Below are 57671 nucleotides of genomic sequence, written 5' to 3' on the forward strand. Positions count from 1 at the left end.
CGCCTTCTTCTCCATAACAGACGCAGCGGTTCCTCACAGAGCTACTTCTGATTCAACCCTAGCTCCCTCTCCTCAACTCACTTTTTCTCCTCTCACGTACAAAGTAAGTGACATTAGGCTCAAGCCCTGGGTCTTTTTGTGCTGACAACCACAAAGGCCCAGGGCTAAAGCCCATTCATACTTAGACCGAAATCCGAGGGCTGAAGCCCTCGGATTTCACCCGATTCGAGCTGCGCTCGAATGTTCTAATCACCGCTATCAGCAACAGCTGGTAGAGAAGCAGATCCCTGCGGGATGACAACCCAAGGCAAGCCCATATCCGCCTTACAGAGGCAGCATCATCTCTGTCGTTCCGCTGAAGCCCATCTTTTCGTAGATGGGCTTTCCCATCCGTGAGGCGTGGAGTGAGAGCACGCGGCAGCCGCGGTTCCGGGCGGCTTCGATGGCGAGCTCGACCAGCTTCCGCGCCAGGCCGTGGCCCCGATGCGCCGGGTCCACGAAAACATTGAGCAGGTAAGGCCGCAGCGGTACCGGGTCGAGGAAGTGCGGTGGCCACGGCATCCACCAGATTCCCGCGCCCGCGATGGGCTGTCCATGGAGCTCAACAATCCATCCGGTGTATTCGCCAGACTCGAGCCTCGGCCTTACCCACGGCTCGAAGTTCACGCGCACGGTGGCGCGGACGGCTTCGTCTCCCTGGCCGGAGTCGGCGAACATGCGCTGGCGATGTTCGGCGATGAGGGCGGCGTCGGCTGGCGTGGCGGGTCGTGTATGGAACATAAGGTATTGATAATGGAACGATGGCTGAAGCTTCACTGAATTTGAACGTCAGTCTTTTGCGAGTGGGCGACCGCGTCGCCGTCGGTGTCTCCGGCGGGGCAGACTCAGTGGCGCTGCTGCTTGCCCTTGCTGATCGGAGGGCTGAATTGGGAATCGGCCTCAGCGCGGTGCACGTGGAGCATGGCATCCGCGGCCCGGAGGGAGACGCCGACGCCGCCTTTGTGCAGCAACTCTGCGGACGCCTCGATATTCCGTTGACGGTGGAGCGGGTCGACGTACCGGCACGGGTGGAGCGGGAAAAGGAGTCGGTCGAAGAGGCTGCCCGGACTCTGCGGTACCAGGTCTTCGCACGTGTGGACGCCGATGCCGTCGCTACGGCCCACACCCAGGACGATCAGGCGGAGACGGTGCTGATGAAGCTGCTGCGCGGCGCCTGGACGGAGGGCCTGGGCGCCATTTCGCCGGTACTCGCCGGCAGGCCAAGGATTGTCCGCCCCATGCTTGCCGTCTCGCGGGCCGAGGTGGAGGCGTTTTTGCGGACGCGCGGTCAGGACTGGAGGGATGATTCGACTAACCGGTCCCTCGATCTGACCCGGAACCGTGTCCGGCACGAGCTGATGCCACTGCTGCGGCAGTTCAACCCGCAGGTCACGCCGGCTCTGTCCCAGGTGGCCGATCTCGCTCGTGCCGAGGAAGAGTTCTGGGCTGCGGAGTTGGCCAGGCTGCTGCCGGGGCTGGTGCTGCCCGGGACGCCGGTCCGGGGCGGAGGGCGCAGCTCGGAGACGGCCCCCGGGACGAGGGCAATCGCCATGGAGATTGAGCGGCTGCGGCCGCTCTCGCTGGCGGCGCGGCGGCGGCTGTTGCGGGGCGCGGCTGCCGGTCTGGGATGCCGGCTCAGCTTCACGGAGACGGCAAAGCTGTTGGCGATGTGCGGTTTGGCGGGGGAGGGCTGGACCCCGGACCCCACCGTCTCGGCGAAGCCCGGGGCACAGCTTCACCTACAGGGTGGTTTACGGGCCCGGAGGACCGCCCGGGAGCTGCAACTGTCCCGGATCTGAACACCGTTACCTCCGACCGAAGTTGCAGAAACTTCCCCTGAAAGGGGCGGCCGAATCGTTAATGCTGGGAGTAGAATCAAAAACACCAGCGCGAACGCTTTTCCCGGGGCACCTTCCGCTCCTGGGTGGCGTCTAAACCATTGCAGGAGCGTTTCTGCGAAACGTGTCCGGCTGGTTTAGCTTCCAGGCGAAGCAGCCGGAAAGAGGAACCGGATTTGAATTCAACTGTTAAAACCGTCCTGATCTGGGTATTCATGATCACCTGCCTCGTGATTCTTTGGCAGTTCGTGGTCAAGGGAACAGGCATCGGGCATGACACAACCATCTCCCTGAGTCAGTTGTTGAACGATGCCGAACAAGGCAAGATCTCGGACGTAGTCGTCAACGGCACGGAAGTGACCGGACATTACCGAGACAACAAGGACCAGTTCCATACCACCATTCCGGCCAACTATCCGGACATGTACAAGTCGCTGCGTGATCACGGTGTCGCCATCACGGTGAAGGATCAGCAGTCGAATGCATGGCTTGGCTTGTTGATCCAGATCGCTCCCTTCGCGCTGATTCTGAGCTTGTGGTTCTTCCTTCTGCGCCAGATGCAGTCCGGCGGCAACAAAGCTCTCAGCTTCGGCAAGAGCCGCGCCCGTCTGCTGAGCATGCAGCAGAAGAAGGTGACCTTCAAGGATGTCGCCGGTGTGGATGAGGCCAAGGAAGAGCTGAAGGAGATCATCGAATTCCTGCGCGAGGCGCAGAAGTTCCAGCGCCTCGGCGGCCGTATCCCCAAGGGCGTGCTCCTCGTCGGACCTCCGGGAACCGGTAAGACCCTGCTGGCGCGCGCAGTCGCCGGTGAGGCGAATGTTCCGTTCTTCTCGATCTCCGGTTCTGACTTTGTCGAGATGTTCGTCGGTGTGGGCGCCAGCCGCGTTCGTGACCTCTTCGAACAGGGTAAGAAGAATGCTCCCTGCATCATCTTCATCGACGAAATCGATGCTGTCGGCCGTCACCGTGGCGCAGGCCTGGGCGGCGGACACGATGAGCGTGAGCAGACGCTGAACCAGCTTCTCGTCGAGATGGACGGCTTTGAGTCCAACGACGGCGTGATCCTGGTGGCTGCCACCAACCGTCCCGATGTCCTTGACCCGGCGCTGCTGCGTCCCGGCCGTTTCGACCGCCGCGTGATCGTGGGCCGTCCGGATGTCCGTGGCCGCGAGGAAGTGCTTCGCGTTCACTCCAAGAAGGTTCCTCTCGCTGAGGACGTTGATCTCAACGTGCTGGCTCGTGGAACACCGGGCTTCTCCGGCGCCGACCTGGCCAACATGGTCAATGAGGCTGCTCTGATCGCTGCCCGCAACAACCGCAAGGCCGTACACATGTACGACTTTGAAGTTGCCAAGGATAAGGTCCTGATGGGCGCCGAGCGCAAGTCGATGCTGCTGACCGACGAAGAGAAGAAGGTCACGGCCTATCACGAAGCCGGCCACGCTCTGGTCGCCGCCATGCGCGAGCATGCTGACCCGCTGCACAAGGTCACCATCATCCCGCGCGGTATGGCTCTGGGTGTGACCATGCAGATCCCTGAGGAAGACAAGCACACCGTCACCAAGGATTACCTGGAGACGCAGCTTGCCATCCTGATGGGCGGCCGCTGCGCCGAGGAGATCTTCCTCAAGAAGATGACCACCGGCGCCGGTAACGACATCGAGCGCTCCTCTGATCTGGCTCGCCGCATGGTCTGCGAGTACGGTATGTCGAATCTCGGTCCGCTGACCTTCGGCAAAAAGGAAGAGCAGATCTTCCTCGGCCGCGAGATCGCGCAGCACCGCGATTTCTCTGACGATACCGCCAAGCAGATCGACGCTGAGGTTCGGGCGTTTGTGGATGCGGGTTACAAGTCGGCGTACTCGATCCTGGAGAACAACCAGGACATCATGCACCGCATGGCGCAGGCCCTGCTAGAGCGTGAGACGATCGATGCGCAGGAGATCCGCCTCATCATCGAAGGCAAGGATCTGCCTCCGTCGAAGTCGGCCCTGGCCCACGCGGATTCGAACACGGCGGATACGCAGAAGGTTCTGAAGCCCGAGAGCGGCCGCGCTCCCGGCTTCGGCGATAGCCGTCCGAGCCCCGCATAAATTCCTCGTAACCGAAGATCGAAAGGCCACCCTCCCGGGTGGCCTTTTCGTTTAGGTTGGAGGCATGCTGACGCGTCCACGAGTTCTGTTGCATCTTGAAGGTGCGGCCGTTTTGGCGGTTGCCTTGTTCTGTTATCAACAGGTTCATGCAAGCTGGCTGCTTTTTGGTCTGCTCTTCCTGGTGCCGGATCTCTCGATGATCGGTTTTGCAGCGGGTCCGCGTGCTGGTGCGGCGGCGTACAACCTGGCGCATACAGAGGTGCTGCCTGTGTTGCTTGGTATCGCGGCGGCCTGGGCACATCATTCGCGTGCCCTGTCGATTGCGCTGATCTGGGTCAGCCACATTGGCTTTGACCGGCTGCTGGGCTATGGGTTGAAGTATCCGACGCACTTCAAAGACACGCATCTGCAGCGGCTGTAGACGGATAAGCGCTCCGAAGTGGCAAGTAAAAACGTGGGTCATCTTTGATTCTGCGTACACTGAACATGCGATGAAGCGGTTCGTTCTTCTCTCTGTACTTCTGGCGGCAACTGGTTGTGGCTATCACCGTGCGGGGCAGGCTACGCATATCCCAGCGGGTGTTCGTACCCTTGCGGTTCCGGTCTTCAAGAACAATACGCAGAGCTATCACACCGAGGTGGCCTTTACGCAGGCCGTGGTGCACGCGCTCAACAACCGCACCCGCTATGTGGTCACCTCCGATGAGAGGCCGGAGAACAGCGACGCTCTGCTGACCGGCACCATTGTTTCGCAGACCGTTGCACCGTTGACGTATGACTCCACCACCGGGCAGACCTCCAGCTACCTGATCACGATTGTGGCCAAGGTGGTGCTGACGGCGCCGGATGGACGGGTTCTGTATAAGAACAACGGTTTCAGCTTCCGCGAACAGTATCAGTCAACGCAGGATCTGAGCGCCTTCATCCAGGAAGACAGCCCCGCGGTGCAACGGTTGGCACGGAACTTTGCCCAGGCGCTGGTCAGCGACATGGTGGAGAGTTTCTAAAAGAAGTTGAATGTTTGAATTGTTGAATAGTTGAATGGTGTGAGGCATTGAGAGTTGTGGGTTCGCCGTTCAGTGGTGGAGGATTGAACTTCGAATAGAAACGAAGAATTTCACTGGATTGCTCAGGCAGTCGTTGCGCGTGGCGCAACCGCTTCGCACCGTAGGTGCGAATGCCTTGCTCCGGGGCCCCCGGCCAGCTCTGCTGGCTGGGGTGGTTAAGGGGACGGCTTTCAGCCGTCCCATACAGAAGCCCACAGGGACGGCGGCTTAAGCCGCTGAGGGCAAAATCTACTCAGTCGGAATTTTCAAGGTTGCCTTCAGCGGCTGGGCCACCCTTGAGCTGCCGGGTTATCCGAAGGGCCTGTGGATTGCACAGACTTTGGTGCAGGGTGCGTCAGTCAAGGCTCAAAGTATGTTCTTCTTTGGATTCGTCCCTTGTTTTCCACTCCCGTTAACACACCGCAGCCGTTGAAAATCAAGGCAATGGCAGCTTTGCGCAGCTTTGCATCTGTGGACCGGTTTCAGGCGGAGATCGCTTCCCCGAACCCGAAGCCCGGATATGTTCTCGTCGGCGACGAACTGTTCCTGCTGGAGCGGGCCCGCAAGGCCGTGCTGGCGCAGTTTGTGCCCGGCGACCTGCGCGACTTCTGCCTGCACGATCTGGACCTGGCGGAGACCTCGATCTTCGATGCTCTGGATATTGCGCGTACGCCTTCGCTGATGGCGCCCTTTCAGGTCATCTTCATCCGTAACCTGAAGAACCTCTATACCCGCGGCGCAAAGAAGGACGAGTTTGCCGCGATTGATGCCTACTTCCGCGCTCCCAATCCGCAGGCGCTGATCCTCTTTGTTGCGGACCACCTTCGTATTCCGGCCGATCTGCGGCGTATGGACTATCAGGAGAAGGAGCGGTTCGATCGCATCCGCGAGACGCTGGGTGACTGGTGCGGTGTGGTGGAGATGGGCCGCGTTGAGGAAGGGGACGCCGTGCGCTGGGTGATCGAGTATGCTGCCCAGCAGCAGACAAGCTTTGAGCAGGATGCCGCCCGCGAGCTGGTGGATGCGCTTGGGGCTGACATGATGCTGATCGCCTCCGAGGTAGAAAAGCTGTTGCTCTACACCCTGGGCAAGGGCCGCATCACGCTGGGCGATGTAGAAACCCAGGTGCTTGCCGCAAAGCAGAGGTCACTGTACGAGCTGACCGATGCGATCTCGCGCCATGACCGCGCCGGAGCGCTGGCGTTGTTGCATGGCCTGCTGAATGCGTCTGATGGTGGAGAAGACTCGGCCATCGGGCACCTCTACATGCTGGCGCGCACCTTCCGTCAGATGCTCATCATCCTGGAGAAGAATGTGCGCGACTCGCGCGCCATCTGGCAGGCGTTGTGGCAGGGCTTCCGTATGCCTCCGTTTGCGGCGGATGATCTTATCCGGCAGGCACGCCGCTATAAGACTCGCCGCGAGCTGACACGTGCGCTGCGCCTTATCGCCAAAGCCGATCTGGAGCTTCGTTCGAGTCCTCCGGATAAGCGGTTGGTGCTCGAACGGCTGATCCTCGACCTGGCGGCGGAGCCAAAGCCAATGCCTCCGGGCTTTGTCTCCGGACAGTATGCGATGGAGATCTAGGGCGCGCCCGAATAGATTCGATCGGTCTGAGAGAGCCTAGAGCATAGCTCGCATAGATGGGAGCAGCGGGCTTCAGCCCGCTGATAAACGCATAAAAGTAGATGGGCTTTTAGCCCTGGGTCTTCTTCATTCGTTAGGAGAAAGCCCAGGGCTATAAAGCCCATGTCGATATTGAGCCGATAGACCGTGGGCTGAAAGCCCATGGCTCCCACCCGGTTCGAGCTTCGCTCGAATGTTCCCCAACCAGCAGAGCTGGTCGGGGTTCCGGCCGCTGCGAAATGACAAACAAACAAATCCGACACGCTCTAGCCTCTTCGCGGTAGATGCCAGGTCACACCAAAGGTAATGAAAACCCCACTAACGGGTCATGGGCTTGCCGCCGATATAGCTCTACGGTGGAAAGTACCGTGGTACGGAATACCGCCAACGCGCAGGAGTTGCTGCTTGACCGGCAGATCGCCCGCCTCAAGGCCGGACGTTTTGTGCCCCTGTGCTTTTCGGCGGAACTGGAGGAGCGGTTCGAGCGTGCCGTAGGAGCTCTGCGTGCGCTTCGGATGAGCCGGGACGGCCTGCTCATCATCCTGATCTACAACCTTTTCCTGATCAGCGACTATCAGGCGATGCCGCAGCGCATCTGGCTGGCTGTTTTCCTGCGCACCTGTGTCTTTACCCCGATCGCCTTTGCGATTCATGCGGTGCTCCGCCGGGAGCCTTCCGCTCGCGTTCGGGAAGGCTCTATCGTGGTGCTTGCCGGCGTGGCCGCTACCTGTGCCGTGATCCTTTATTGGCACGTCAGCAGTCAGATTTCGACGCATGCATCCGTCAGCCTGATGCTGATCCTGTTGGTGACCAATATCGTGATGCGTCCGCGTTTCAACTACGCCATGGCATCCATGCTCTTTTGCAATCTCACGTCGGTCGCTTTCCTGGTGAAAGATCCCTTTCTGCAGCCGATCGAAAAGATGCACATGGGCGGCCTGGTCTTCTGGGGCGGTGTGTTCATCCTGATTGCGAACTACAGCCTGGAGCGTGAAGAACGCCTCTCCTATTTGCTGCTGCGGAGCAATGAGTTGAAGCGCGTGGAGCTCAGCGAAGCCAATCGTGAGCTCGAATTGATTTCTACACACGATCCCATGACGCAGCTTGCGAACCGTTCCGCCTTCGAGAAGGAGTTTGAGGTGCTGTGGAGCCATGCGGCACAGACACACCAGCCTATCTCTGCGGTCATGATCGATATCGATCACTTCAAGATCGTGAACGATACGCAAGGACATCTGTATGGCGATGAAGTGATCAAGCGTGTTGCTTTATTGATTCAGCAGGCGCTACGCGGCAAACATGACTTTGCAGCCCGCTACGGAGGCGAGGAGTTTGTTCTTTTGCTTCCAGGGGTGAGCCTTGAGTCTGCGATGAAAGTGGCCGAACGCATACGGCAGCTGATCAAGATGGCCGGTTCTCCGGCGCCGTCTCAACCTGTGCCACAACCCGAGATCGGGTTATGGACGACCGTAAGCTGCGGGGTGGCTTCTGCTGAGGCGGTAGAGGGGATTGACCGCCGGAGATTATTACTTGCCGCGGACACGGCACTCTATACGGCTAAGGCGGAGGGTCGGAACCGCGTATGCGCCGCGCCGCTGTTGGAACCGGTCAACTGGCAGCACAAGGGTTATGAGTAAGGACAGTTCAGAAGCAGTAAACACTTGTTGCCCCATCCTTTGCGCAGCAAAGGGTGGGGTATCGCGCTCTGCGCGACCGTTTTTATGAGGAAGTATGGGTAGAGAAGCAGATTTCTCCGCTCCCTTCGGTCGCTACGAAATGACAAACAAAAAAGGCGGTTCGCGCGTAGCGCGAATACCCAGGTCCCTTTGGGGACCTGGGGCACCCGGTGTATGGGTTCTAAACCGCGAAAGGTTCTTCAATTGATTTGCTGGTCGGGGTGAACATCTCGCCGCCATTTTCGGTCATTACCCAGTCATCTTCCAGACGTACGCCGAACTCACCGCGGATGTAGACTCCCGGCTCATCGGAGAAGGTATTTCCGACGGCCAGTGGCTGTTTATTGCCGCGTACAAGGTACGGCCACTCGTGGCCGTCCATGCCGATTCCATGACCCAGGCGGTGGGTGAAGAACTTATAGTCGGGGCCGTAACCGGCATCCGTGATGACCTTGCGTGCGGCGATGTCGACGGCTTCACAGGGCACGCCGGGCTTTGCTGCCGCGAGCGCGGCAGCCTGGGATTTACGTACGATCTCGAAGACCTGCTTCTGCTTGTCGGTTGCCTTGCCGCCGAGCACGAAGGTGCGGGTGATATCCGATTGATAGCCTTCCACCGTGCAACCATCATCGATCATCACGATGGAGCCTTCCTTCAGCGTCTGCGGCTTGATAGAGCCGTGCGGCAGAGCGGAGAACTCATCCACCTCCACCGAGGCATATCCGGAGACACCGCATTTCATATAAGCGGCGGAGATCAGTGCTGACGCGTCGCGTGTGGTCATACCAGGGGTGAGTGATTTCCATGCGGCTTCGTAGACATGCCAGGTAATGTCATTGGCCAGCTTCATCAGTTCAAGCTCATGAGCTGACTTCACGCCGCGGCATCCTGCCGTCACCGGCGTTGCGGAGACGATCTTTGCCGCAGGCAGTGCGTGAGCAAAACCGTCTGAGAAGGCGAACTTCGTCTGCTCTTCCACGCCGATGCTTCCAGTCGCCAGGCCCGCGTCTTTCAAGCCTTTACCAAGCAGTGCATAGGGATTTTCGTGTTCGTCCCAGGTATAAAAACGGATCTTGTCGCCTCCGGCCATGTTGCCGGTCAGCTCACGCATGCGCTCTTCTTCGAAGACCGGGCAGATGATAAAGGCAGGACCTTTGACGGGAAGTACCCAGGCAAAGAGGCGCTCCGAATTGCCGCCGCGCATGCCTGTGAAGTAGAGCATGGACGTACCCGTCGTGATGACGATGGCGTCAATCTTGTTCTTCGCCATCAACGTTTGCGCACGGTTACAGCGTTCTTCGCGCTCTGTAAGAGTGATAGGCTTCACGTCTGATACACGATTGGTCAGCGCAGCAATCGCAGGCGGCAGCGGGCGGCTGGGCATGGGCGCACTACCATGTCCCTGTGCGAATAACGGCGCTTCAACAAGACCAGTGGCCGCAACTCCAGCCGTGGAGAGAAGGAAGTGTCTGCGATTCATGATGACTGAGATTGTAGCCCCAGGCTTTAGCATGGGAGAAAGGGATAAACACAAACATGGCTCAGCAGCAGTCGATGATCACCACAGTCCAGCAGCACATTCTGCAGCAGCAGAAGAACTTTCCTGACGCGACGGGCACCTTCTCCTGGCTGCTCTCCGGCGTCACGCTTGCGGCGAAGATGATCGAAGCCAAGATCCGCTCCGCCGGGTTGAGCGACATCCTCGGGGCGTACGGGCAGATGAACGTGCAGGGCGAGCAGCAGCAGAAGCTCGATGTCTACGCCAACCGCGCTATGGAGCATTGCCTCGGCCTGCGTGACAGCGTGGCTGCACTGGTCAGCGAAGAAGACGATGAGCCCGTGGTCTTCAATCGCGACAACGAGACAGGAAAGTACATCATCGTCTTCGATCCGCTCGATGGCTCGTCGAACATCGACGTCAATGTAAACGTCGGTACTATCTTCTCGGTCTTCCGCCGCCCGCAGTGGGGCGATGTAAATACCTCGGTGCTGCAGCAGGGCATCAAGCAGGTAGCGGCCGGCTATGTGTTGTATGGTCCATCGACGATCCTGGTCTACACCACGGGACATGGCGTACACGGTTTCACGCTCGACCAGACCATCGGTGCATTCCTCCTGAGCTGGGAGAACATGCGGATGCCGGATTCCGGACCGTATTACTCGGTCAACGAAGCGAATCTCGAAGAATCGGCGCCTGAGTACACCCAGTTCGTGCATGACATGCGTGCCGGCAAAATTGGCGAGAAGCATGGCTCGCGCTACATCGGCTCGTTGGTGGCAGACTTCCATCGCACGCTGCTTAAGGGTGGTATCTTCTTCTACCCTCCGACAACCAAAACTCCTCACGGCAAACTGCGGCTGATGTATGAAGCGAATCCGCTGGCCTTCATCGCAGAGCAGGCAGGCGGCATGGCGACCAATGGCGTCGATCGCATCCTGGATATTAAGCCCGAGGCGATCCATCAACGCACGCCACTGGCGATTGGCAGCAAGGTGGAAGTGGAGGCGCTCCGTAGCGCGTTGACGAAGTAATGTTCGAAGCTGAAGTGACAGATATCCGCGAGGCCTCGCGACAGCAAGGCCGTTCGGTGTGGCAGATCTCGCTTAGCCAGACGGAGTTCACGCCGGGAGCCACAGGAGTATTGGAAGCTACGGCGCGCAGCGGAACGAAGCTGGAAGTTCCGGTGCTGGAAGTTGTGCGGGACGAGGATGGCGTGATGTGGCACGTGACCATGAAGCCGTTGCTTGAAGGAACGGTGGTTGTGGGGCGGGTAAAAACAGTTGCCAGTTAACAGTGGCCAGTTGATGTTTACAGAGGGATGGCATGGTTGCCATCCCTTTTGTCTTAGGGGAGATGGTCCGCGCGGAGCGCGAATGTCTTGCTTAAGGGGACGGCTTTCAGCCGTCCCGTATCCCGCACGGGAGATATGCGGCTTCAGCGCTGAGGTACCGAAAACCAGCTGCGGAGACTTATATTCGAGCTACGACTCACCCCAGCGAACAAGTTCGCCGGGGACCCCGACGCTCGAACGTCCCATGTCCCTAAGGGACATGGGGAACCCCATGTATGGGCTCTCTTAAAACTTCGTTTCCGGTGTGTATTCGGTGACGGTGTCTTCGCCGGCGACCAGGACCAGGTCTGCCATGTCGAGAAATAGTCCGTGTTCGACGACGCCTACCATCGTGTCCAACTGGGCTGCCAGGGCTGCGGGATCGTCAATCTGGGTTGGGTCGCAGTCGAGGATGAGGTTGCCTTCGTCGGTGATGTAGTTGCCGCTGCCGTCCTTGGCCTGACGGATGCTGCTGGGATAGCCGAGCCCCTTCAGACGCTCAGAGACCAGAGGCTCGGCCATGGGGATCACCTCGATGGGCAGTTTGAACTTGCCCAGCTTCTTCACGACCTTCGACGAGTCGGCCACGATGATGAACTTCTTTGAAGCCGAGGCGACGATCTTCTCACGCAGCAGCTTGCCGCCCCCGCCTTTGATCAACGCCAGGCCGGGAGCAACCTCGTCGGCGCCGTCTACGGTGACGTCGGTCTCGGTTGCTTCGGTGAAGTCAATCACGGGAATACCAAGAGATGCTCCGAGTTTCGCGGAGTCTTCTGAGGATGCGATGCCGCGGATCTTCAGTCCTTGCTGCACCTTTTCGCCCAGCAGCTTGATGAACAGGGTAGCGGTCGAGCCGGAGCCCAGGCCAACGACCATGCCGGGTTGAATGAAGTCGAGTGCGCGTTTTGCAGCGAGAAGCTTGAGCTCGTCCTGAGTAGGCATGGAACTAGGGTATATCGGCGGGCGGGCGCTTATGCCACCCGGGTGCCCCATCCTCGCAACGCTAGGATGGGGTAAGGAAGCCGCGCGCTTCCCGGACGTATCCCCGAACTCGTGTCTGTGTTTTGTTTGGGATTTGGGTGTTCCCGAACCCACTCCGTGAGGGTGGGCACCCATGTGGAGGGACGAAGTCCTCTACTCCAGGTTCAGGTCTTTGGCTTCCATCTTGCCGTTTTGCTGTTTCATCAGGACCTGCAGCTTGCCTTCGGCAGCCTCCAGGTCCTGTTTGCATGCGGCAGAGAGGGCCATGCCCTGCTCAAAGAGCTTGACGGAGTCTTCCAGCGGCAGGTCGCCCCGTTCCAACTGCTCTACGACCGTTTCCAGCGCTTTCAGATTCTCTTCAAAGGTCGGCATCGTCTCTTCCTTGTTCTAGCTCAGCAGCTCCAGCACCTGTGCGGCAGCGGTGTATTTGCCAAAGGGAGCGGAGACCTGTACGCCCTCGACCTGGGGCCGGGTGTGGGCCAGCATCTCCTGCGCGATTTTGATGCCTTCGGCGCGTGCATGGTCAGCGGAGGCCTCGCCTGCCTTGTGCATGCGGAACATGATCTCGTCCGGAACGGCGACGCGCAGATCGTTCTTCATGAACTCGGCGTTGCGCAATGAAGTCAGCGGCCAGATACCGGCGATGACCGGGATGCGGAACTCCTCGATGCGGCGCAGGAAGGTTTCCAGCAGACGCATGTCGAAGACCGGCTGCGTTATGGCGTATTCCGCGCCTGCTTCCACCTTGAGGGCAAAGCGACGGACTTCGTTGTCGACGTCCGGAACGCCCGGGTTGGCCGCGACGCCGATCGCAAAGGCCGCGGACTCGCCGATACGGTTTTTGCCGAGATCCAGGCCGTGGTTCAGATCGCGGATGATGTTCACCAGGCCGATGGCATCCACGTCGAAGACGGCGGTTGCATCCGGATAGTTCCCCAGCTTGGGCGGGTCGCCGGTCAGGCAGAGCACGTTCTTCAGTCCAATGGAGGAGGCGCCGAGCATGTCTGACTGGAGCGCCAGCAGGTTGCGGTCACGGCAGGTGACGTGGATCAGGGTCTCGATGCCGATCTTGTGCTGGATCTGCACGCAGAGCGACTGAGCGGACATGCGCGCGGATGCGCGGGGAGAGTCGGGCACATTGATGACGTGCACACCCAGGTCGGCGAGCTTCTTTGCGCCGTCCAGCTCCTTCTGGCAGTTGACGCCGAGCGGCGGCACGATCTCTACCATGGAGACGAACTGACGATTGGCAAGCAGGCCGGCGAGCCTGGAGCGTTCGCGGAAGGCCGGCGGTTGAACGGCCGCCTTTGTCTCGTCGGTGACTTCGGCTTTGGCGGTCACCTGGGCATCGATCGCGCGCAGGGCGGAGCGCATCGCCTTGATGTGACTTGGCGTGGTGCCGCAGCATCCGCCGATGAAGTTCGCGCCCGCCTTGGCGAACTTGCGGGCGAAGCTGGCCATGTATTCGGGCGAGGTCAGGTAGATGTTGCGGCCGTCGACGGCGCGCGGCAGGCCGGCATTGGGCATCGCCGCCAGCGGAAGGTGGGTGACGGCGCGCATGCGCTCAATGACGTCCAGAACGGCATGCGGTCCGGAGCTGCAGTTGCAGCCCACGGCGTTGGCGCCGGCAATGGTCAGACGGGTCGCCGTCTCTTCGGCGGTGGTGCCATCGAGGGTGTTGCCGTTGTCGTCGACCGTCACCATCACGAAGATCGGCAGGTGGGGAGCGATGTCGCGGGCGGCGCGCACGACAATCTCCGCCTCGGCGACGGAGGGGAAGGTTTCGGCGATCAGAAGATCGGCGCCGGCCGCAGCCAGGGCTGCGATCTGCTCGGCAAAGGTATCGTGCGCCTGCTGTGCCGTGATGGTGCCTGCGGGCGCCAGGCGGGCTCCCAGGGGGCCGATGGCGCCCGCAACGTAGGCATGGGCGGCCGTCTTCTCCTCGGAGTGCTGAGCCGCTTTGCGGGCCAGTGTGACGCCGGCATGGTTGATGGCGGAGACCTTGTCGGCCAGACCATACCGCGCCAGACGGATAGCGTTCGCGCCAAAGGTATTGGTTTCGATCATCTCCGCGCCGGCGTGGAGGTACTCCTCATGAATGGAGCGGATCATGTCGGGCTGGGAGAGGTTCAACTCGTCGTAGCAGCGGTTGATAAAGACTCCGCGAGCGTACAACATGGTGCCCATCGCACCGTCACACAATACAGTGCGTCCGGGGGCGAGCAGGGTCTCAAGTACGGATTCTGAGGTCTCGACCATGGCGGATATGCTATTCCCAGTGTAGCGGGAATAGGGCAGCCGGGTGGGCGCGTGCTTTATACTTGAGGCAAAAGTTCAGGCGGTTTTTACACCGCAGTTTGCTACCGCCGGGCGGTGGGCTGGAGTCCGTTACTTTGATGAAGCGTAAGTTGTATGTTTTTGCAGCCCTGACCGCTGTGGCTCTGGTGCTGAGCGCCTGCGGTGTCCGCTACTACAAGTTTCCGCAATACACCTACGCCGGACGCCCGATTCCTCCCAGCAAGTTCGCATATCGCGTGCTCGCCTCCTACACCAGTACGCTGAGTGGCGGTCTCCAGATTCTGGACGCGCAACGTGACCTGCGCAACAACGTCTTTGACGCAAACTCGTCCTACAGCATCTCGGGCTACTCGGGGAATTCGCCAAGCCCGATCCTGAACTTCCCGGAGCAGGTCGCCGGTTATGCCTACGCACAGGGCGACGGCTCGCTGGCGGCTATTGACTACGGTGGCGAGAAGAGCAGCGGAGCGGCTGCGACACTCGCAGCCAAGTCTGCCGTTCCGGATGGAATCAAGGTCTCTACCGACCAGACCATGGTCTATTCGGCTCAGGAGACCGCCGGCCAGCTCCAGGTGGTGATCCGCGGCGGAACCCAGGCCAGCTATGCGCTCAACCTGCCGAACGTGAACCGGGTCTTCGTGAACCAGGGCAACACGGTCGTTCTGGCCATGCAGCGAAATGGCAACAACATCTACCGCCTGGTGAAGCTGAACAGCAACCAGGCGACTCCTCCGGGCGCGGTGGATTGCCAGCCCTATCAGTTGCCGGTGTACTGCCTGGTGAAGGTGACAGGCTCCTTCGATCGTCCGGTCGGCGCCTATTTCTCAAACGACGGCAGCCAGGCCTATATCCTCAACTGCGGCCCGGAGTGCGGCGGCACGACGGCGAGTGTCGGCTTCCTGAACCTCAGCAATCTGACCATCTACAACATCCCGACGGTCTCGCCCGAGCCCAATTATGTGGCGCAGACCGTACCTGTGCCGGGTGGTGTGACGGCGGCGCTCACGGATGGCTCGACGCTCTATCTCAGCGGGCAGCAATTCCTGCCTGACGGTTACTGGTCAGGAAATCTCTCTACGCTGAATCTCGCCACGAAGACGGTGACCGGCAAGTACTCGATCTCTGATGGCTATCACACCAAGATGCTCTTCGGTGATGACAACACGCTCTGGATCGGATCGCAGAGTTGCGCGAACGGCGAGCGTGCACACCAGGCGGATCTGGGCGTCACCTCCCAGGCGGCGAACTACAACTGCCTGACCCGCTTTGACCGCTCCGCCAGCTCGGTGCAGATTGTGCCCTCGGTGAACCGCAATGCGAACACCACGGTGAAATATCCCAACCAGGATTACAACCTCTACTACTATGGCGACCTGACGGGCCTGTGCTGGGTGCAGAGCCTGCACAAGATGTACACGGCGTACGGCGGCCAGATCCACGCCTTCAATACCGCGGATGGGTCGGAGATCAACAACAGCCAGATCACCATTCAGGGAACGGTTCTGGATGTTGCGTTCATGGATGCGTTGACGAACTTCGATAACTAAGTGAGTCTTTGATAAAAGCGCTGCCTGCGGGCAGCGCTTTTGTTTTTGGGATAGAGAATTGGGTGCCCCATTCACGCACAGAGTGGGAGGGAGGCTTGAACGTGGCGAGCAAACGAGGAAAAGCGCTGAAGGCGCGCTCTATATCAGCCTGGGGCAACGCCCCAGGTCCTCGAGCACATTGAATGTCAAAGGGCTGAAGGCCCGCTCTATAGTTCCCAATCTAAAGTGAGTTTCGTCGACACAACGCAGGAGTCATATTCGTGTCAACTTTCAGGATTCTGTATGGAGAGAGGCAGGATTGGGCGCATTGAAAAGGAAGGTCTTTCACGATGTTCTGGATTCCCCTTACTGCAGAACTATAGGGCGGGCCTTCAGCCCTTTAAGATCTTGTCGATACCTAAACCTGGGGCGTTGCCCCAGGCTGATATAGAGCGCGCCTTCAGCGCTTAGAGCTATGGGCTCTTTGTTTGTCATTTCGCAGCGACCAAGGGAGCTTAGAATCTGCTTTTTTATCTAACCCGGGTGACCCACCTCGGGGTCCCCGACGAACTTGTTCGTTGGGGTGAACCCTCACAACGTTAGGGTAGGTAGGGAATGCCCCAGCTTCTCCGCCAACCAGGTCTGCAACTCAGGCGAGAAGGACTCTCCTGCTGTGAATGCAAACTGCGGTTTTCCCGCCAGAAGCTTTAGCGAAATGCCCTGCCACGCGGGAGCATCTGCTTTCGCCGTGAGCAGGTAAGCGTCGGCGCGGTCCAGGACATACTGCGCTGAGGGTTTGAAGTCGGCTGTCTCCGGCGACAGCACGGCCAGGTAGAGATCGGGCCGCAGGAAGCGCATCACCGAGTTCGATTCCAGGATGTTGTTCGTAGACCTGGCCAGCTCGGCGCGCAGGCGGGGCATTGCCTCAGCCAGTTGTCCCTGGCGGGTGCGCAGCCACAGGGAGCGGGCAGCACCGGCCGCGAGATACCGGCTGGTGTCCGTGCCCGAGGTCGGATCGCGTTCCTCGCTCAAGGCGATAGTGTGGTCGGCTGTCTGGCAATCGCATGGCTCGCCGTTGGCAGAGCAGACGTTGTGGCCGTACTGCGTGATCTTGACGGCAGTCCAATGTAGAGCAGGGAAGGCGCGTATCAGCTCGCAGACGGCAGAGGTCTTGCCGATGTTGCGTGTGTGTCCGCCGATGACGACTACCATCTCCTAGTCCTTCCGCAGTCTGGCCAGGTCTCGCAGATACTGCTTCAGCGGCTGGGCTGGACGGCCCCAGAAGACCTGGTTGGCTCCGTAGAGCTTCTTATTCGAGAGTACGCCGGCGCCGCCACCCAGAATGACTCCTGGACCAACGGTGGCTTTTTCGCCGATGCCGACCTGGCCTCCGAGGATCGCTCCGTCTTCCACGACGGAGCTTCCGGAGATACCTGTCTGCGCCGCGATGACCACATGTTTTCCGATGCGGCAGTTGTGCCCGATGTGCACCAGGTTATCGATCTTTGTGCCCTGACCGATGCGCGTCTCTTCCAGCGCGCCGCGGTCGATGGTGGAGTTTGCGCCGACCTCGACATCGTCTTCCAGGATCAGCGTTCCCTGCTGCGGAAACAGGGTGTAGGCGCCTGAAGCCGAGCGCGCATAGCCGAAGCCAAACGAGCCGAGAACGGCACCGCTTTGAATGACGCAGCGTTCACCAAGAATCGTGTCTGCAAGAATGGTTACGCGGGGTCCGATCACACAACCATCGCCGATGCTGACTCGTGCCTCGATCACGGCGTAGGGGCCAATGCTTACGTCTTTCCCGATGACGGCGGTTTCATCCACGGCGGCAGAGGAATGGATCTCCGTCCGTGCCGGAGCCAGAAGATGCTGCGCCGCCAGGGAAAAGGCAAGCCGCGGGTCTTTGGTGAGCACGATGCGAGGGTCGGAGATATCGGCAGCGAGTGCAGGTTTGGTCAGAATTGCGCCGGCAGCCGAGAGCAGAGCCGCCTCCAGTGTCTTCTCATCACTGGCGAAGACAACAGCATCCGGAGTCGCTTTGCTGATGGCAGAGACACGCGCAATCTCGCCCGGCCCCTCGTCGGCGGAGGCAAAGGTGGGACAGCCGGAGGCCGTAATCTTTGCTGCTAGCTGCGAAAGGTCAAACATGAGGTGTGCCTCCGTACTTTGCTTCCTGCTGGGGCCTTGTGGAGTCCTTCGATGGAATCTTGTCGAATCCAGCTTTCGTCCAGCGCGTGCTTTGTTGAGAATTTTGAGGTAATCCTTACCCACCCTAGCGTTGCGAGCGTTCACCCCAACGAACAGGACCCCGGGGTGGGGCACCCGGGCAGGAAACATTGAACGTGCGTTCTATGCCCGCCGGGGTGCCCCACCCTCACGGAGTTAGGGTGGGTAAGGAATCCCCCGAACCCTAACTAAGCCACAAAATCAATTTCAACACGCCTAATCCTAATAGAGCTTCGCTTCTCCCTCCGGCCGGGTCTTCCAGCGGCGGTGCACCCATAGCCACTGGTCAGGATACTCGCGCACATAGCGTTCGATCTCTGCGGTGAAACGAGCCGTATTGGTGACCGCGTCCATCTCGTGGTCGCCGGTGCGGGTCAGCTCGATCTCCGGACCGAAGTGAAGAACATAGCGTTTCTCTGCTTCATTCCACAACAGAAAGCCTGCGAGGACGGCGGCATTGGTCTTGAGGGCGACGCGTGCCAGGCCCGCGCCCGTGCATGCCTGGGTTCCGAAGTAGGGAACAAAGACACCCTGGGGCGGCGTCATATTGGTGTCCATCAGGATGCCTACGGTCTCTCCGTGATGCATGGCGCGCAGCAGACCGCGGGCGGAGTCATCTTTATGCAGGACACGATTGCCGTGCATGCAGCGGATTCCGTTGACGAACCGGTCGACCAGAGGATTATCCAACCGCCGGATCACCATTGCCATCGGGTAGCCGCGCAGGGAATGGAAGAAGCTGGAGAGCTCCCACGCTCCCAGGTGGCCGGTGATGATCAGAACACCGCGGCCTTTGTCCCGAGCCTTCAGGTAGTTGTCCAGACCCTCGTAGCGAATGAACTGACTGGCACGTTCGGCGGTGTAACCCGCCATCAGGCAGAACTCCGCAAGCTGCCATCCGAGGTGCCGGTAGAGCGAGCGCAGAATGCCTTCGCGCTCTTCGGCGGCCATCGCCGGGAAGGCGATCTCCAGATTCCGAATGCCTGTTTTTCGAAGCCGGGAGAGCAGATGAAATGCCGCTCTGCCGATCGCGGCGCCGACAGTCCGCGCCAGGGAGCGGGGCAGGATGCGCAGAGCGCCAACAAGAAGCCACAGCGGAATGAATTCAAGCCAGTGGCGAAGGGTCGCGGATTTGTTCGTGCTTGTTGCCAAAACAACAGTCTAGAGCGTTTTTCCTGTTGCAGGGAAAATGCTCTAGTCGCTTTGTAGCTCGTGAGATGTGTGAACGGGCAGAAAGATCTCCAGGGTCGTTCCGTGATTCTCTGGGGCGGTACTGCTCTCCACGCGAATAGAGCCTCCATGGCCTTCCACAAACTGTTTCGCGACAAACAGGCCAATCCCGGTGCCGATGGTGCGGCGGGTGGTGAAAAATGCCTCGAAGATACGGTCCAGATTCTCCTTCGAAATGCCCACGCCCGTGTCCTGAACGCGCAGCAGAAGACCCTCCGAGGGGGAAGAGACGTCCTCGACTGAAACCGTGAGTGTACCGCCCTGCGGCATGGCATAGAGGGAGTTGGTGATGAGGTTCGAGATCACCTGCAGCATTTCGCCCTGGCGCAACACAATCTTCCGGTCCGACTCCACATGCCGCTCCAGGGCAATACGGTAAGCCCTGCAGCGTGGCTCATAGACCTTCAGAGCCTGCTCTACGAGTCCGGAGATGGAGGTAGGCTTTGCCGAAGAGTGTTCGCGGTAGTAGCCCAGGGTCTGTTTGGCGATGTGAGAGACCCGCGTCAGTTCGTTCTCCGCCGTTTCCAGGTAGGTCATGCCCTGTGGATCAATCACCATGGGCCGCATCAGATAGAGCAGATTCACCACGGCTTCCAGGGGATTATTGATCTCATGCGCGATGGTGGCGGCCATTCGTCCCGTGGCCGCGATCTTCTCGGCCTGCAGCAGTGACTCTTCCATCCGTTTGCGATTGGAGATATCGTGCAAAATCTTCGAGGCGCCTACGATTCTGCCGGTTTCATCCTTGACTGGCGAGACCGTCAGCGCGACTGGAATCCGCTCTCCACTCTTGGTGAGGCGGGTGGTCTCAAAGTGATCGATCCGTTCTCCAGCGCGGATCTTGCTCAGAATCAGCTCTTCGTCAGCGTGCAGCTCCGGCGGAATCAGTTTGAGGATGGACTGCCCGATCATCTCTTCACGCGTGTACCCCAGTACACGAGTGGCCGCATCGTTCCAACTCGTAATGATGCCGTTCAGGTCCTTACTCAGGATGGGGTCGTCGGAGGACGTGACGATGGCTGCCAATTCACTCTGGCGCCTGGCATGCTCCTTTTGTTTGTCGGCGTGCAGGGAAAGCTGTTTTCGTAAACGGATGGTTTCGAGGGAGGCTGCAGTCTGCGACGCCAGCACGCTAACCGAGAGCTCGTCCTCCCTTGAAAAAGCAGCGGTTCGACCGCTGATGTACAGGAAGGCTCCCGCTCCCGCGCCGGCGGAGATTGGCAGAGGAACCGCCAGCAGGCTGCGAAGCGCTCTGCGGGAGATCTGCTCCGGCAGAGCGGGCGTACCGAATCGAGTACTGATGTTATCGATGCGAATGACCGTATCGGGTATGGGAAAGGTGGCGGCAAGCGGGGTCACAGATGCGCCCGGCTCCGCAGACCACACCGATCCGGTGTCAGACGGGCGATACAGCAGAACCCCCGTCTCCGCGCCACACAGCGCACGTCCGGTATCGGCGGCAAAGCGCAATGCCTGCGTGCTCTCGGTTGCACGAAACAGCCCGAGGCCTGCTTCCACGAGCAGGCGCGAGGCATCGATCTGTTCCCTCAAGATCGTCATGTGTGCGGCGGCAGACATTATAGTCAGAAGAGACGTGAGGCCGCCGAAGAGGCGGCCTCAGTTGTTGAGATGCGGGAGAGGTTACCGAGATGCCTTGGCGGTAACGAAGTATTTCGCCACCGTGCTGACAAATGGGTGAGCCGACGGAGGAGTGGGGGTATTTCCCTTCAGAATGGTCTCAAACGGAATCGCCGATCCATAGAAGTCACGGGTATCGTCTGCATTCTGCTCGAACCATGCACCCTCCAGATCGATGCCGGCAAACAGTCCCTTGGAACGGGAGTAGGTCAGCAGTTCGGCGTTGAGCTTCCAGTCCGTTCCGGCCTGGGCGTTGCGGCCAACCGGGCCGGCCGACGCCGCGGCATCGCCACCGATCTTGAACTTGTTCTTCAGCATGTCCTGCATGCCTTTCTGGTTCATCGCAATGATCACCAGATCGGTCGCCTGACCGCCGATCTGAAAACCTACGCTGCCGCCGGTCAGCTTCACGAAGACAGGCGCAGACCACCCGTGGCCGGTGCGGCAGGTCGTAACACCCTGGCCGTACTGACCACCCACGACAAAGGCAGCCTTCTTATACGAAGGAATCACCGTGACACAGTAGGCGCCGGAAAGAATGCTCTGTGGAATCGCCTTATCCGGAGTTGCCATGATCTCGTTGATTACACCTTCGGCTGCCTGCAGGCGCTCCTGCTCTTTGGAGCTATCGGCTGCGTGAACCAGTGGAGCCAGGGTCAACAGCGTGCCACACAGTGCTGCTGCAAACTTTTTCATGTTGTTCTTCCTTTCGGGCGCAAGCGCCTCGTCCTATTGGAATGGATGGACAGGCAATTCGAGAAGTTGTCCCGAAGGAACAAGTGAAGAAGACGGAGATATGACGTTATGAAGTAGTTATGTGTGATCTGGAAGAGTAAGGAGAAGTAGAGGGGTAAAAAAATGGGGGCTGCGTTCCCGGTGGGTCCCGTATCCGTCAGCCCCGCTTCTCCCAGGTCTGTGTTGCTGTGATTACTCTGAGTGGTTACGAGAGAGTACGCAACGGTACGGAGGTCTATCGACGTAAGTGCTAAAGAAGTTTACTACTTTGCAAATAGAGAAAAGTTACCGGTTTTTCCTTCCGGAGATCGGGAACAGGTGCTGCATCGCGAACATTGTCAATGAGATACGGTTCGCTACCCCAACCTTCCGCATGAGCCGGCCGACGTGTGCTTTGACGGTAGATTCGTCAATGTCGAGGGACAGACCAATCTCGCGATTTGAGCGGCCTGCGGTGAGTAACTCCAAAACCTGAAGCTCGCGGGGCGTGAATTCCGGAGGTTCGGGGGCGGTTCGGCTGTTGGCTGGGGCCTGACTGATGAGTTTGGCCAGTACCTTTCGCGGCGCCCAGATAGAACCTTCGCGCATGGCGTCGATAGCCATCTGGAAATCTCTCTCGGAAGCTGAGTAGGTCAGATAACCGCGCGCTCCCGCGGCGATGACTTTTTCGATGTATTCCTGATCCGTGCGATCACCCAGCACCATGGTGAGCAGCGAGGGATGCGTCCGTGCGAGGGACGCCAGCAGGACGAACGGGTGCTCCGTCGCCTGAGAGTCAATGATGAGGACGGAGATCTCGTCCTCTCGAAAACCGCCTGGAATAGCGATCTGGACGACTTCAATGCTCGAGGATTCAAAGATTGCCTCGAGGCCGGCAAGGCGCACGAGGTCCGTCGTCATCAGACCCAAACGGAAAGGGTGATTCTTGGACGCTAGTGTCATATTTCCGCAGTGATTTCTGCTCAACAAGGGCTGCGGGCTCAACACGAGGAACTCGTGCTTTGCCTGGGAACGACAACAGAGACCAGTGGATGAAGAGGAACTTTAGAGTTTCGGTAGAACGATCCCCTGTTGGTTCTGGTATTTTCCGCCGCGATCGGCATAACTGACCTCGCAGCGTTCATCCGACTGGAAGAAGAGAATCTGGCAAAGGCCCTCATTGGCGTAGACACGCGCCGGCAGAGGGGTTGTATTTGAGATCTCAAGGGTCACAAAACCCTCCCATTCAGGCTCGAACGGCGTCACGTTGACGATGATGCCGCATCGAGCGTACGTAGACTTTCCAACGCAGATAGTCAGTACGTCACGGGGGATTTTGAAGTACTCAATCGATCGTGCCAGAGCAAAGGAATTCGGCGGAACAATCACGGATTCCGCCTGTACCGTCACAAACGAACGCTCATCGAACTGCTTTGGATCGATGATGGCCGAGTTGACGTTGGTAAAGATCTTGAACTCATCGGAGACCCTGAGATCGTAGCCGTACGACGACAGTCCGTAGGAAATGACGCCTTCCCGTACCTGCTTCTCGCTGAACGGGCGAATCATTCCGTGTTCGATGGCCTGCTGCCGAATCCAGCGGTCGCTCTTGATGGACATGTCTGGGGTGAATCTCCTTGGATAACAAATTCCGGCCCCTTTTAAAAAGGGAGCCGGAAAAGGCAATCTTACGGGACGGGCTGCGCGTTGACAATCTTTTCAACGCTTTCTACCATCAGCACATGCATCTGGCGTCTGTCTGACGGCTGTGCAGAATTTCATGGCGGCGAGGGCAATCCTTCTTGATCAAGCAAGATCTCATTCAGCGGATTGTGGATCGTACCGGCCTTCCACGGACAAAAGCCGAGGCGGCCGTCGATACCATCTTCGATGCCATGAAGCAGACGCTGGCAGCCGGAGACAGGATTGAACTGCGCGGCTTCGGTGTTTTCAACGTGCGCCCGCGCAAGACCGGCATCGGCCGCAATCCCAGGACCGGCGCCGAAGTCAGCATTACTCCAGGAAAAGCTGTACGCTTCAAGCCCGGCAAGGACCTTCAGGTCATTGGCTGAGCTTGCGGGTTCCAGGCGCTACTACCGACTGAGCTGCAGGAAGCTGGTTGCTCTAGAGCATTTTCCCTGTTGCCGGGTATTCCGGAAGAAGAGTGCAGCGGCGTTTTCATTGCGGAAAACGCCCATAAATGCGGAAGCCCTGCTTTACACCTACAGGGAACATGCTCCATGAGCGCCGGGCTGCTGGATCAGGCCGGTGCAGATCACGTGCATGCAGATCACGTCGATACACCTGTCCTTAAAGCTCCGTCAGCAAATGTTGCGCGACGTCCGGCATCCTCACCCATCTGGGTGCATCTACTGTTGTTTCTCTTGACTCTGTTCACGACCACAGCGCTCGGTATGCGTTACATGGTCAACTTCAACCAGGGTAAGCCGCCGCTAACGAGCAACGAAGATATCGTTCCGCACCTGTGGATCGCAGGACATCTGAATCTTCTGCCGCTGGGTTTGCCGTTCTCCCTGACGCTTCTGGCTATCCTTCTGGCGCACGAGTTCGCGCACTATGCGGCCTGCCGTTATGTGGGTGTGCGTGCCTCGCTGCCGTATCTACTGCCCGCGCCGACGCTGAGCGGCACGGTGGGCGCCGTGATCCGGTTGCGCTCGCGCATGCGCTCCCGCAAGGCGCTGCTGTTGATTGGAGCTTCGGGTCCGATAGCCGGCTTTCTGGTTGCGATCGTCACGACCTGGATTGGCCTGGCAAACTCCAGGCCGGAGCCGGCGGTACCGACTCCTTCGATCGTCCAGTTCAATCCACCCTTGCTGCTGCAGATCTTTCATGTGCTGGTGCAGGGGACGAATCACTCGCTGCCGGATATCTATAACATCGTTCCGCACCCGATGGTGGTGGCGAGCTGGGTTGGCGTACTGATCACGGCCGTCAATCTCATTCCTGCCGGACAGCTCGATGGCGGCCATATTCTTTATGCCATCTCTCCCAAAGCGCACCAGATCGGCACGCAGATCACCATTGGTGTGCTTGCGCTGCTGGGAACCGTTTATTGGATCGGTTGGCTGTTGTGGGCGATGCTGCTGATGCTGCCCGCGATGAAGCATCCCAATGTTCCGCTGGATGACGAGATGAAGCCCTGGCAGGTTGGCGTGATTGCCGTCTGCGGCATGATCTTCCTGCTCTGTTTCTCGCTGCAGCCCTTTGCCAACGCAAGCCTGGTGGCGGAGTTCTCGCGTATTACGTGGGGACGATAGGGCGTCAACTACTCGCTCCACCCGGACGTCGCGAGGGTGGAGCACCCCACAAAAGTTGCCAGATCTGAGCGCTGAAGGCGCGTTCCATACCAGCCTAGGGCAACGCCCTAGGTCTTAAGTCAAAAGAGGAACAAAAGGGCTGAAGGCCCGCTCCATACTTCTCAAGCGAATTTGTTGAAGAATTTGCGAAAGATTATCCCTCCGCACTCAGGCGGTGATAATTGCCGACGATCCCGCGCGTGAATAGGGAGAACGCGCTCTCTACCGTGTACGGATGTAATAGCCACGGCGGCAATGACAAATCATATCTAGAACTATAGAGCGGGCCTTCAGCCCTTTAACATCTTGTGGACACCGAAACCTGGGGCGATGCCCCAGGCTGGTATAGAACGCGCCTTCAGCGCTCTATTGCCTGCTCGAACAAAGTATGGGCTACGTCGAACTCGCCGCTAGTGCCGATCACATCAGATGAACCGCATCCACATCGGCGATCAATGCCGCGCGCGGGATCTGTTGTTCGGCTGCGTGCGCCAGCATGGCGCGCAGGGCCTCGGACAACGCTGCACGGCTCTCTGACTTCAGCACGAAGTGGAAACGATAGATCCGCTTGATGCGCGAGAGCGGAGCTGTCGCCGGACCGATGATGCGGACCTTCGGCAGAGAGATCTTTTCCAGGAAGCGTCCGAGCGTGGCTGCCCATCCCGCTGCCTGCTCCAGATGGTCGGATTGAATGACCAGGTTTGCGAGCGCCGTAAATGGGGGATAGTGCATCCATCGCCGGTACTGCAGCTCTTTCTGAACGAAGGCGTGAAAGTCGTGCTGCTGTGCGAACTTCATGGCGTAGTGCTCAGGATGGTAGCTCTGCACCACGACGCGTCCTGGTTTGTCACCGCGTCCGGCGCGGCCGCTGACCTGGGTAAGCAGTTGAAAGACGCGTTCCGCGGCGCGGAAGTCCGGCAGCCCGAGAGCAAAGTCCGCACCGACAACCCCGACCAGCGTCACACCGTGGATGTCATGGCCCTTGGCGATCATCTGCGTGCCTACCAGGAGGTTGATCTCGCCCGAGTGAAGCCGCGTAAGCAGGCGTTCCATGTCCGCGCGGCCGCGCACGGTGTCGCGGTCCATGCGGCCGATGCGTGCGTTGTGAAAGATTTCTGCCAGCCTCTCCTCTCCCTGCTGCGAGCCTGCGCCCAGGTAGTAGAGGTGTTCTGACTGGCAGTGAGGGCAGACCTGCGGTACGGTGCGACGGAAGCCGCAGTAGTGGCATTCCAGCCGTTGCCCGGCGCGTGCGTGGTCGTCCATCTCATCCACGCGGCCATGCTTGTGATACGTCATGGCGATAGCGCAGTTCTGGCACTCGATCTTTTCACCGCACGAACGGCACATCACCACGAAGCTGTAGCCGCGGCGATTGAGCAGGATGATGGCCTGCTCGCCGCGCTCCAATGTGGCGCGGGTCTCTTCAATCAGCGTACGCGAGAAGATCTGGTCGGCGCCGGTCTGCTGGAACTCCGCTCGCATGTCGATGAGTTCGACCTCAGGCAGTGGGCGGTTAGAGACACGGTCCGGCATCTCGACGCGCGCATACTTGCCACGCTGGGCGTTGTGCCAGCTCTCAAGGGATGGAGTTGCGGAGCCAAGGGCGATGGCAGCGCCGTTCAGTTTGGCGCGAATGATCGCCGTATCGCGTGCGTGGTAACGCGGTGTCTCCTCCTGCTTGTAGCTGCCGTCGTGTTCTTCATCCACGAGGATGAGCCCAAGGTTCTGCGCCGGAGCGAAGATGGCGGAGCGTGTGCCGACGACGATAGGAGCTTCGCCGCGGCGAATGCGATGCCATTGCTCGGCGCGTTCATCGGGTGAGAGCTGCGAGTGCAGCAGAGCCACCTGCGATCCGAAGGCCGCGTACAGTTGAGCGGCCATCGCTGGCGTGAGGCCGATTTCAGGAACGAGAAGAATAGCTGCCTTGCCGCGATCGAGCGCGGCCTGCATGGCGGCGAAGTAGACTGCTGTCTTGCCGCTGCCGGTTACGCCATAGAGCAGGATGGGCTGGAACTGTTCCGCAGGGGAGTCGAGCGCGGCAACGATGGCGTCGGCGGCGGCCTGCTGCTGCGGGTTCAGCGTGTGCTCATGGGCGTGTTTCTTGCCGGGTGCGTGCACTGCTCCCAGATGGAAGTTCTCCGGAACCTCTTCGATGGTGACCATGCCACGCCGGACCAGCGTGCCGAGCGTTGTCTGCGGCACCGGAAGCCCGCGCAGGTCAGCGAGCCTCATCCTTCCGTTGACGGCGGCTAACTCCGACAGCAGACGCATCTGGTTGGCGTTCAGCTTGGGCAAGCGTGCGTCGGGAACCAACACGGCCACGCGCTCCATACGGCGGGCATCGCGCTGTTCGGCGACGGTCTCGCGGACCAGCCACTTTTTGCGCACCATGCCTTCCAGCAGAGCCTTGTTGGCTCCAGTGCTGGAGCGGATGCGGCCCGGCCGCAGGGCATCGCCCGCTTCCAGCAGATTCAGCACGGCGTATTCGCGGTTCTGATCCTCGGGCGAGAGCTTGCTCCGGCGGGAGGAGCCGAGCTCGGCTCCCTGGTAGAGGATGGTACGTCCGGTCTCGCTGATGCGATAGGTGATGTCGCGGCGGACTTCCGCCATCAGCGGCAGCATGCCGCGCAGCACCTCGCCCAAAGGAGCCAGATAGTAGGTTGCGATCCAGCCGGCAAGCTCCATCAGCTCTGGGGAGATCACGGCTTCGATGTCGAGCACCTGCTGAATCGGCCTGGTCTCGATTTCGGGAGGAGGCGGCGTGTCATGGACTTTGACGACAATGCCCATCAGCTTCTGCCCAGAGAAGGGAACCAGAACGCGGGCTCCGACAGCCGGCACGACGCCATTCACCGCGTAGGTAAACGGTCGGTCCAGGGGGACGGGCAGAGCGATGTCGGCAAAGCGGGACACTGGTTCTAGGGTACGAGGATTGAGTGCGGATATGTGGTCTGGATTTGCCCTCAGCGGATAAAGCCGCCGTCTGTGGAACGTTTGTACGGGACGGCTGAAGCCGTCCCCTTAAGCAAGACATTCGCACCGTAGGTGCGAACTAGTTGCGCGGTGCGCAACGGTTTTGCTTAAGGGCATGGCTTCAGCCATGCCGGAGTTGAGCTGCGAAGGAAGCGGCTTTAGCCGCTGAGGGAAATGTGTTGGAGAGCGGATTTCTCCGCCACGCTACGAAATGACAAAACAAAAAAGCGGTTTACTTACCGGTCGCGGTCGACGACGTAGCCGGGCACCCAAAGCAGGGCGCGCTTGGCGTCGGTGTCGGGGAGGTCGGCGATCGAGAGCCGTGCTGCCTCGGCGTAGGCGCAGGCGGTGTCGTGCGCGTACTCGAGCGAGCCGTGCCGTTCCAGGATCTCCAGAATCTGCGAATGAGCGACGCGCTGGAAGCTGCGGTCGGCGAGTACCGTGCGGATGGCCTCGCGGTCGGCGCCGGTGCCGCGCTCCAGGGCGTGGATCACGGCCAGGGTCGCCTTGCCTTCGCGAAGATCGCTGGCGACCGGCTTGCCCAGGGTGGACTCGGTCGCGGTGAGGTCCAGTACATCGTCGATGATCTGGAAGGCCAGGCCGAGGTTGCGGCCGTATTCGCCGAGCTGTGCCTCAATCGCCTCCGGGGCGCCGGCGACGGTTGCGCCGAGCTGCATTGAGACTTTGAAGAGGCAGGCGGTCTTGCGGAAGATCAGGTCGAAGTACTCTTCCTCGTTGATCAGGTGGCCAAGCTTCTGCATCTGCAGCAGCTCGCCTTCGACCATCTGCTGGGTTAGTGAGATCAGCAGGTCGAGAATGTGGAAGTTCTGCTCCTGCAGCGCCGCGTTGAAGGCCTGCATATAGAGCCAGTCGCCGGCCAGGACGCATTTGGAGTTGCCCCAGGTGGTGTTGGAGCTGGGACGGCCGCGGCGGGTGTCCGCCTCGTCGATGATGTCGTCGTGTACCAGGGTGGCGGTGTGCAGCATCTCGACGACTGATCCCAGCCGGATGCGCGATTCGCCCTCGAATCCCAGAGCCTTGGCGCTGAGCAGCAACAACAGCGGGCGAATGCGCTTGCCGCCGCCGGCGATGAGATAGCTGCCGATCTCGGTGATGACTTCCACCTGGGAGTGCGACTGTGAGACGAACTCCCGCTCGATGGCGGCAAGATCGTCGCGCAGCAGGTCGAAGACCTCTTTCGCCGTCGCTATCTGCAAATCACTCACTCTTTTGAATGTACCAGTTACTTGAGCGAAGGTGCGGGTTGAGAGACGCTGCGTTGCCGGAGCCGGACGATTACCGCGCTGAGACCGAACAGCAGCAGCAGGTCCAGCGTGAGTCCTGTCCAGATCCACCCTCCAGGCCCCGCAAAGCCGGGGTCGATGTAGTAGTGGAAGGGCCATCCATGGGGAGTAACGCAAGTTGGGCAGGGCGGGCGAAGGTGCCGCGTAGCTCCGTCGATGAACTCAGCGAGAACACCAAGAACCACGGCAGTCTGGATATATTGGACGACTACCGCGGTTCTGGTCATAGGCTCGGGCGTTTCCCTGTCGGTGTAGTGTAGAGCTTCCGTATCCTATCGACCGGGTGTTTTCCGCAATGAAAAACGCGTTGCCCGAACCCTTTTGGGAAACCCAGCAACAGGGAAACGCTCTAGTTCGAGCGATAGTTGGTGAACTGCAGGTCGATGCCCAGGTCTTTGCCGCGCAGCAGAGCGATGATGTCCTGTAACACGTCGCGGTCCTTGGAGGCGATGCGGACGGTATCGCCCTGGATGGAGGCCTGAGCCTTCTTCTTGGAGTCCTTGATCAGGGCAACAATCTGTTTGGCTTTCTCGGAGGGGATGCCCTGCTGCAGCTTGATCTTCTGCCGGGCCGATCCGTGCGAGCCTTGCTCGATCTTTTCAAAGTTCAGGTTCTTGAGGGAGATGCCGCGCTTCACCAGCTTCTGCTGCAGGATCTCGCTGACCGCCTTCAGCTTGTACTCGTCCGCGGCGGCGGTCTGGACCACGTCCTGACCTTCAAGGGCGATCTCACCCTTCGCGTCCTTCAGATCGAAGCGGGCCTTTACTTCTTTCAACGCCTGTTCAATGGCGTTCCGTACTTCCTGGATATCTACTTTGCTGACAACATCAAACGAGTTCTCGCCTGCCATGTTTTTCTCCGTGGTCTAGGGTGTGTCATCAAACTCCTGCCGCCAGCGCCGGGAGCAGATTTTTCTGAGCTCTAGGAGTGAGGAGAGAACTGTAGCTGGCCTACTGGAACGACGAGTGACGAAGAGATCGGGAAAATCTGCCCCGGCCCTGCGGGTTGCGGCGCAAATTCTCCCATACTTCGTTGTCGTCCTCGACTGTGGACCCGCCACAGCCTTCGGCCTCCGCCTCGTCTGGATCAATTTGCGCTCGCAACGCTGGCGACAGGAGTTTGATGACACACCCTAGCTTACGCCAAAGATGCGCCGGAAGTTGGCGGTCGTCGCCTGGGCAAAATCCTCCGGCGTCAGCCCGCGAGCGGCGGCGATGGCGGCGGCGGTGTACGCCGTGTAGGCGGGTTCGTTGCGCTGGCCGCGGTGGGGAATCGGAGCCAGATAAGGGGCATCGGTCTCCACCAGAATGCGGTCCAACGGAGTCGAGATAGCCACAGCCATCAGGTCCTTGGATTTCGGGAAGGTCGTGTGTCCTGCGAAAGAGAGGACGAAGTTGTTTTTAAGGCTTCGGTCGGCGTGCTGCTGTGTTCCGCTGAAGCAGTGCATGACGCCGGTGATGTCGTGCGGTGTCCAGTGCTCTTCGATCAGGGCGAAGAGATCATTCCACACATCCAGACCAGGGAAGTTCGGGGTGCCGTCGTTGGGGCGGCAGTGGATCAGGATAGGCTTGCGCGCCGCCACGGCAATCTGCATCTGCCGTACGAAGCATGCCGCCTGAATCTCCGGTGCGGGTGACTCGGCGTGGTAGTAGTCCAGGCCAATCTCGCCGACGGCGATGCAGTTCGGATCCTGGACAAGCTGCTCCAGACGCGCATAGTCGGCCTGGGTGGCCTCATGTGCATTGCCGGGGTAGATGCCGGCGCTGGCGTAGACAGCGGGCGTCGACGCGGTGGCAGGGCGAGCCAGCGCCAGGCCGTTGCCCATATACGCCGGGCCTTCGCCGATCCCGATGGTCAGGATGGTCCGGACGCCGGCGGCATGGGAGCGCGCCAGCACGGCGTCCAGATCCTCGGCAAAGCGAGGATTGTCCAGATGACAGTGCGAATCGACCAGATGCATGAGAGTAATTCTCCTAAAAGTGTAGAGCGGAGTTTTGGCTGTTTGCGCCGTTTTCCGCGAAGAAAACGGCATTCGCGGATTTATCCAACTCCACAGTATTAGGAGAATTGCTCTACTTCAGGCGTGCTCCCAGCGGCAGACTTTCGAGGAAGGTGGCCAGGTAGGGATGCCCGTGGTCGCCGATGCTGGCGGCCACAATCATGCCGTTCGACTCCAGACCACGCATCTTGCGGGGAGCGAGGTTCGCAACAATGACAACCGTCCGGCCGATGAGCTGTTCGGGCTCATAGAACTCGGCAATGCCGGAGAGGATCTGCCGTTGCTCGAAGCCCAGGTCTACCTGCAGCTTCAGCAGCTTGTCCGCCTTGGGAATGCGCTCCGCCGCGAGCACCTTGGCGACGCGCAGGTCGACCTTGGCGAAGTCGTCGATGGTGATGGTCTCGGCGATAGCGGGAATGCCGTTGGCATTCTCTGCGGGAGCAGCGGCCTGTGCAGGTGCAGAGACTTCGGCGACTGCTGTGGCGGCTTCGGTGGCAACGGGCTTCTGTTCGGTGTCAGTCATCTTCTGAATCAGTTCCTTGGGTGCGCGCGGGAAGATAGGAGCAAGCGTGCCCAGCTTCGTGCCCGGCTGTAGTCCGCCCCATTCGAGGTTTTTGAGTTCACCACTGTTGGCAGCCTCAGTCATTTGGCCGAGTCCGAGTTGCGCCCAGACCTTGCAGGTGGTGTAAGGGAGATAGGGATAGAGCGCCGCAGTCAGATGACGGATCGCTTCCGTCGCGCTGTACAGCACCTCGGCAAGCTGTTCCTTCTTGGTCTCGTCAGCCGCGAGCTTCCACGGTGCATTGGCCGTGATGTAGCCGTCGGTGACGGCGATCAGATTCCAGATCCGCTGCAGATGCGCGCCGAAGTCGTAATCGGTCGGGACATCGCCCAAGAGGGCTTCGCGGGGATGAGAACCCATCGTCTCAGTGTTCGAGATGTTCGGGACAATGCCCCCGAAGTACTTCTCAATCATTGCCAGGGTGCGGCTGACCAGGTTGCCGTAACCGTTGGCGAGGTCGGAGTTATAGCGCTGCACCAGCGCATCGAAGCTGAAGCTGCCATCCTGGCCGAAGGGAATCTCGCGCATCAGGAAGTAACGCAACACGTCGGTTCCGAAGAGGTCTTGCTCTTCCGGCGTAGCTTCGGGCTTCAGGCTGCCGAAGGCGTCCAGAATGGTCTCGGCGCGCACGATATTGCCGCGCGACTTGCTCATCTTGCTCTCTTCGAAGAGCAGCCACCCATGCGCCTGCACCATCTTCGGCAGCGGCAGACCGGCCGCCAGAAGGAAGGCCGGCCAGTAGATGCAGTGGAAGCGGATGATCTCTTTGCCGACGAGGTGGAGATCGGCGGGCCAGAACTTGTCGTAGTTCTCGCAACCTTCCTGCGCAAAGCCGAGAGCAGTCATGTAGTTTGCCAGGGCATCCAGCCAGACGTAGATGACGTGCTTCTGCTTGCTCTCGGAGGCGGCGGGCTCAGGGACGGGAATGCCCCAGTCGAAACTGGAGCGGGAGATGGAAAGGTCCTTCAGCGCTCCGGGAATATAGGCTGTGCCGGCGGCGGAGAGCTCTAGCGACTCGGCGGGTGCGGCGGCGACATTGCCGCGCAGGAAGCTCAGCACCTCGTTGCGGCGAGCTTCCGGCTCGACAGCGAAGCGGCCCGACTCAATGAGATCGATCAGCTGAAGCTGAAAGCCCGAGAGGCGGAAGTAGAAGTTCTCTTCGGTGACGGTCTCCAGCGGACGTCCGCAGTCAGGGCAGGGCGTTCCCGGGGGGAGATCGACAAAGGCCTCGTCGGAGACGCAGTAGCTGCCGGTATAGCTGTCCAGATAGATGTGTCCGCCCTCGTAGAGACGGTTGAACAGCGCCTGCACGCCCTTAGCGTGGCGTTTCTCGGTGGTGCGGATGTAGTCGTTGTAGGTGATACCCATCCGGTCCCACAGGGCACGGAAGTTGGCCGAGACCTCGTCGGTAAACTGCTGCGGCGTAATGCCGGCGGCTGCGGCGGAGCGCTGGACCTTCTGGCCGTGCTCATCGGTGCCGGTAAGGAGGTAGACGTTGTCGTTGCCGCGCAACAGGCGCTGGCGGCGCGCAATCGTATCGGCCGCGAGCGTGGTGTAGGCATGGCCGATGTGCGGACGCGCATTGACGTAGTAGATCGGCGTGGTCAGGTAGAAGGTGCCGGGCTTGTGCTGGTCAGACATGGTCAGTTGTTAAGGATAACCGGGTGGGAGGCAGAGACCGGGTCAGACAAACGTGTTTATCGGGGTGGAAGCGCTGAAGGCGCGTTCTATACCAGCCTGGGGCAACGCCCCAGGTACTTGGTTCACAGAAACACGAAGGGCTGAAAGCCCGCTCTATATTTCTGGAGACATGGATCCGATACATCCTTAAGAATGGATTGACTGGCTGTACTGACAAACTATAGATCGGGCCTTCAGCCCTCGCCCCTCATTGGAACGAAAACCTGGGGCGTTGCCCCAGGCTGGTATGGAGCGCGCCTTCAGCGCTTGGAATCATCAGGTACCCGCCCTAGTTCGATCCCTGCTTAGCGGCAGCCTCATTATTCGTGGGCACTTCCATATCCTGCGAGGCGCGGGCCCGATAGAGGTGTTCCCGCATGGCATCGCGCGCTCCCTCGGGATTGCGCGCCCGGATCGCCCGATAGATCGCACGGTGCATCTCCGCCGACTCCTTGCGGTCGGTCGACTGCGCCACTGTCTTGGAACGGACGTCATACAGGGCCGCCGTGATGGTTTCCATCAGTGTCGCCAGGATGGGATTCCCCGCAGCTACAGCGATGGTGCGGTGAAACCGGACGTCGTGGATCAGGTACTCCTGCGGTTGCTCCAGCGAGGCGTACATCTCGGCAACCTCTTCGGCGAGGGCAGCGATATGTTCGTCGGTGGCGCGTTCGGCGGCAAGTGCGGCGAGATCCGCTTCCAGCACAAGGCGCGCCTCAAACATCTGCCATGGCAGGAAGCCGTGCAGTGCTCCCAGAACATTCAGTGAGTTGCGGTCCAGTGCCGGCGGGCCGTCGGAGACGAAGGTGCCCGCGCCGTGCCGCGACTTCAGCACGCCCATGGCCGAGAGAAATCCGATGCCGGCACGAAGCGAAGAGCGGGAGATGTCGAGCTTCTTCGCGAGTTCGCGCTCAGGCGGCAGACGATCGCCGGGGCGCAGCTCGCCGCGGGCGATCAGAGAACGGACGTGCTCCACCACCTGCATGGTGAGCTGAGAGTGTGGTTTCCCGGTGGTGCGATTGTTGGCTGTCTTCGTCGGCATGGCTCGTAATCAAATCCTTGCGGTCGCTGGAAGCATACCACTTTGGTCCGGAGAATGGCCGAACTGGTTCAACCTATTCGACGGCTTCGCGCGGACGTCCCATGCGTGGCACCAGCAGATGCATGATCAACAGCGCCAGCAGGTACACCGAACCGGCGAGCGTAAAGATCAACGCGGGATGCAGCGAGAGGTTCTTCTTCACTACTGCGGTAAAGACCGCGCCGCCCAGCGCTCCCATCGCTCCCCCGAAACCAACGACCGTGGAGACCGCGCTCGACGGGAACATGTCACCGGTAGTGGAGAAGAGGTTGGCAGACCAGCCCTGATGCGCGGCAGCGGCCAGGGCGAAGAGGGCAGTCGCCGGCCACGGATTGTTGGCGAACAGCGAGCCGACATGCGGCACAAAGATGATGGGGATCACACAGATGGCCATGGAGAGCATGGCGATCTTGCGGCCTGCGTTGATGGAGAGTCCGCGCTTCATCAGGATGCCTGAGAGTGCCCCGCCAAAGATGGAGCCAACCGACGAGAAGAGGTACACCGTGACCAGGAACCAGTACTGCGCGCGCAACTCAAGACCGTAGTTCCGGTTGAGGAATTGGGGCAGATAGAAGAGATAGAACCACCACACGCCATCGGTGAGCCCCTTACCAAGCGCAAAGGCCCAGGCGCGGCGCGTCAGCAGGATCGAGAGGAAGCTCTGCTTCTCGGCAGGCAGGGCAACATACTGTTGCGTCAGGGTGTCCTGCGAGGGACGCAGTCGAGCATAAGGGAAGAGCAACCACAGCACCAGCCAACCCACGCCCATGGAGCCCGTGGCGACGAAGGCATAACGCCAGCCGAAGTGGATGGTGACGGCGGAGACCAATAGTGGCGCGATCAGGGCGGAGAAGTTCGCGCCGGAGTTGAACAGACCAGTTGCCAGGCCACGCTCTTCCGAAGGGAACCACTCAGACGTAGCCTTGATGGCCGCGGGGAAGTTACCGGCTTCGCCCAGACCGAGGCAGACCCGTGCAATGTAGAAACCTACGACGGACGTTACGAGGGAGTGGCTCATGGAGGCCAGACCCCACACTGCGATCGCAAGCGCGTATCCTGCCTTCGTTCCAAGACGGTCGACGACGCGGCCGGAGATCAGCAGGCCAACGCCATACGCGATCTGAAAGAAGATAACGACATTGCCGAAGTTGTTATCGAAGGTCGGCTGGTGGAACTTGTCGGCTGCGGGGTTCCAACCCATGAAGGAGACACCGTGCAGGACGGGCTCAATCAACGAGAAGACCGAACGGTCCATGTAGTTGATTGTGGTCGCAAGGAAGAGAAGGAAGCAGACAACCCAACGAAGGTTCGATGAGTTCGCTGGGTCAGCGACTGCACGAAGGTTGGGCGAGTTCGATGGGCGAGTTACTGCAGCCATGCGATGGTCTCCAAGGGGATTTTTGGTCAGACCAGTATGGCCCTCCGGACAGAGCATAGTTGACGGGGATAAGGGGTGGCAAGGAATTTGGAGGCATTCGATGGAAATCGTTCGTAGTTGCAACCAAAGCATCAGTGGAAGTCGCTGGAAACAGACCGGATTTCCTGAAGTTCGGCGGCGGGAGGTAGAGTCAAGGATGTTCGCGTAAATCGAATCGCAGAGGGATGAGGTTAAGGATGGGTGGAGAGGTTGTGGTGAGCAAGGCCGTCTTCGGCGCGTTGCCGGACGGGTCAGAGGTAGAGATCTTCACACTGAAGAGCGAGCAGGTAGAGGCTCGCGTCATGAACTGGGGCGGCCGCCTGGTCAGCGTGAAGACGAAAGACCGTAACGGCGAGATGGCTCATATCTCATTGGGCTACGACACTCTGGAAGAGTGGCTGCGCGATACCGCGTTCTTCGGCGCCACGGTTGGACGCGTCGCGAACCGCATCGCCGGCGGCAAGTTTGAGCTGGACGGACAGACCTTCCAGATTCCGCAGAACAACGGGCAGAACGCACTGCATGGTGGACCGCAGGGCTTCGACAAGAAGCTCTGGACTGCGAGGGAAGTGCCAAATGGCGTGTCGCTGTCGCTGGTCTCGCCGGATGGTGACATGGGCTTTCCCGGGACAATGACGGTCACGGTGACCTATACGCTGAAAGGCGGCGATCTGCATATTCACTATCGCGCGACCAGTGATAAGACGACGGTGGTCAATCTCACCAATCACGCCTACTGGAATCTGCGCGGCGACGACCGGGGCGACATTACCAATACGCGCATCGTCATCAACGCGGATGCCTTCGTGCCCACCGATGCAACCTCTATCCCGACGGGCGAGCTGGCTGCTGTCGAGGGAACGCCGATGGACTTCCGCACAGAGCATGCCATTGCGGATCGCGCCGATGCAGACTTCGAACAGTTGACGTTCGCCAAAGGCTACGACCATACCTGGGTGCTGAACGGTGCTGCGGGAACGATGCGTGTCGCGGCACAGGCGTATGAGCCGGAGAGCGGACGCACTCTGACGGTGACGACAGACCAGCCTGGGATGCAGTTTTACTCCGGCAACAATCTAAAGGGTGTACTGGTCGGCCGCTTCGGCAAGGTCTATACAGCCCGCACCGGTTTCTGCTTCGAGACACAGCACTTTCCCGATTCTCCAAACCACGCCAACTTCCCCCCGATTGTGCTTCGCCCGGGAGAGGTCTTCGAGTCAGAGACGGTGTATGGCTTTGGCTTGAAGAGTTAAAAGTTGAAAGTTAAAAGTTAAAGCGTTAAGACTGTGCCTGGTCGAGAACGCGTAGCTCTCTTCGTTGTCATACTTAACGAAGTGAAGGATCCGCTTTATTGTTTCTTCTTCGCAGCGAAAGCCGCGAAGAAGAAGTATCGCGCTACGCGATTGTCTTGCTTAAGCGCACGGCTTCAGCCGTGCGAATTTGATGCTGCGAAAGTAAGCGGCTTTAGCCGCTGAGGGCTAATCTAGTCGCATCGCAATACTCCATCTGACCGCATTTTTGTTTGTCATCTCACAGCGAAGCGGAGAGATCTGCTTCTCCAAAACATTGACCTCAGCGGCTAAAGCCGCATCAGTATGAAGACTTTCTACGGGACGGCTGAAGCCGTCCCCTTAAGCAAGACATTCGCACCGGCAGTGCGAAATGACAGCGCTTCGCGCAATAGATAAACAATGCAGCAAAGCTGCCGCACTAAATCGGCAACTGCTGTTTGATCTTCCCCATCTCTTTCCACGGATCACGCTTAAGCCGCGGCTTCCATGTCTCAAAGTCGACAACCGTAAAGACAGGCCGCTCAGGAAGTTTGAGATCAGTCCATGGAAGCGGGAGTGAAACATGCGCCCCTTCGCGAGCACGTGGGCTGAAGGGAGCCACTGCCGTAGCTCCACGTTCATTGCGAAGATAGTCGAGAAAGATGTGGTTTGCGCGTGCGGCCTTGCTCATCTTGGTGAGATACAGCCGCGGATTGTCCCGCTCCATCTGCAGGACCAGCTCATGCGCCCACTCTTTCACCGCTGGATACTCATGCTTCGGCGTGATGGGAATGACGACGTGCAGTCCCTTGCCTCCGGTGGTCTTCAAGAAAGAAGTAAGCCCGAGCTTCTTCAGGCGAGCACGTACGTCCGCAGCCGCCTCGCAGAGTGTGTTCCAGGGGATAGCTGTATCGGGATCGAGATCGATGACAACGCGATCGGGCCTTTCGAGATCGTCGTTCTTCGATCCCCAGGGATGAACCTCGAGTACTCCCATCTGCGCCAGGCCCGCCAGGGCCTCCGGTGTGGAGAGAGTGATGTACTGTTCGATCTCCCGGGTCTTTTTGTCGGGCACCGGGGTTCCCGTGATGCCTGGTGGCAGCATGTGATTTACATGTTTCTGGAAGAAGCATTGCTTGCCGGCGCCATCAGGGCATCGCACCAGTGACAGCGGACGATTGGCAATATGCGGCAACATATACGGCGCAACCGCCCAGTAATACTCCGCGAGCTGCCGCTTGGTGAGCTGACTGGCGGTATCGAGAATCTTGTCGGGGTGCGTCAGGCGGACAGGCGCGGCCTTCTCTGTCGCCTTCTTTTTCGTCGCGACGCTTGCTGCAGAGGATTTTTGCTCCGTCACCTTCAGAGACGCTTGCGGCATCGGCATCCGTCCTCTCTCGTGCTTGGCGGAAGGAGCGACTGTTGGCTCTTCGCGGCGAACTTCTTCCGCAGGCTTGTCTTCGCGAAGCCCCTGGAAGGCGGCTTGCCGTACAAGGTTGTCAGCCGTCCACGTTGTAAAGGTGACCTGCGCAACGAGCTCAGGTTTCACCCAGATGGCTCCAGTGCGCCCATCTGGCGGCACCGCGTAAAACGCGGGTTTGCTCTGTCGCAGGGTCTCGAGCTTGTCGCGGAGCATCTTATGAATCTTGGCATTGAAGCCGGTGCCGGTTCGCCCGGCATAGATGAGCTGCTTCTGTTCGTTGTAGTAGCCAAGCAACAGCGCGCCGACGCCGCGGATGGCATTAGAGGGAAGGGTAAAGCCTCCGACGACGAACTCCTGCTCGCGAATGCACTTAAGCTTCAGCCACTCTGGCGAACGTGTTGCGCGATAGGGAGCGTCACCGCGCTTGCAAATGATGCCCTCCGCATGCAGGCTGCAGGCGTTCTGAAAGATCGCCTTGGCGTCGCCCTGCAGATGCTGCGAGAACTGGATTTGTGGATGGTCAAGCTGTGTGAGCAGCGGCTCCACCATGGCTTTGCGTTTCAACAGCGGCAGATCGCGCGGGTTATGCCCATCAAGATGCAGCAGATCGAAGACGAAGTAGGTAAGGGGCCGCCGCTCGCCGTGCTCGAAGGATGCCTGCAGGTCGGCAAAGCTGGTGGTGCCATCGGGACGTACAGCGCAGAGCTCTCCATCAAGGATGGCTGTCGTCGCGGGAAACTTCGCCAGAGCCGCAGCGACTGGGCGCATGCGATGCGTCCAGTCCAGGCCGCGCCGGGTGAACAGCTTTACCTTCTCGTGGTCGATGTGGGCCTGGATGCGATAGCCGTCGAGTTTGAGCTCATGAATCCAGTTGGAGCCGGTTGGCGGGTTAATGGCTTCCACGGCAAGCTGCGGTTTCAGAAATTCGGGAAGCTTCTCTTTAGGAAGCTTCCCGAGTGATGCTGATTTTTTTGCTGCTTTGCCGGGTGGTTTCGGGCTGCGAGGAGCCTCTTCAGCCGTCTTCGACGGTTGCTTGTACCAGGGCTGGCCGCTGCTGCTGGTCTCCTTGCTGTTCCAGACGTGATCTTCGGCGGCTGCAATCTGTTCTATGGAACGGCCGGTGACGACGGAATCGGGTTCCGCCTCAGTTACCGGCGGCTCGTCCGGGCCGCGCTCGAAGTCATCATGCTCCTTGATCAGCAGCCAGTTGGGTTTGGCTCCAGGTTTTGTGTCGCCGGCGAAGCGCCCACCCTTCATGCGGATCAAGGCCCATTTGCCTTTCAGTTTTTCGCCATGGAGGATGAACTTCAGCGATCCGCTCTTCAGGCCTTCATCGACGTCGTGCCCGGGCTGCGGCTCCCATGTGCCGTGATCCCAAACCATGACGGTGCCGCCGCCGTACTGCCCCTTGGGGATGATGCCTTCGAAGCCGCCATACTCCATGGGGTGATCTTCTACTTCAACCGCAAGGCGCTTGTCGGCGACGACATAGCTCGGCCCCTTGGCGACGGCCCAACTCTTCAGCACACCATTCCAGCCGAGCCGGAAATCATAGTGCAGCCGTGTGGCGGCGTGCTTCTGGATGACAAACGGCAGCTCACTGAGTTTGGCTGTCTTATGTCCACCTGCAGGCTCGTCGGTGATACCGAAGTCGCGCATGGAACGATATTTCGCAAGCTGCTGGTCGACCGCCGAAGAGGCCGTCGGTGTGCGCTTCGCCGTGGCCTTGGTAGGGGCTTTGCGTGTTCCGGATTTCTTCGCTGCTTTTTTCGTGGCCATGTTCGATTCAGATGCTGCGGTGGGGATGAGGGTATTACAAAGATCTGTATTTCGTGGCCCTGCTTTTAAGAAAAGAGTTGGGGCTGCAATCCAAAGGGCAACCGAGTGGATGTGGAGAAGAAGTAAACACGGTCTTTCCACGCCTCTGGGCATGGAGGATTCGCGCGATGAGCGCGAATTGCCTCGCTTAAGCGCACGGCTTCAGCCGTGCGATAACAAGCTGCAAATGAGTGCGGCTTTAGCCGCTGAGGGCAATGTGTTGGGTACCTCAGCGGCTAAAGCCGCGTTTCTTTCGGGCCTGATATGGGACGGCTGAAGCCCGTCCCCTTAAGCAAGGCATTCGCACCTGCGGTGCGAAATGGTTGTGCTATGCGCAAGGTGTTGCCTGATGCAGCAAAACGCACCGTCTCGCCCAGATCGTATGGTTTATCGAATGGTCTTGTTAAACGCAAAGAAGCAGCTCGCTCGGGTCACGTTCTCTACGGCACAACACACTTCGATTGCGCAGTGCAGACCACCGGCAACTGACATAGCTTGCCGGTGAAGTGCTCCAGCCGGTTGAGCTTCATCGCTGCCTGAAGAAAGCCGGTGTTGTTGCAGGCGGCTCCCGCAGCCACATCACGGCACGCGCGGGTCGTGTACTTGTCGACCAGCGCCATGTCCTGTGCCGGGAGTTGAGTTTCGTAGTCTTCGATCGAGTTCAACAGCTCCGCAGGCGCCATCAACTCAAGATGTTTCGCAGGACACTGCTGCTGCAACAGCTCGTGAAAGCTCTTCCACGCCTGCCTCGGCGTCGCATCGGGCGCAGCAAGGGCAGACACGGTGAGCAGAAGTGGAAGTAGCTTTTTCATTACCAGGGAAAGTTGATTTGCTCGAATGCGGTGCTGAGCTCAATGCTCGCGGAGTCAACTAGCAACCAGGAACTAGCAACCAGCAACTGGGGCTCACGCTGACTTCTTCTTCGCACCCTTCTTCGCCGCGGCTTTCGTCTCTTTCACGATCTCCATGCCGTGCTTCGCATCGGATGCGGTAGCCTTCGCTGCGGGCTTCTTCCGGCCTGTGGCTGCAGCGGCTTCTTCCTGCTTGTTGCCGTGTACCGAGGCGCGTAGCGCGTCCATCAGGTTGATGACCTTGGCCATCGGTCGGTGTTCCTCTTCGACCGGCAGCGGTTGATGGTCAACCTTCGCCTGCACCAGCGCGCGAACGGCGGCTTCATATTCGTCGTGCCATTTGGAGGGATCGAACTTCTGCGCCTTGCGTTTGATCAGCTCCTGGGCGAGATCGAGCTGGTCTTTCTCGACAGTGACGTCCTTGATCTCGCTGAAGTACTCCTTCGCATCCCGCAGCTCTTCCTGGTAGCGCATGGTGTAGGCCATCAAGCCCTTGAGCTCTTTATCGGCGGGCGCCGCGATGGCGACAAGGTGCTCGCGGCCTCCGAAGGCGATCTTGCCGATGCCTGCCTTCTTCATGCCACGCAAGGCTTCGCGGATGGTGACGAAGGCTTCCGTCTGCGCTGCGTTCTCCGGCGTGACGAAGTAGGGCTTTTCAAAGAAGGCGGGGTCCAGCTCTTCGAGCGCAATGAACTGTTCCAGGGCGATCGTGTTGCGAGAAGGAATGCGGAGATTGGCGATCTCTTCCGGCTCGATCTGGATGTACTCACCTTTGCGGAACTCGTAGCCCTTAACGATGTCAGACTTCTCGATGGTGGAGGCAGGCGTCGATTCGTTCGCTTCTGAGGCGCTGACCTTCTGGTACTTCACCCGTTCGCCGGTGGAGCGGCTGATCTGATGAAAACGGATCTCGGACTTGGATTCCGTAGCGACAAAGAGTTTGACCGCGAACGAGACCAGGGAGATTTGAATGTGACCGGACCAGTAAGGACGAGCAGCCATGACGAGCCTTCCTCCAACAACGGCGTGAGAAGCCATTGTAGGCAGGAATGGATGCTTTTTTGCGGTTTTTCTCGGGTTTTCGGCGAAATTCAGCGAAGTTTCGCCAAGCCTTCGCCGCAAAGATTACTACTTGGTTCATAGTGTTGGGGAGTAGTTAACCCTTCTAAAAACGAGTCCCTCGACATATGAGTTCCTCCGCAGATGGGTCCCTCCAAACAGATGGGTTTGCAGGGTGTTGGTGATGACTCTAAACCCACATCTGGCGATAAAGCCGCCAGATATGGGGCACCCAGTCCTACGCACCCAATCCTATGAGACTAAGCAAACAGAAGAGGCGGCCATCAGGCCGCCTCTTTTTTGCTTGCATCAGAAGGGTTCTAGACCGAAGTTTCTTCGTTGGCCTTGACGTTCACCGGCGTAAGCCAGTTATAGCGATCGGGCTGCAGACCGTTGACCAGGGCGAAGAATTCATCGTGGATGGCGGTGGTGATGGGGCCCATCTTGCCGTCAGCGATCATGATCTGGTCGACCGAGCGCAGGTGGGTAACTTCGGCGGCGGTGCCGGTGAAGAAGGCTTCGTCCGCGATATAGATCAGTTCGCGGGGCAGCGACTGTTCCACCACTGGAATGCCGAGGTGCTTGGCAATCGTAATGATGGAGTCGCGTGTGATGCCCGACAGTACCGAGTTTGCCAGCGGCGACGTGTAGATGACGCCGTTGCGGATGAGGAAGAGATTCTCGCCCGAGCCCTCGGACAGATAGCCGTTGCGGTCCAGCGCAATGCCTTCCACGTAGCCGTTGGCCTTGGCCTCCATGTTGATGAGCTGCGAGTTCATGTAGTTGGCGCCCGCCTTGGCCAGCGACGGCATGGTGTTCGGCGCCAGGCGCGACCAGGAGGAGATACAGACATCGGCGCCTTCACTGGCGGTGATGTACTTACCCCAGGGGAAGTTGGCGATGTAGACCTCAACAGGAGACTTGGTGGGGTTGACGCCAATCTCACCGTAGCCACGGAAGGCGATGGGCCGGATATAGCACGGAGCAACACCGTTCGCTTCAACGACATCTACCACTGCGGCGCATAGCTGATCGACGGTGTACGGCAGCGGCATGCGATAGATCTTGGCCGAGTCGATCAGGCGTTGCATGTGCTCCGGCAGGCGGAAGACGCCGGCGGAGCTGCCCTGGGTGTAGGCACGGATCCCCTCGAACACGGAAGAGCCATAGTGCACCACGTGGGACATGACGTGGATGGTGGCTTTCTCCCAGGGGATGAGCTGTCCGTTGTGCCAGATGTTCTGGGTGGGCGTGATTGGCATGGTACGTCGCTCCAAGCCTCGCGGTAGCGAGGTAAGGGTTAGATTATAGCCCGCAAAAGGGCCATTTTCCGCGTGTTTTCCCGTTTCCTGTGGGATTCACTACAATCGCGGCACGGCCCGGCAGGGAGTGGAGACGGTGATGAAGAAGCAACTGACACGATGGCTGGTAGTGGTAGTGATGGCGGCGGCAGTCCGGTGCGAGGCGACGCAGATCCAACTTCCGGTATGCAAGAACGCCTTCACGGAGCCGGATGAGCAGAAGCAGGGCGAGCAGGTGGCGGCGAAGGTCTACGACGCGATGCCGGTTCTGAAGGATTCCGACCCGGTCGCCGTCTACGTGCGCCAGTTGGGAGAGAAGCTGGTGAACTACGCTCCCGGATATGCATGGAGGTACAACTTCCACGTCGTCGCCAGCGATGAGATCAACGCGTTCGCCCTGCCGGGAGGATCGGTGTTTGTGAATCTGGCGACGATCCAGGCAGCCGAGAGCGAGGCGCAACTGGCTGGCGTGATGGGCCATGAGCTCTCCCACGTGGTGATGCGTCACGCGACCTGCAACATCACCAAGCAGCAGACTCGGAGCATCTGGTACGGCCTGGGGCAAATTGCGGCGCAGGCAACCATTGGCGGCAGGCTCGGAGATATTGCTGCCCAGGGTATCGGGACGGCCGCGGGGTTGGACTTCCTGCGGATGGGGCGCGATGCCGAAAAACAGGCAGACCTGATGGGCACCCACATCCTGTACGACGCCGGATATGACCCGCGCGGCATGCCGCAGTTCTTTGAGATTATCCAGGCGAAGTATGGCGCGGGCGGGGCACAGTTTTTGAGCGATCACCCCAATCCCGGCAACCGGACCCAGTATGTGAGCGCGGAGATTGCGACCCTCCCTCCCCGGGATAAACAGGTGCGCACGACGGATGCCTTCCGCAGGGTGCACGACATCGCTATGAAGGAGAAGGCCTTGACGGCAGAAGAGGTGAAGGCCGGCGCCTGGAAAAAATCAGGGGAATACCAGAAGGCGCCCAAACTGGACTAGGGAGCGAATTGATAGGGGCGCGAATTTCGTTGTTCGTGTTTCCAGCAAACCAAGGTTGCACCGTCTGCGGTGCAACCTTAACTTTTATAAGTTATTGAATGCAAATAGGTAATGGTTGGTTTTCAACATTGAGATGCAATTTTCAACAGTGTTAAGCTTGCTTTCCGTTCATCAACGGGTTACATTCAAAAACGTTGCAGCGAACAGCAAGCAACGCTGAGGTTGAAGCGCGAGCCTGAAGGCGAGGCCGCCCTGGTGAAAACTGGGAGAATCTAGAAAGATCAGGTTCTTCAACCCGCAGTCCAAGCGTTTGTATTTGGGACAGAGCGATAGGGTAAATGCCCCGCCCCCAATCAAACCCAAGCCACTGCAAAGTTGAAATCGAAAAGGGCCCTAGAGGCCGCAGTCGCGCGTCGGCTGAAGTGATGTTTGAGTTTCTGTGCTGTGATGACGCCACTCAAGGTGGATACGTCAAACTCTAAGTAGGACGAGCTGCTTCTTTAGCTTGCAGGATCTGCGCCCGCGGGGCTTGATCGGCCATAAGGACCGACGGCAGATAAGGCAAGAAAAGAAAACAGCGAAAGAGGTTGACAAGCGAACGAAAGTTCGATACCTTAGAAAAGTTGGCGCAAGTCGAAAGCGACGACGAAGCGAACCGGCGGTTGAGATTGTAGATCGAAGCCAAGCGGGTAAGCGGAAGTCGTACCACCCAGACAAAACAGCGCATCAAGTTCGAGGACACATGGCAGCGTTACGCGCCTGAGTCCTTGATCCAAACGGCCCGCCAAGGCGGTTGTCCGTTACGGATCTTTGACAACATAGTTGAACGTGCCAGTCGTGAGATGATGCAAGCTTTGGCTTGGTCAAATCTCACAAGGTAATGACCCGCCAGGTTTTCGAGCCTTGGCGGGCAGGCAGGACCCACGGACCTCCGTCCTGTGGGCTGCCAACAGGTTTCAAACGAGAGTTTGATCCTGGCTCAGAATCAACGCTGGCGGCGTGCCTAACACATGCAAGTCGCACGAGAAAGGGTAGCAATACCTGAGTAAAGTGGCGCACGGGTGAGTAACACGTGACTAACCTACCTCCGAGTGGGGAATAACTTCGGGAAACCGAGGCTAATACCGCATAACACTTACGAGTCAAAGCAGCAATGCGCTTGGAGAGGGGGTCGCGGCAGATTAGCTAGTTGGCGGGGTAATGGCCCACCAAGGCGATGATCTGTATCCGGCCTGAGAGGGCGCACGGACACACTGGAACTGAAACACGGTCCAGACTCCTACGGGAGGCAGCAGTGGGGAATTTTGCGCAATGGGGGAAACCCTGACGCAGCAACGCCGCGTGGAGGATGAAGTCTCTTGGGACGTAAACTCCTTTCGATCGGGACGATTATGACGGTACCGGAAGAAGAAGCCCCGGCTAACTTCGTGCCAGCAGCCGCGGTAATACGAGGGGGGCAAGCGTTGTTCGGAATTATTGGGCGTAAAGGGCGCGTAGGCGGTTTGGCAAGTCTAGTGTGAAATCTTCGGGCTCAACTCGAAGTCTGCACTGGAAACTGCCGGGCTTGAGTATGGGAGAGGTGAGTGGAATTTCCGGTGTAGCGGTGAAATGCGTAGATATCGGAAGGAACACCTGTGGCGAAAGCGGCTCACTGGACCATAACTGACGCTGAGGCGCGAAAGCTAGGGGAGCAAACAGGATTAGATACCCTGGTAGTCCTAGCCCTAAACGATGATTGCTTGGTGTGTCGGGTACCCAATCCCGTCGTGCCGAAGCTAACGCGATAAGCAATCCGCCTGGGGAGTACGGTCGCAAGGCTGAAACTCAAAGGAATTGACGGGGGCCCGCACAAGCGGTGGAGCATGTGGTTTAATTCGACGCAACGCGAAGAACCTTACCTGGGCTCGAAATGTAGAGGAATTCGGTAGAAATATCGGCGCCTAGCAATAGGCCTCTATATAGGTGCTGCATGGCTGTCGTCAGCTCGTGTCGTGAGATGTTGGGTTAAGTCCCGCAACGAGCGCAACCCTTATCTCCAGTTGCTACCATTTAGTTGAGCACTCTGGCGAAACCGCCTCGGATAACGGGGAGGAAGGTGGGGATGACGTCAAGTCCTCATGGCCTTTATGTCCAGGGCTACACACGTGCTACAATGGCCGGTACAAACCGTCGCGAACCCGTGAGGGGGAGCCAATCGGAAAAAGCCGGCCTCAGTTCGGATTGAAGTCTGCAACTCGACTTCATGAAGCTGGAATCGCTAGTAATCGCAGATCAGAACGCTGCGGTGAATACGTTCCCGGGCCTTGTACACACCGCCCGTCACATCACGAAAGTGGGTTGCACTAGAAGTCGGTGAGCTAACCGCAAGGGAGCAGCCGCCCAAGGTGTAATTCATGATTGGGGTGAAGTCGTAACAAGGTAGCCGTAGGAGAACCTGCGGCTGGATCACCTCCTTTCTAAAAGAGAAACGTCATGGCACATAAACGCGCTCCGCGGAATGCGGACAGTCTTCGGACTGAGCGGTTATGGTGACCATGTCAACCATCGCCTGACTTACCTGCAGGAGTGATGGAATTCTGAATCAAGCCTTCTTTTGGCTTGCTTGTCATCGATATCGATGGTCAGGATTGGCTTAGCTGGTCCGCACGTTCAACTGTGTCCTCGAAAAACTTTTCGAGAGAGCTTCTGGAAGCTCTACCAAAGGGCCTGTAGCTCAGTTGGCTAGAGCGCACCCCTGATAAGGGTGAGGTCGGTAGTTCGAATCTACCCAGGCCCACCATTTCGCAGGTAGAAGGCAGCCAGGCTCGGCAATATGGTTTGTCCATGGGGCTGTAGCTCAGCTGGGAGAGCACCTGCTTTGCAAGCAGGGGGTCAGCGGTTCGATCCCGCTCAGCTCCACCAATCCTCTCGATGTGGTTTGACGATCCCGCTAAGTGCGGTATACTGAAAAACGTTGCCTCTAACTGAGGTTGAGGTCCTGACTGATAAGTCAGAGCTTGAACCTTGAGTAGCAGTCAACACTCAAGCCGGCCAAGGCCGGTGAGCAGCGATAAGGTTGCTCGAGTGATGTTTGACAACTGAATAGATTGGGTAAATTAAATAACTACAAGGCTGAGCTGTCAGCGGTAAGGGTTGTTTCCTTATGCGGCTGGCAATAATCAGTGTTGAGTGTCTTTAGAATAATTCGGCTAGACGATAGCGACCGGGTAGTTACTGGTTGTGAGTCGTGCTAGCGAAGGCGGACAACAACATAGAGTTGGACGCTCATACATTCTGTGTGTGAGTAAATTCTATGGTCAAGCTACTAAGGGCGCACGGTGGATGCCTTGGCAGAAACAGGCGATGAAGGACGTGGCAAGCTGCGATAAGCTTCGGGGAGCCGCACACAGGCGTTATATCCGGAGATTTCCGAATGGGGAAACCCAGCTGGGCAAAACCCAGTTATATCCCGCTGAATTCATAGGCGGAGATAAGCGAACGGAGGGAAGTGAACCATCTCAGTACCTCCAGGAGAAGAAAGAAACCTCGATTCCGAAAGTAGTGGCGAGCGAAATCGGAACAGCCCAAACCCGTCGCATTACGGTGCAACGGGGGTTGTAGGGCCTGCAACAGTAGAGTTACCAATCTGGCTTATAGTCGAATCCTTTGGAAAATGGATCCATAGAGCGTGACAGGCGCGTAGACGAAATGAGTCCAGACTCGAAGCAGGTACCTGAGTAAGGCGGGGCACGTGAAACCCTGCTTGAATCCACGGAGACCATTCCGTAAGGCTAAATACTCGTTTCTGACCGATAGTGAACCAGTACCGTGAGGGAAAGGCGAAAAGCACCCCAGTGAGGGGAGTGAAAAGTACCTGAAACCGTGTGCCTACAAGCAGTGGGAGGACTATGCCCGTAAGGGAATGTCTGACCGCGTGCCTATTGCATAATGAGCCGGCTAGTTATTCTTGTCAGCAAGGTTAAGCGTGAGCGAGCCGCAGCGAAAGCGAGTCTGAATAGGGCGATTAAGTTGGCAGGAATAGACGCGAAGCGGGATGATCTACCCTTGGCCAGGTTGAAGATGGGGTAACACCCATTGGAGGACCGAACCGGTGTTTGTTGAAAAAAGCTCGGATGAGCTGAGGGTAGGGGTGAAAGGCTAATCAAATTCCGTGATAGCTCGTTCTCTCCGAAATAGCTTTAGGGCTAGCCTCGGATGATTTGCGTTGGTGGTAGAGACATGATTGGACTAGGGGGCTTTCCGGCTTACCGAATCCAGCCAAACTTCGAATGCCAATGACAACCAGTCCGGGAGTCAGACTGTGGGGGCTAAGCTTCACAGTCGAGAGGAAAACAGTCCAGACCGCCTGCTAAGGTCCCCAAATTACAGTTAAGTGGGAAAGGAAGTCGGAACGCTCAGACAGCCAGGAGGTTGGCTTAGAAGCAGCCATCCTTTAAAGAAAGCGTAATAGCTCACTGGTCAAGCGGTCCGGTGCCGACAATACAACGGGGCTAAAACTGTATACCGAAGCAGCGGATGCACACATTGTGTGCGTGGTAGGAGAGCATTCTCACAGCGATGAAGTCAGACTGAGAAGACTGATGGAGCGTTGAGAAGAGACCCTGCCGGCATAAGTAGCGATAATCAACGTGAGAACCGTTGACGCCGAAAGTCTAAGGTTTCCTGAGGAAGGTTAATCCGCTCAGGGTTAGGCGGTCCCTAAGCTGAGGCCGAGAGGCGTAAGCGATGGACATCCGGTTAATATTCCGGACCTCCCAATATCTCGTTATCACGATGGGGTGACGCAGAAGGATAAGCAGGTCGTCATATGGCTATGGCGGTCGATGCGCGTAAGCTGGATCTGATAGGCAAATCCGTCAGGTCTTAACAGTGAGGCGCAAAGCAAGCCCGTATGGGTGTAAGCTGCTGATTCCACGCTGCCAAGAAAAACCTCTAAGGAGAGAGATTGGGAACCGTACCCCAAACCGACACAGGTAGACGAGGAGAATATCCAAAGGCGCTCGAGTGAAGGCTTGTTAAGGAACTCGGCAAATTAGACCCGTAACTTCGGGAGAAGGGTCGCCCACCTCTGGTGGGCCGCAGTGAAGCGCGTACGGCGACTGTTTAACAAAAACACAGGTCTCTGCAAAGTCTAAAACGACGTATAGGGGCTGACTCCTGCCCGGTGCTGGAAGGTTAAAGGGAGAGGTTAGAGGTAACTCGAAGCTTTGAACTGAAGCCCCAGTGAACGGCGGCCGTAACTATAACGGTCCTAAGGTAGCGAAATTCCTTGTCGGGTAAGTTCCGACCTGCACGAATGGAGTAACGATCGTACGACTGTCTTAACGAGTTGCTCGGCGAACTTGTAGTACCGGTGAAGATGCCGGTTACCCGCAGCTAGACGAAAAGACCCCGTGCACCTTTACTATACTTTTACAGTGGGTTACGGCAATTGCTGCGCAGGATAGGTGGGAGGCTTTGATCCCGGGATTTCGGTCTCGGAGGAGCCAACGGTGAGATACCACCCTGCGATTGTTGTGATCCTAACCTACTCCCGTGATCCGGGAGAGGGACATTGTAAGACGGGTAGTTTGACTGGGGCGGTCGCCTCCTAAATTGTAACGGAGGCGCGCGAAGCTACACTCAGGTCGTTTGGAAATCGACCGTCGAGTGCAAAGGCATAAGTGTGGTTAACTGCGAGACCTACAAGTCGAGCAGATGCGAAAGCAGGCCTTAGTGATCCGGTGGTTCTGTATGGAAGGGCCATCGCTCAACGGATAAAAGGTACGCCGGGGATAACAGGCTGATCATTGCCAAGAGTTCATATCGACGCAATGGTTTGGCACCTCGATGTCGGCTCATCGCATCCTGGAGCTGTAGAAGGTTCCAAGGGTTAGGCTGTTCGCCTATTAAAGCGGTACGTGAGCTGGGTTCAGAACGTCGCGAGACAGTTCGGTCTCTATCTGCTGTGGGCGTAGGAGATTTGAGGGGGCCTGTCCTTAGTACGAGAGGACCGGGATGGACGAACCTCTTGTGTTCCAGTTGTCTTGCCAAAGGCACGGCTGGGTAGCGAAGTTCGGTTATGATAACCGCTGAATGCATATAAGCGGGAAGCATGCCTCAAGATGAGATCTCCCAACCCAAAAGGGAAATGAAGGGCCCAGGAAGACCACCTGGTTGATAGGCTGGAGGTTGAAGCACAGTAATGTGTGTAGCTTACCAGTACTAATCGCCCGTTCGGCTTGTCCATAGAATTTACTCTGCACAGAGTTATTGTTGTCAGAGACATTCAACACAAGCCCTGTAGTTATCAAAAGCAGCAAACTCAATCTATTCAGTTGTGAAGTATCGCGCGAGCGACTTCGACAATTTGCCGGTGAGCATATCGCAAGGGTCACACCCGTTCCCATCCCGAACACGGAAGTTAAGCCTTGTCGAGCCGATGGTACTGCACGGGAAACTGTGTGGGAGATTAGGTTATCGCCGGCATATTCTTGAAAATGCCCACTCTTCGGAGTGGGCATTTTGCTTTTAACCTCAATTCCATCCTTTAACACGACGGTGATTACTTTCGTGTCGGCCCCCATGCCGGTTTCCGCTATGATTGGGTTAGCGCGCGTACATCCGCAGCAAAGATTGCTAACCTTTCCAACCAAGGGGACAGAATGTCACAGAAGAGAGTGCTTGTCGGCGGCGCCGGCGGGTTTATCGGCGGCCACCTGGTTCGCAGACTGAAGTCGGAAGGCTTTTGGGTTCGGGGCGTGGATATTAAGAAGCACGAGTTCACCGAGTCCGCAGCAGATGAGTTCATCCAGGCCGACCTGCGCGATCCGCAGGTGGTCAAGGCTGTGGTCGACGGTATCGATGATGTGTATCAGCTTGCGGCCGACATGGGCGGCGCCGGCTACATCTTTACCGGCGAGCACGATGCCAATGTGATGCATAACTCAGCGACCATCAACCTGAACGTGGTTGAGTACGGCCGCGAGGCCGGCGTTAAGCGTTTCTTCTACTCCTCCTCCGCTTGTATCTACCCTGCCTACAATCAGGAAGATCCAGACAATCCGAAGTGCTCGGAAGACTCCGCCTACCCCGCGGCTCCTGACTCGGAGTATGGATGGGAGAAGCTCTTCTCGGAGCGTCTGTACCTCTCCTACATGCGGAACTACGGCCTGCACGTCCGTGTCGCCCGCTTCCACAACATCTTTGGCCCGGAAGGCACCTGGCGCGGTGGCCGCGAGAAGTCGCCTGCCGCAATGTGCCGTAAAGTGGCTACGACCCCCGAGGGCGGCTCGATCGAAGTATGGGGCGATGGCAAACAGACCCGCTCGTTCCTCTATGTCGATGAGTGCGTTGAGGCAATTCGCCGCATGATGGATGGTCCCTTCGAGGGACCGCTGAACATCGGCTCGGAAGAGATGGTCAGCATCAACCAGCTCGCGAAGCTGGTGATGGATATCGCGGGTAAACCGCTGACGATCAAGAACGTCCCTGGCCCCCTCGGGGTCCGCGGACGTAACTCCGACAATCGCCTGATTCGCGAGAAGCTGCAGTGGGAACCGAGCCAGCCACTGCGCAAGGGGCTGGAGAAGACCTATGCCTGGATCGCAGATCAGGTCAAGAAAGTAGAAGCCGAAGAGGGCGAGCTCGCCGCTAAGGCGTAAGCTGAATTTCAATCCAAAGAAAACGCCACGGATTTTCCGTGGCGTTTCTTATTGATAGAACAAGCTGAACAGGTCCACACCTTTTAGAGTAGTTCTTTGAGGAACAGCTTTAGTTCGCTCCTGTGGCGCAAATGTAGAAGCGATCTCGCAGTGATCTATCGCGAAATGCGCGACCGTCTTGCTTAGCCTAAAGGAACGGCCTCAGCCCATTCTTTATTGCCAGAAAGATGTGTTGAGCGCTGAAGGCGCGACCTATACCAGCCTGGGCAACGCCCCAGGTACGGAGCCAGGAAACGGTAAGAGGGCTGAAGGCCCGATCTATAATCCCCAATCGTCAATCCACAATCGTCACAAAACGAAAGCGGTTCGTGAAATCGTTGTATGCCTAGAGCATTTTCCCTTGTCGCTGGATATGGGGGACCCTATTCTACGCCGACAGGGAAATGCTCTATCGAAATGATACGGTCGGATAGAAGGCCCTCATATAGGGCGGGCCTTCAGCCCTTTAACATCTTGTGGGCGCCAAAACCTGGGGCGTTGCCCCAGGCTGGTATAGAACGCGCCTTCAGCGCTTCACTTCTCCGTACTAACTTCCCCGGATCCCTTATAGGGCATTCTGACGCGATCGTTTTCAGGGAAAATGCTCTCATGGCGTGTCGCAAAGCTCACAATCGAACGGGTGCAGCCTCCGCTGATCGTTAAGGCATCTGAACCGGACGATGTCGAAGAAGCAGACCGCTACCGTCCCGACGCAACCAACTCACCAACCGCATCGTCATGCGCAGGAGCGAGCCATTCCATGGGCTGGGCTGCATCTTGAGGCGAAGCAGCGTTTCGGTATCACCCGCTTTCGATCCGGCCAAAGAGAGACTCTGGAAGCGATCTTTCAGGGAAAGAATGTTCTGGCGGTCATGCCGACCGGGGCTGGGAAGTCCCTGTGTTATCAGTTACCGGCTCTCTTTCTTGGCAGGGCGGTGATTGTCGTCTCCCCGCTGATTGCACTTATGCAGGATCAGCAGGAGAAAGCAGAGCAGGCGGAGATTGCCGTCGAGAAGGTCGATTCCACACTGAGTTGTACGGAGCAGCGGACCGTGACTCAGCTTATCGCCGAGGGAATTCCGCAGCTTATCTACGTCACGCCCGAGCGGTTGGAGCAGCGCGAATTTCTGGCCTCACTCAAAGAGAGCGGCGTCGGCCTTTTCGTCGTGGATGAGGCCCACTGTCTCTCGCAATGGGGCCATGATTTCCGTCCGGCCTACCTGGGCTTGCGGTATGCACGGGCGGCGTTAGGATATCCGCCGGTGCTGGCGCTGACGGCGACTGCGACCGAACAGGTAGCCCGCGAGATTCTGGAGCAACTGGAAGCTCCGGATGCTGTCGTCGTTCAGGCCGGTGTGGAGCGGCCGAACTTATCTTTCAGTGTCGTCCCCGCAGTCAACAATGATGCGAAGCTGCATCGCCTAACCCAGATGCTTCTCGCCGAGCAGGGCTCCGGCATTGTCTATACGGCGAGTGTGCGCTCTGCGAATGAGCTGTACGAACGCCTGCAGGCGGAAGGGATTGCAACCGGGCGCTACCACGGGCGGATGTCTGCCCGCGAGCGGGAACGGGTGCAGCAGGAGTTTATGGCAGATCGTTATCGAGTGATGATCGCCACCAAGGCCTTTGGCCTGGGAATCGACAAGCCGGACATCCGCTTTGTCTATCACTACGAGTTTCCAGATTCTCTCGAGAGCTACTACCAGGAAGCAGGACGCGCCGGCAGAGATGGTTTACCTGCCCGGGCAGTCCTCCTCTATCGGCTGGAAGACCGGCGGATCCAGAATTTCTTTCTTCGAGGCCGTTATCCAAAGCTGGAGGAGCTACGGTCCGTCGTGGACGCGCTCACGAACGAACCTCAAAGTGCTTTACAGATTGCTGAACGGGCCGGGACTCAGCGCCGCCGCACGCAGGTGATGCTCTATCTGTTGCGGGAAGCTGGTTTTCTACGCCGGATAAGAGCCGGATACATTCGTCACGGAGCCAAGGAAGCCACAGATGAGTACCTGCAGCAGATGCTCGCTATCTATGTCGAACGCGCACAGCAGGACAAGGCTCGTCTGGATGAGATGATGCACTACGCTGAAAGCCTGGATTGCAGAAAGCAGATCCTGCGCCAGTACTTTGGAGAAGAAGCGGGAGAACCCTGTGGAAGCTGCGATAACTGTCTCCGGCCGTCGGAGCAGCTCAGGCCTGCCGCTGGTAAGACCGAGGTGGTACGTGTCGATACCGGCATCGGCCCGGTATACACAACAGCGCCGGAGACGCTGCCTCAGCCGGAGCTTGAAGCCGGCTTCAACGTCGGCGATCACATCCGGCACAGGAGCTTCGGGAGTGGCAGGGTGTTGGATTACCACGGCGATACGGTCCTGGTCCGATTCGATAAAGGAGGTAGCAAGCGGGTGAAGGCGGGCTTCCTCCAGAAGATAGGCCGGGCGGCCTGACTCTGCTCTAAGGCCTTCGATATGCGATACTCGGGAGAGCATGTTCAAGCGCGTTCTCCTCAAGTTGAGTGGAGAAGCCCTGGCCGCAGGCCGCGGCTTCGGAATTGACGCCATTTTCATCCACAAAGTAGCCGAAGAGATCGCCCAGGTGGCGCGGACCGGCGCACAAGTGGCGATTGTGGTGGGCGGCGGTAATTTCTTTCGCGGCGTGGCCGAGCAGGCCATCGATATGGATCGCGTTGCCGCAGACCACATGGGAATGCTGTCGACGGTAATCAACGCCATTGCGCTGCAGGATGCGATTGAAAAGCAGGGAATTGCGACCCGCGTGATGTCTGCGATCGCGATGCACGAGGTTGCCGAGCCATACATCCGCCGCCGCGCCATCCGTCACCTGGAGAAGGGACGCGTCGTGATCTTTGGCGCCGGTACCGGCAATCCATACTTCTCTACGGACACGGCAGCGGCGCTGCGCGCCATGGAGATCAAGGCGGATGTCCTGCTGAAGGCAACCTCCGTGGACGGCATCTATACCGCCGACCCCAAGAAGGTTCCCGATGCGGTGAAGTTCCAGACCATTACCTACATGGAGATCCTGAAGCTGGGTTTGAAGGTGATGGATACGACCGCCGTGTCGCTGTGCAAAGACAACAGTATGCCGATGATCATCTTCTCCATGCGTGAGGAAGGCAACATCATGCGCGTGGTGAAGGGTGAGACCATCGGATCGATGGTGACAGCTTAGAGTTATGCCTCCAGCGCTACGTAGCGTGATGAGCGTGATGGTCGGCTTTCTGGCGCTCAACATCGCACTGTCCCTGGAAAGCAGTCTGGTGCGGCTCGTATTTGCCGGAAAGGCAGAGACTTCCAGCTATCTGATCACAAGTATCGCCGTCCGATTGATCGCGGCGATGGTGGGTGGGTTTATCGCAGGCATCATCGCTCCGTATAAACCGGTTCTCCATGCTGGTGTGATCGCCGCGATTCTGTTTGGATTCAGCGTCAATGCCTTTTTCAAGCTGCAGGGCGGGCCGCAACCGGTCTGGTATCTGCTGACGCTTACCCTCGCCACGCCGGCGGCCGTAATTGTCGGCGCTGCCCTTGATTTCCCGGAACTCAGGCGGCAGAAGTAACGTCTTAACGAACATTGGCTGTGACTGAAACCATCTCTACCCCCGCCGCCGAGGCAACTCCGGCTGCTCCGCGTACCACCCGCAAACCTGCGCTTCCCGCGTTGACGGGAGTACGTACGTTCCTGGCGGCGAATATCATGCTCTTCCACTTCACTCCGCCGCACATTGAGTGGATTACCCCGGTTGTGGGGCATGGCTTTGTCTTCGTCGGATTCTTCCTGCTGATCTCCGGATTCATTCTGAGCTACAACTACGGCGACCGCATCCGCACTCTCAAGCTGAAGGACTTTTATCTTGCCCGCGTGGCGCGGCTGTACCCGGTCTATCTGGTCTCTCTGCTGATCTCGATTCCAGTCCTGATGGAAGAGTTCCACGTCCGCACCCGCGGGGAGTTTGTTCGGGGCGCCATCATGACCCCGCTCCTGCTGCAGGGGTGGAGTCCATGGCTGGCCACATTCTGGAACACTGTGGCCTGGACGCTCTCTACCGAGGCATTTCTCTACGTCATCTTTCCGTTTGTCATGCGGTGGCGCTGGCCAGAGAGGGGAAGAAACCTGGCCGCTCTTGGTCTTGCCATCTGGATTCTCGGTCTTATACCGCACGGTATTTACATGCTGACGAATCCGGATGGTCTGCCCCATCTGGACCGCTACTCCTACGGCTACTACCTGCGCGGGCTGAAGTTTACGCCACTGCCGTATGTGTGTACCTTTCTCGTTGGGATCGTCCTGGGCCGGCTGCACGGCGTGCGCGAGATGAGCGAGAGGGTGCGTGCTGTGCTGGCATTTGCAGCCGTAGCCGGTATTGTTGGCTTTCTGTATCTTGCCGCCGATCACACCTCCTACATCCTGATGCACGGTGGTCTGCTGACACCGCTGTTCGCGATGCTGATCCTGGGTGTGACCGGAAGAAATCCAATTGCTTTGTTCTTTGGGTGGAAGCCGTTTGTGATGGTTGGTGAGGCAACGCTCTGCATCTACCTGCTGCACTTCAACGGCCTGCAGATGATGCGTGACTACCACCTGGCGGAGAAGCTGCATTACACCGCGTTCGACCCTTGGGCGTCGTATGTGCTGCTGTGGGGCTTCGCGTATCTGTTGTATGTCTTCTATGAGAATCCGGCGCGTAAGTGGGTGTTGGCGACGTTTGGGACGAAGAAGGCCGCGGCGTAAGCAGGATTGGGCGATGCGTGTGCGCGTTATCATCACCCGGAGTCCATAAATAAAGCGCTGAAGGCGCGTTCTATACCAGCCAGGGGCAACGCCCCAGGGTAGGAACGCACAAGATGTTAAGGGCTGAAGGCCCGCTCTATATAAAAGCCTTCAATCCCATGTGTATCGTCCATTGAATGCAATGCCATGTCTGGTGAGAAGGGCGCGGAATTCATTCTGAAGCGATATTTTTCGATTGGCATACAACGGTTTAACGAACCGTTTCGTTTGTGACGATTGGGGATTATAGGTCGGGCCTTCAGCCCTCTAACCGTTTAACTATCCTCAAACCTGGGGCGTTGCCCCAGGCTGGTATAGAGCGCGCCTTCAGCGCTCTTTCATCGACGGCTTGTATCTATACCGCCTGCGGCAATAGCTAT

The 57671-nt window shown here is 58.5% G+C and carries 42 protein-coding genes, 2 tRNA genes and 3 rRNA genes; 23 read left to right on the forward strand and 24 right to left on the reverse strand.

The annotated features are described in order from the left end of the window. Nucleotides 1-324 precede the first annotated feature (324 nt). Nucleotides 325-780 carry a GNAT family N-acetyltransferase gene (locus OHL21_RS00515; RefSeq protein ID WP_263415294.1) on the reverse strand — a complete coding sequence of 152 codons (456 nt, stop codon included), beginning with the start codon at nucleotides 778-780 and terminating at the stop codon, nucleotides 325-327. Nucleotides 781-800: 20 nt separating this feature from the next. On the opposite strand from OHL21_RS00515, the gene tilS reads away from it, so the two are divergent. The 6 genes from tilS to OHL21_RS00545 all read left to right on the forward strand — a co-directional run bounded on the left by tilS (nucleotide 801) and on the right by OHL21_RS00545 (nucleotide 8279). Next, complete coding sequence (tilS, locus tag OHL21_RS00520; protein ID WP_263415295.1) at nucleotides 801-1838, forward strand: tRNA lysidine(34) synthetase TilS; 1038 nt, start codon at nucleotides 801-803, stop codon at nucleotides 1836-1838. A 215-nt stretch (nucleotides 1839-2053) separates the two neighbouring features. Further along, nucleotides 2054-3970, forward strand: coding sequence for an ATP-dependent zinc metalloprotease FtsH (ftsH, locus tag OHL21_RS00525; protein ID WP_263415296.1), 1917 nt, complete (start codon nucleotides 2054-2056; stop codon nucleotides 3968-3970). A 64-nt stretch (nucleotides 3971-4034) separates the two neighbouring features. Further along, on the forward strand, nucleotides 4035-4391 hold the full coding sequence (locus OHL21_RS00530; RefSeq protein WP_263415297.1) for a DUF4260 domain-containing protein: 357 nt from the start codon (nucleotides 4035-4037) through the stop codon (nucleotides 4389-4391). A 70-nt stretch (nucleotides 4392-4461) separates the two neighbouring features. Then, nucleotides 4462-4977 carry an LPS assembly lipoprotein LptE gene (gene lptE, locus OHL21_RS00535; protein WP_263415298.1) on the forward strand — a complete coding sequence of 172 codons (516 nt, stop codon included), beginning with the start codon at nucleotides 4462-4464 and terminating at the stop codon, nucleotides 4975-4977. A gap of 483 nt (nucleotides 4978-5460) precedes the next feature. Then, complete coding sequence (gene holA, locus OHL21_RS00540) at nucleotides 5461-6603, forward strand: DNA polymerase III subunit delta (protein WP_263415299.1); 1143 nt, start codon at nucleotides 5461-5463, stop codon at nucleotides 6601-6603. A gap of 407 nt (nucleotides 6604-7010) precedes the next feature. Further along, nucleotides 7011-8279 (forward strand): GGDEF domain-containing protein, encoded by a 1269-nt coding sequence (locus OHL21_RS00545; protein ID WP_263415300.1) that lies wholly within the window; start codon nucleotides 7011-7013, stop codon nucleotides 8277-8279. 220 nt (nucleotides 8280-8499) lie between these two features. Here the strand turns inward: OHL21_RS00545 and OHL21_RS00550 are convergent, their stop codons facing one another. Then, nucleotides 8500-9798 (reverse strand): M24 family metallopeptidase, encoded by a 1299-nt coding sequence (locus OHL21_RS00550; protein WP_263415301.1) that lies wholly within the window; start codon nucleotides 9796-9798, stop codon nucleotides 8500-8502. 74 nt (nucleotides 9799-9872) lie between these two features. Between OHL21_RS00550 and fbp the strand changes: the two genes are divergently transcribed. Both fbp and OHL21_RS00560 read left to right on the forward strand, forming a co-directional pair. Continuing rightward, complete coding sequence (gene fbp, locus OHL21_RS00555) at nucleotides 9873-10850, forward strand: class 1 fructose-bisphosphatase (protein WP_263415302.1); 978 nt, start codon at nucleotides 9873-9875, stop codon at nucleotides 10848-10850. Continuing rightward, nucleotides 10850-11110, forward strand: coding sequence for an alanyl-tRNA editing protein (locus tag OHL21_RS00560; RefSeq protein ID WP_263415303.1), 261 nt, complete (start codon nucleotides 10850-10852; stop codon nucleotides 11108-11110). The genes fbp and OHL21_RS00560 overlap by 1 nt, the downstream gene beginning before the upstream one ends. A 285-nt stretch (nucleotides 11111-11395) precedes the next feature. Here OHL21_RS00560 and rpiA read toward each other — a convergent pair whose 3' ends face one another. The 3 genes from rpiA to OHL21_RS00575 form a co-directional block, all read right to left on the reverse strand. After that, nucleotides 11396-12091: a ribose-5-phosphate isomerase RpiA gene (rpiA, locus tag OHL21_RS00565; RefSeq protein WP_263415304.1), complete on the reverse strand. Its 696-nt coding sequence runs from the start codon at nucleotides 12089-12091 to the stop codon at nucleotides 11396-11398. Nucleotides 12092-12283: 192 nt separating this feature from the next. Next, nucleotides 12284-12502, reverse strand: coding sequence for an exodeoxyribonuclease VII small subunit (gene xseB, locus OHL21_RS00570; protein ID WP_147650145.1), 219 nt, complete (start codon nucleotides 12500-12502; stop codon nucleotides 12284-12286). 15 nt (nucleotides 12503-12517) lie between these two features. Then, the gene (locus OHL21_RS00575; RefSeq protein ID WP_263415305.1) at nucleotides 12518-14389 is read right to left on the reverse strand and encodes a bifunctional homocysteine S-methyltransferase/methylenetetrahydrofolate reductase; all 1872 of its coding nucleotides are present in this window, start codon (nucleotides 14387-14389) and stop codon (nucleotides 12518-12520) included. A gap of 137 nt (nucleotides 14390-14526) precedes the next feature. Between OHL21_RS00575 and OHL21_RS00580 the strand changes: the two genes are divergently transcribed. After that, entirely contained in the window at nucleotides 14527-15975 is a 1449-nt protein-coding gene (locus tag OHL21_RS00580; protein ID WP_263415306.1) for a hypothetical protein, read from the forward strand. Between the two features lie 570 nt (nucleotides 15976-16545). Here the strand turns inward: OHL21_RS00580 and OHL21_RS00585 are convergent. The 7 genes from OHL21_RS00585 to dcd form a co-directional block, all read right to left on the reverse strand. Then, on the reverse strand, nucleotides 16546-17166 hold the full coding sequence (locus tag OHL21_RS00585) for a hypothetical protein (protein ID WP_263415307.1): 621 nt from the start codon (nucleotides 17164-17166) through the stop codon (nucleotides 16546-16548). A 3-nt stretch (nucleotides 17167-17169) separates the two neighbouring features. Then, on the reverse strand, nucleotides 17170-18105 hold the full coding sequence (gene lpxD, locus OHL21_RS00590) for a UDP-3-O-(3-hydroxymyristoyl)glucosamine N-acyltransferase (RefSeq protein ID WP_263415308.1): 936 nt from the start codon (nucleotides 18103-18105) through the stop codon (nucleotides 17170-17172). A 300-nt stretch (nucleotides 18106-18405) separates the two neighbouring features. Further along, nucleotides 18406-19335 carry a lysophospholipid acyltransferase family protein gene (locus tag OHL21_RS00595; protein ID WP_263415309.1) on the reverse strand — a complete coding sequence of 310 codons (930 nt, stop codon included), beginning with the start codon at nucleotides 19333-19335 and terminating at the stop codon, nucleotides 18406-18408. A gap of 42 nt (nucleotides 19336-19377) precedes the next feature. Beyond that, nucleotides 19378-20973, reverse strand: a complete 1596-nt coding sequence (locus OHL21_RS00600) for a two-component system sensor histidine kinase NtrB (protein WP_263415310.1) — start codon at nucleotides 20971-20973, stop codon at nucleotides 19378-19380. An 81-nt stretch (nucleotides 20974-21054) separates the two neighbouring features. After that, on the reverse strand, nucleotides 21055-21747 hold the full coding sequence (locus tag OHL21_RS00605) for a lipid-binding SYLF domain-containing protein (RefSeq protein ID WP_263415311.1): 693 nt from the start codon (nucleotides 21745-21747) through the stop codon (nucleotides 21055-21057). Between the two features lie 324 nt (nucleotides 21748-22071). Beyond that, nucleotides 22072-22728, reverse strand: coding sequence for a response regulator transcription factor (locus OHL21_RS00610; protein ID WP_263415312.1), 657 nt, complete (start codon nucleotides 22726-22728; stop codon nucleotides 22072-22074). A gap of 102 nt (nucleotides 22729-22830) precedes the next feature. Then, a complete protein-coding gene (gene dcd / locus OHL21_RS00615; protein ID WP_147650136.1) occupies nucleotides 22831-23385 on the reverse strand; it encodes a dCTP deaminase in 555 nt (184 codons plus the stop codon). Between the two features lie 182 nt (nucleotides 23386-23567). Here dcd and OHL21_RS00620 point away from each other — a divergent pair, with 182 nt between their 5' ends. After that, entirely contained in the window at nucleotides 23568-23837 is a 270-nt protein-coding gene (locus OHL21_RS00620) for an HU family DNA-binding protein (RefSeq protein ID WP_147650135.1), read from the forward strand. Nucleotides 23838-24005: 168 nt separating this feature from the next. Continuing rightward, nucleotides 24006-25043, forward strand: a complete 1038-nt coding sequence (locus tag OHL21_RS00625; RefSeq protein ID WP_263415313.1) for a site-2 protease family protein — start codon at nucleotides 24006-24008, stop codon at nucleotides 25041-25043. A 459-nt stretch (nucleotides 25044-25502) separates the two neighbouring features. Here OHL21_RS00625 and priA read toward each other — a convergent pair whose 3' ends face one another. The 8 genes from priA to OHL21_RS00665 all read right to left on the reverse strand — a co-directional run bounded on the left by priA (nucleotide 25503) and on the right by OHL21_RS00665 (nucleotide 36059). Then, a complete protein-coding gene (gene priA, locus OHL21_RS00630) occupies nucleotides 25503-27995 on the reverse strand; it encodes a replication restart helicase PriA (protein ID WP_263415314.1) in 2493 nt (830 codons plus the stop codon). Nucleotides 27996-28291: 296 nt separating this feature from the next. After that, nucleotides 28292-29281 carry a polyprenyl synthetase family protein gene (locus OHL21_RS00635; protein WP_263415378.1) on the reverse strand — a complete coding sequence of 330 codons (990 nt, stop codon included), beginning with the start codon at nucleotides 29279-29281 and terminating at the stop codon, nucleotides 28292-28294. Between the two features lie 17 nt (nucleotides 29282-29298). Further along, nucleotides 29299-29586 carry a hypothetical protein gene (locus tag OHL21_RS00640; protein ID WP_263415315.1) on the reverse strand — a complete coding sequence of 96 codons (288 nt, stop codon included), beginning with the start codon at nucleotides 29584-29586 and terminating at the stop codon, nucleotides 29299-29301. 122 nt (nucleotides 29587-29708) lie between these two features. Continuing rightward, the gene (locus OHL21_RS00645; protein ID WP_263415316.1) at nucleotides 29709-30209 is read right to left on the reverse strand and encodes a YajQ family cyclic di-GMP-binding protein; all 501 of its coding nucleotides are present in this window, start codon (nucleotides 30207-30209) and stop codon (nucleotides 29709-29711) included. A 282-nt stretch (nucleotides 30210-30491) separates the two neighbouring features. Beyond that, nucleotides 30492-31319 carry a TatD family hydrolase gene (locus OHL21_RS00650; protein WP_263415317.1) on the reverse strand — a complete coding sequence of 276 codons (828 nt, stop codon included), beginning with the start codon at nucleotides 31317-31319 and terminating at the stop codon, nucleotides 30492-30494. A 112-nt stretch (nucleotides 31320-31431) separates the two neighbouring features. Continuing rightward, entirely contained in the window at nucleotides 31432-33561 is a 2130-nt protein-coding gene (gene metG / locus OHL21_RS00655) for a methionine--tRNA ligase (protein ID WP_263415318.1), read from the reverse strand. A gap of 328 nt (nucleotides 33562-33889) precedes the next feature. Continuing rightward, nucleotides 33890-34642 carry a FadR/GntR family transcriptional regulator gene (locus OHL21_RS00660; protein ID WP_263415319.1) on the reverse strand — a complete coding sequence of 251 codons (753 nt, stop codon included), beginning with the start codon at nucleotides 34640-34642 and terminating at the stop codon, nucleotides 33890-33892. Between the two features lie 73 nt (nucleotides 34643-34715). After that, nucleotides 34716-36059 carry an MFS transporter gene (locus tag OHL21_RS00665; protein ID WP_263415320.1) on the reverse strand — a complete coding sequence of 448 codons (1344 nt, stop codon included), beginning with the start codon at nucleotides 36057-36059 and terminating at the stop codon, nucleotides 34716-34718. Between the two features lie 254 nt (nucleotides 36060-36313). Here OHL21_RS00665 and OHL21_RS00670 point away from each other — a divergent pair, with 254 nt between their 5' ends. Next, nucleotides 36314-37351, forward strand: a complete 1038-nt coding sequence (locus OHL21_RS00670) for an aldose epimerase family protein (RefSeq protein ID WP_263415321.1) — start codon at nucleotides 36314-36316, stop codon at nucleotides 37349-37351. A gap of 457 nt (nucleotides 37352-37808) precedes the next feature. Here OHL21_RS00670 and ligD read toward each other — a convergent pair whose 3' ends face one another. The 4 genes from ligD to OHL21_RS00690 all read right to left on the reverse strand — a co-directional run bounded on the left by ligD (nucleotide 37809) and on the right by OHL21_RS00690 (nucleotide 43782). Beyond that, a complete protein-coding gene (gene ligD / locus OHL21_RS00675; RefSeq protein ID WP_263415322.1) occupies nucleotides 37809-40571 on the reverse strand; it encodes a DNA ligase D in 2763 nt (920 codons plus the stop codon). A 479-nt stretch (nucleotides 40572-41050) separates the two neighbouring features. After that, nucleotides 41051-41422: a hypothetical protein gene (locus OHL21_RS00680; RefSeq protein WP_263415323.1), complete on the reverse strand. Its 372-nt coding sequence runs from the start codon at nucleotides 41420-41422 to the stop codon at nucleotides 41051-41053. Nucleotides 41423-41515: 93 nt separating this feature from the next. Then, complete coding sequence (gene ku / locus OHL21_RS00685) at nucleotides 41516-42463, reverse strand: non-homologous end joining protein Ku (RefSeq protein WP_263415324.1); 948 nt, start codon at nucleotides 42461-42463, stop codon at nucleotides 41516-41518. A gap of 377 nt (nucleotides 42464-42840) precedes the next feature. Next, a complete protein-coding gene (locus OHL21_RS00690) occupies nucleotides 42841-43782 on the reverse strand; it encodes a branched-chain amino acid transaminase (RefSeq protein ID WP_263415325.1) in 942 nt (313 codons plus the stop codon). A 139-nt stretch (nucleotides 43783-43921) separates the two neighbouring features. Here OHL21_RS00690 and OHL21_RS00695 point away from each other — a divergent pair, with 139 nt between their 5' ends. The 11 genes from OHL21_RS00695 to OHL21_RS00745 all read left to right on the forward strand — a co-directional run bounded on the left by OHL21_RS00695 (nucleotide 43922) and on the right by OHL21_RS00745 (nucleotide 57252). After that, nucleotides 43922-44821 (forward strand): M48 family metalloprotease, encoded by a 900-nt coding sequence (locus OHL21_RS00695; RefSeq protein ID WP_263415326.1) that lies wholly within the window; start codon nucleotides 43922-43924, stop codon nucleotides 44819-44821. Between the two features lie 956 nt (nucleotides 44822-45777). Further along, nucleotides 45778-47277 (forward strand): 16S ribosomal RNA (locus OHL21_RS00700). 246 nt (nucleotides 47278-47523) lie between these two features. Then, a tRNA-Ile gene (locus OHL21_RS00705) sits at nucleotides 47524-47600 on the forward strand. 46 nt (nucleotides 47601-47646) lie between these two features. Further along, nucleotides 47647-47722, forward strand: a tRNA-Ala gene (locus OHL21_RS00710). Between the two features lie 393 nt (nucleotides 47723-48115). Then, a 23S ribosomal RNA gene (locus tag OHL21_RS00715) occupies nucleotides 48116-51050 on the forward strand. Between the two features lie 122 nt (nucleotides 51051-51172). Next, nucleotides 51173-51289: ribosomal RNA gene (gene rrf / locus OHL21_RS00720) — 5S ribosomal RNA — on the forward strand. Together the 16S, 23S and 5S rRNA genes with 2 tRNA genes alongside form the textbook arrangement of a ribosomal RNA operon. 176 nt (nucleotides 51290-51465) lie before the next feature. Then, entirely contained in the window at nucleotides 51466-52464 is a 999-nt protein-coding gene (locus tag OHL21_RS00725) for an NAD-dependent epimerase/dehydratase family protein (protein WP_263415327.1), read from the forward strand. Between the two features lie 719 nt (nucleotides 52465-53183). Next, the gene (locus tag OHL21_RS00730) at nucleotides 53184-54947 is read left to right on the forward strand and encodes a RecQ family ATP-dependent DNA helicase (protein WP_263415328.1); all 1764 of its coding nucleotides are present in this window, start codon (nucleotides 53184-53186) and stop codon (nucleotides 54945-54947) included. Nucleotides 54948-54987: 40 nt separating this feature from the next. After that, a complete protein-coding gene (gene pyrH, locus OHL21_RS00735) occupies nucleotides 54988-55692 on the forward strand; it encodes a UMP kinase (protein ID WP_263415329.1) in 705 nt (234 codons plus the stop codon). 4 nt (nucleotides 55693-55696) lie between these two features. Beyond that, nucleotides 55697-56080, forward strand: coding sequence for a hypothetical protein (locus OHL21_RS00740; RefSeq protein ID WP_263415330.1), 384 nt, complete (start codon nucleotides 55697-55699; stop codon nucleotides 56078-56080). Between the two features lie 20 nt (nucleotides 56081-56100). Further along, complete coding sequence (locus OHL21_RS00745) at nucleotides 56101-57252, forward strand: acyltransferase family protein (protein WP_263415331.1); 1152 nt, start codon at nucleotides 56101-56103, stop codon at nucleotides 57250-57252. The last annotated feature ends 419 nt before the right edge of the window (nucleotides 57253-57671 follow it).

Source organism: Terriglobus albidus, from assembly GCF_025685425.1.
GTDB classification, from domain to species: Bacteria; Acidobacteriota; Terriglobia; order Terriglobales; family Acidobacteriaceae; genus Terriglobus; species Terriglobus albidus.

Excerpts from the sequence above, each read along its gene's own strand:
- OHL21_RS00515 (WP_263415294.1), bottom strand. The coding sequence starts at position 780 with ATGTTCCATACACGACCCGCCACGCCAGCCGACGCCGCCCTCATCGCC.
- tilS (WP_263415295.1), top strand. The coding sequence starts at position 801 with ATGGCTGAAGCTTCACTGAATTTGAACGTCAGTCTTTTGCGAGTGGGC.
- OHL21_RS00530 (WP_263415297.1), top strand. The coding sequence starts at position 4,035 with ATGCTGACGCGTCCACGAGTTCTGTTGCATCTTGAAGGTGCGGCCGTT.
- lptE (WP_263415298.1), top strand. The coding sequence starts at position 4,462 with ATGAAGCGGTTCGTTCTTCTCTCTGTACTTCTGGCGGCAACTGGTTGT.
- holA (WP_263415299.1), top strand. The coding sequence starts at position 5,461 with ATGGCAGCTTTGCGCAGCTTTGCATCTGTGGACCGGTTTCAGGCGGAG.
- OHL21_RS00550 (WP_263415301.1), bottom strand. The coding sequence starts at position 9,798 with ATGAATCGCAGACACTTCCTTCTCTCCACGGCTGGAGTTGCGGCCACT.
- fbp (WP_263415302.1), top strand. The coding sequence starts at position 9,873 with ATGATCACCACAGTCCAGCAGCACATTCTGCAGCAGCAGAAGAACTTT.
- OHL21_RS00560 (WP_263415303.1), top strand. The coding sequence starts at position 10,850 with ATGTTCGAAGCTGAAGTGACAGATATCCGCGAGGCCTCGCGACAGCAA.
- rpiA (WP_263415304.1), bottom strand. The coding sequence starts at position 12,091 with ATGCCTACTCAGGACGAGCTCAAGCTTCTCGCTGCAAAACGCGCACTC.
- xseB (WP_147650145.1), bottom strand. The coding sequence starts at position 12,502 with ATGCCGACCTTTGAAGAGAATCTGAAAGCGCTGGAAACGGTCGTAGAG.
- OHL21_RS00575 (WP_263415305.1), bottom strand. The coding sequence starts at position 14,389 with ATGGTCGAGACCTCAGAATCCGTACTTGAGACCCTGCTCGCCCCCGGA.
- OHL21_RS00580 (WP_263415306.1), top strand. The coding sequence starts at position 14,527 with ATGAAGCGTAAGTTGTATGTTTTTGCAGCCCTGACCGCTGTGGCTCTG.
- OHL21_RS00585 (WP_263415307.1), bottom strand. The coding sequence starts at position 17,166 with ATGGTAGTCGTCATCGGCGGACACACACGCAACATCGGCAAGACCTCT.
- lpxD (WP_263415308.1), bottom strand. The coding sequence starts at position 18,105 with ATGTTTGACCTTTCGCAGCTAGCAGCAAAGATTACGGCCTCCGGCTGT.
- OHL21_RS00600 (WP_263415310.1), bottom strand. The coding sequence starts at position 20,973 with ATGACGATCTTGAGGGAACAGATCGATGCCTCGCGCCTGCTCGTGGAA.
- OHL21_RS00605 (WP_263415311.1), bottom strand. The coding sequence starts at position 21,747 with ATGAAAAAGTTTGCAGCAGCACTGTGTGGCACGCTGTTGACCCTGGCT.
- OHL21_RS00610 (WP_263415312.1), bottom strand. The coding sequence starts at position 22,728 with ATGACACTAGCGTCCAAGAATCACCCTTTCCGTTTGGGTCTGATGACG.
- dcd (WP_147650136.1), bottom strand. The coding sequence starts at position 23,385 with ATGTCCATCAAGAGCGACCGCTGGATTCGGCAGCAGGCCATCGAACAC.
- OHL21_RS00625 (WP_263415313.1), top strand. The coding sequence starts at position 24,006 with ATGAGCGCCGGGCTGCTGGATCAGGCCGGTGCAGATCACGTGCATGCA.
- OHL21_RS00640 (WP_263415315.1), bottom strand. The coding sequence starts at position 29,586 with ATGACCAGAACCGCGGTAGTCGTCCAATATATCCAGACTGCCGTGGTT.
- OHL21_RS00645 (WP_263415316.1), bottom strand. The coding sequence starts at position 30,209 with ATGGCAGGCGAGAACTCGTTTGATGTTGTCAGCAAAGTAGATATCCAG.
- OHL21_RS00650 (WP_263415317.1), bottom strand. The coding sequence starts at position 31,319 with ATGCATCTGGTCGATTCGCACTGTCATCTGGACAATCCTCGCTTTGCC.
- metG (WP_263415318.1), bottom strand. The coding sequence starts at position 33,561 with ATGTCTGACCAGCACAAGCCCGGCACCTTCTACCTGACCACGCCGATC.
- OHL21_RS00660 (WP_263415319.1), bottom strand. The coding sequence starts at position 34,642 with ATGCCGACGAAGACAGCCAACAATCGCACCACCGGGAAACCACACTCT.
- OHL21_RS00665 (WP_263415320.1), bottom strand. The coding sequence starts at position 36,059 with ATGGCTGCAGTAACTCGCCCATCGAACTCGCCCAACCTTCGTGCAGTC.
- ligD (WP_263415322.1), bottom strand. The coding sequence starts at position 40,571 with ATGGCCACGAAAAAAGCAGCGAAGAAATCCGGAACACGCAAAGCCCCT.
- OHL21_RS00680 (WP_263415323.1), bottom strand. The coding sequence starts at position 41,422 with ATGAAAAAGCTACTTCCACTTCTGCTCACCGTGTCTGCCCTTGCTGCG.
- ku (WP_263415324.1), bottom strand. The coding sequence starts at position 42,463 with ATGGCTGCTCGTCCTTACTGGTCCGGTCACATTCAAATCTCCCTGGTC.
- OHL21_RS00690 (WP_263415325.1), bottom strand. The coding sequence starts at position 43,782 with ATGCCAATCACGCCCACCCAGAACATCTGGCACAACGGACAGCTCATC.
- OHL21_RS00695 (WP_263415326.1), top strand. The coding sequence starts at position 43,922 with ATGAAGAAGCAACTGACACGATGGCTGGTAGTGGTAGTGATGGCGGCG.
- OHL21_RS00725 (WP_263415327.1), top strand. The coding sequence starts at position 51,466 with ATGTCACAGAAGAGAGTGCTTGTCGGCGGCGCCGGCGGGTTTATCGGC.
- OHL21_RS00730 (WP_263415328.1), top strand. The coding sequence starts at position 53,184 with ATGTCGAAGAAGCAGACCGCTACCGTCCCGACGCAACCAACTCACCAA.
- pyrH (WP_263415329.1), top strand. The coding sequence starts at position 54,988 with ATGTTCAAGCGCGTTCTCCTCAAGTTGAGTGGAGAAGCCCTGGCCGCA.
- OHL21_RS00740 (WP_263415330.1), top strand. The coding sequence starts at position 55,697 with ATGCCTCCAGCGCTACGTAGCGTGATGAGCGTGATGGTCGGCTTTCTG.